The sequence below is a fragment of the Rhizorhapis sp. SPR117 genome (genome assembly GCF_021742065.1).
In genome coordinates, this window is sequence record NZ_JAKKIE010000032.1 from 1 (window position 1) to 46,643 (window position 46,643).

The following is a 46,643-nucleotide window of genomic DNA, read 5'->3' on the forward strand; positions in this document are numbered from 1 at the left end:
TGGACCGGCATTCCCACAGAAACGGCTTCAGCCCCTCCACTTGATCCTACCGGCATCAGCCGGTCAGTCATTCAGCGAAACGCGCTTCTGGATGGCGTTCGTCATGGGCGCATCGATGATGGTCGTGATGCTGCTCTTCATGTGGGCGATGTACAAGAACCGGGCCAAGAACTTCATCATCCTGGGTGTTGCAGCCGTTACCTTCGCACTTGCGCTTTGGCTCGTCCGCAGCCAGACGACCATTGAAGATATCGAATATATGAAGGCGATGATCCCGCATCATTCGATTGCGATCATGACCAGTGAGCGCAGCCATATCCGCGATCCGCGGGTGCGCGAACTCGCCAAGGGCATCATCGTTGCCCAGCGCCGTGAGATTGCCGAGATGAAATATCTGATCGAGGATATCGAAAAGAACGGCGTTCGAACAACCGAGCGCATGCCCCGTCCCGAAGAACTTGCGCCGCCGGTGGAGGACGCACGATGATCCGCCACGCTATCCTTTTCGCCGCGCTGCCGCTGCTCATGCTCGGCGCCTGCAATCGCAACACGTCTCCTGGCAATGACCGTGAGGCGCAGGTCGATGCCGCCCCGACGCCCGCGCCTAGACAGGACGCGGCCGAGGCGCTGTCGGGAATTGCCGCCGAAGCGGTCCAGGCTGAAACAATGAGCGACACCGATCTCGCCAGCCTCGGTGGACCGAATGGCAAATGCCTCATCCGGTTGACCCGCGTCGGTTTGCCGTCCTTCGTCCATAATGGTCTTGACCGGACAGGCGTCATCAAACTCAATGGCAAGTTGATCCCGATCCCCGCCAAGCGCTCCGGCTTGTTTGCGGATGGAGGGCTGCGCGTTGCGATCCGCCCCGTTGATTCCGCATTCGATTCCAGCGGTTTTCGCGAAGTCGACATGATCGTGATGCTGCCCGGAGCGAAGGATGAACTCGGCTATCGCGGATACGAGGACTGCTCGCACCGCATGGACTGAACACAGCAACCAACGGAGAACATAGATGTCCCACCTGTCCTGGCGGAGCGCGGCTGTGGGCGCGGCCGGTGTGCTCGTGATGCTTGGTCTGGCCGCACTGCTCGTAATCGGAACTGGCAGCTACAATGTCGCAGCAGATGAACGGCACGAGTGCATTGCCCAATGACACATTAAAAAATAGAACATATAGTGAACATATGCAACCCGATTCGCCCTTCCCGTGCGCGGAAGTTTCAAGCCTTCCCAAAACGGCTTCGTCGCTGGCGAAGCGCCTGTCGCTTGACGGTGCGGCGGCGGATGCGTGGCTGGGCGGCGGATTGAGGGCTGATGGATTGCATGAGCTATATGCGGCGCAGGCGGAGGATGGTGTTAGCGCCACCGGTTTTGCGCTGCTGATCGCGCAGCTCCAATGCAGGGCGCGGCACAAGCCGCTGATCTGGGTACGGGAAGCGCGCAGCATCGCTCAGACCGGCATGCCCTATGGGCCGGGACTGCTTGATCTGGGCCTGAAACCCGATGCCATCACCTTGCTGATGCTGCCTGATGCCAGGGCAGTACTGCGCGCCGGACTGGATAGCGTGCGCGATGGCGCGTTGGGAGCAGTGCTGATTGAGCTGGTGGGCAGGCAGCCTTTATTCGACCTGACGGCGAGCCGCCGGTTCGCCTTGGCGGCGGCGGAAACCGGCACGATAGCCCTGTTTACCCGTAGCAAGGCGGAGCCGATCCCAAGCGCGGCGCATACACGCTGGGAAGTGGCAAACGCGCCTTCGCGTTCTCTGGAAGCCGGTTCGCCGGGATTCCCGGCCTTTGCCCTCACCTTGTTACGCCATCGCGGCGGACGTGACGGGCTGCACCTCATATTGGAGTGGGATCGTGACACAGCCTCTTTCCGGCAGCGGGACGAGCGTGGCGACACCGCACCGTTATCTTGCGCTCAACCTGCCATGGCTGGCGGCAGAACGGCAGGTAGCGGCACGGCTCGCGCCGCCTGACGCACCTTTTGCGTTGATCGAGAAGCAGCGGGGTGCGCTGCGCATTGCCGCACTGTCGCTGCGTGCGGCGGAGCTGGGACTGGAAACGGGCCTTCCGCTTGCCGATGCGCGCGGACGCCTGCCGGAATTGGAGGTAGTGCCCTATGACCCGCAAGGCGATACCGCGTGGCTGGGACGACTGGCGCGCACTTGTCTTCGCTACACGCCCAGCGTTGCGCCAGATGGGCCGCAAGGGCTGATGCTCGATATCACTGGCTGTGCGCATCTTCATGGCGGCGAAGCACAGATGCAGCGCACTATATTGGCGCATATGAAACGGTTGGGGTTGAGCGCTCATGCTGCTATTGCCGATACGCCCGATGCCGCCCGTGCGCTCGCCCGCTTTGGTGGGGAGGATGTGGGGGCGCTGCCCATCGCCGCGCTAGCGGTGGAGGATGAGATACGGCAGGCACTGCGCCGCGCGGGCTTTCGCAGTATCGGTGAGCTGGCAAAACTGCCGCGCGCGCCCTTGGCCGCGCGTTTCGGGGAAGAACTGGTAATCTTGCTCGACCGGCTGCTGGCACGGCAGAACCCGCATATCGCGCCGCATCGTGCAGTCGATCCGATTACAGCCGAGCGGCGCTTTGCGGAACCCATTGGCCGCACCGGCGATGTCATGAATGCCATTGAGACGCTGGTGAAAGAGACTGCGATGAAGCTGGCCGAGCGGGGTGAAGGCGGACGCGCCTTTGCCATATGCCTGCATCGCAGCGATGGGCATATTGCGCAGCTCAAGATCGAGACCGGTACACCGACGCGTGACCCGGCATTGGTGATGCGCTTGCTGCACGAGCGGATCGATAGCCTCGTCGATCCGCTCGATCCCGGCTTCGGCTATGACAGCATCGACCTTGTCGTCCCACATGCTGAGGCTTTGGAAGAAAAGCAGCAGGGTTTGGAGGCGGAACAGGAGAGATGCGCCGATATTGGGCCGCTACTCGATCGGCTGGCGGTGCGTTATGGCAAGCCAAGTGTGCTGCGTTTTATGGCGGGCGACAGCCATATTCCGGAACGTGCCGCAGAGTTATGCCCTTCAAGCAAACACGTGTCGCCGATCCCATGGCATCGCCCTGACCTGGGCGAACCGCCGCTACGCCCGCTGATGCTGTTTGCTCCGCCGCAACGCATAGAGGTGCTTGCCGCCGTGCCGGACGGACCACCCAAGCGTTTCCGTTGGCACGGCAGGAACTGGCGGGTCACCGCTCAGGAAGGGCCGGAACGGATCGCGCCCGAATGGTGGCGCAGACGTGGCGGGCATGACGACAATCCGGGTTTGTCCCGTGACTATTACCGGGTGGAGGAAGAAGGCGGGCACCGCTTCTGGTTGTTCCGCCATGGGCTTTACGGACGCGAAACGGTGAGCCCGGACTGGTATATTCATGGTCTGTTCGCATGAGAGAAGAAGCCCGCAAAAAGACCTGTTCGTCTGATCATCCCGCTTATGCGGAGCTCGCTGCCGCAACCAATTTCTCGTTCCTGCGCGGTGCATCGCATCCCGCCGATATGGTGGAAACAGCTATCGCGCTGGACTTGAGCGGCATCGGCATTGCCGACCGCAACAGCGTCGCGGGCGTGGTGCGGGCGCATATGGCATGGAAAGAAGCGCTGGAGGATGAGCGCGCACCTCTCGATTTCCGACTGGTCGTGGGTGCGCGACTGGTGTTTGCAGACGGCACGCCTGACATCCTCGCCTATCCTGCCTCGCGCCATGGATGGGGGCGGCTGACGCGCTTGCTCACTCTGGGCAATCTTCGCGCGGAAAAGGGCGATTGCATATTGCACCTTTCCGATCTGCTGGAGCATCTCGACGAACTGCTGCTGATAGCGATACCGCCCATACAGGCAGGTCTGCTGGAGCAATTACGCAATGCGGCGCCGGGGCGCGTCTGGCTGGGCGCGAGGATAGGAAGATCTGGCCGCGATGCGCGTCAACTTGTTTGCGCACGAGCACTGGCGATGCAATGCGAAGTGCCGTTGATCGCGCTGGGTGATGCGCTTTATGCCACGCCCGACCAGCGCCCGCTGCACGATGTCCTGACGGCGATCGGTCTCAAGACTACGGTGCAGGCTGCCGGACGCCGGCTTGCCGCCAATGCGGAGCGACATCTCAAACCTCCCGTAGAAATGGCGCGTATGTTTGCGGCCGCACCCGAAGCCATCGCGCAGACCCAGGCTTTCTTTTCCCGCATCGCCTTCACGCTCGACGATCTCAAATATGAATATCCTCATGAGCCAGTGCCTTATGGCTGGGAACCGCTCGACTGGCTCGAACATCTGGTGATGGAAGCTGCGCATAAGCGCTATGGACCGGAGCTTCCCGAAAAGGTGCAGCGCTTGCTGGGTGAAGAGTTCACCCTTATCCGCGCCGAGAATTACGCCTATTATTTCCTCACCGTGCACGACATTGTTCGTTTTGCGCGTAGTCGGGGCATCTTGTGTCAGGGTCGTGGCAGCGCGGCGAACAGCATCGTCTGCTTCCTGCTTGGCGTCACCTCGGTCGATCCGATGCAGCATGACCTGCTTTTTTCACGCTTCATGTCCTCCGAGCGCAAGGAGCCGCCCGATATTGACGTCGACTTCGAGCATGAGCGGCGTGAGGAGGTGATGCAATATATCTACAAGCGCTATGGGCGAGAGCGGGCCGGCATTGCCGCCACCGTGATCCATTATCGTCCAAGGAGCGCTGTGCGCGAGGTCGGCAAGGCGCTGGGGCTGAGCGAGGATGTCACTGCACACATGGCCAGCACGGTATGGGGCAGCCATGCATCGAAATATGAGCGCAAACGCGTCGCGGAAAGCGGCTTCGACCCGGATAACCCGGAGATCGCGCGGCTCAATCATTTCGTGCAGCAGATACTGGAATTCCCGCGTCACCTGTCGCAGCATGTCGGTGGTTTTATCCTGACCGAAGGCAGGCTGGATGAGACGGTGCCAATCCATAATGGCGGGATGCCGGATCGCACCTTCATCGAATGGGACAAGGACGATATCGATGCGCTGGGTCTGATGAAGGTCGATGTGCTGGCATTGGGCATGCTGACCTGCATCCGCAAGGCGTTCGACATGATGCGCGCGCATGATTTAGGCGATCACAGCCTTGAGGTGGACATCAAGTCCGACGATCCGGCCGTCTACGACATGCTTTGTGCGGGCGACAGCATCGGCGTGTTTCAGGTTGAGAGCCGGGCACAGATGAACATGCTTCCGCGGCTTCGACCGCGGGAATTTTACGATCTGGTTGTACAGGTGGCAATCGTGCGCCCTGGCCCCATCGAGGGCGATATGGTGCATCCCTATCTGCGGCGGCGATGCGGCGATGAGAAGGTCGATTTCCCATCGCCCGCACCGCCGCATCCGCCCAATGAACTGCAATCCGTGCTCGGCAAGACCTATGGCGTGCCGATTTTTCAGGAACAGGCGATGAAACTTGCGATCACCGCCGCCGCTTTCACCAGCGATGAAGCGAACGGGTTGCGCCGCGCGATGGCGACTTTCCGTCGGCTGGGCACTATTCCGCTCTATCGCGACAAGATGATCGGCGGCATGGTCGCGCGCGGTTACGAGAAGGACTTCGCCGAACGCTGCTTCAAACAGATTGAGGGCTTTGGCAGTTACGGTTTTCCCGAAAGTCATGCGCAAAGCTTTGCGCGTCTCGTCTATGTGTCGTCATGGATTAAATGCTATCATCCGGCCGTCTTCACTGCCGCACTTTTGAACAGCCAGCCCATGGGCTTCTACGCGCCTGCGCAACTGGTGCGCGATGCCCGCGAACATGGAGTAGAGGTGCGCTCCATAGATGTGAATGCCAGCGCCTGGGATAATGGCATGGAGCGCGGACCCAATGACACGCTGGCGCTGCGTCTCGGTTTTCGACAGATCAGCGGGTTTCGCGAGAAGTGGGGGCAAGCCATTGATTCTGCTGCTCGCGCCGCCAAGCCTTTTACGAGCATTGAGGACATCACCCGCCGCGCAAACCTTCCTCAGCGAGCATTGCGTCTGCTCGCCGATGCCGATGCATTTGGTTCGCTCGGCCTCGATCGCCGCGCCGCGCTGTGGGAGGTGCGGCGCATACCCGATACCGAGCTACCGCTTTTTGCCGCCGCGCGTGCGCGCGAACTGGGTGAAGAGCCAGAGGTTGCACTGCGCCCCATGTCATTGGGCGAGCATGTCGCCGCCGATTATCAAATGACGCGGCTTTCCTTGAAAGAGCATCCTATGGCGCTGCTCCGTCGGATTTTCGATAAGGAAAGGGTCACGCCCTGCGCAGCATTGCGCGGTATGAAAGGTGGCGAGAAGGTGTGCGTGGCGGGTGTTGTGCTGATGCGTCAGCGGCCGGGCAAGGGCAATGCGATCTTCATCACGCTGGAGGATGAAGGCGGCATCGCCAATATCGTACTATGGGCGCGCCAGTTCGAAATCATGCGCCGCGAAGTGATGGCCAGTCGCCTGATGCGAGTCGAAGGCGAGGTGCAGCGCAGCCGCGAGGGCGTCATCCATGTGATGGCGAGCCGCATCATTGACCGCACTGACGCTCTGGGTGTGCTATCGGAAATGCATGCGCCCGATTCGGCGCTCGCCCATGCTGACGCATTCATTCACCCCGTCTATTCTCGCCAAAGCGCCAAAACCGAAACAGCGCGCCACCCCCGCAATGTGCGCCTGCTGCCCAGATCAAGGGACTTTCATTAGAGTTGTGGTCAGGAAACGGCACCACAGTAGCGTTCGAACGTAGCCAGCATCCGGGACCATGCCTTTTCAGCCTGGACCTGATCATAAACGGGCGCATCGATCGTGCACCATCCATGTTGGGCGGGATAGACTTCGATCTCCATCGGGCGCTCGGCCTTTTCGGCGGCCGCGCGCAGGATGTCCTTGGCATCAGCTTGCCGTGCATCGTCATTCTGGGCGATGGCAATCAGCAGGGCCGCCTTCATCCTTGCAATGAGAAGATGCGGACTATCGGCCGTATCGTTGACAAGATTTGCCCCATGAAAAGAAGCAAGCGCGCCAACTCTTGCGGGACGCGCGACCGCTGTTCGAAATGTGAAGGGACCACAACTCTGGCTTTGCACTTGCGCAATGCCTATGCGGGCGGGGCTGTGGCAAATACCTGAATATTCCGATAACGACCAATTCATTCCCATTTCAATTGTTGGACGATATGTGAGGATTCAAGAATTTTATCTAAATAATCGTTCAAATTCAATGAATTATTTAGACATGTGGCGGATGGGGTGGGATTCGAACCCACGGTGAGCTTGCACCCACGCCGGTTTTCAAGACCGGTGCCTTAAACCACTCGGCCACCCATCCGCGATGCGCCAGCGGTGCTGGCGGGACAGTCCTCTTATCGGCCAAGTCGCCAAAGAAAAAGGGCTAAATTGCATCTCGCCCCATAGAAATCGCCGATTGGGTTCCGCCCTTCGACGCAAAAATCCGACAAAGGGGATTCACCTGCGGCGTTGTCTGTGTCACAAGCTGCCAAGCGTCGGATGGTCGGAGGATGAATTTCCCGCGCACCATCCAGTAATGACAAGAACGGGGCATGAGCATGCGATTTCTGACGATAGCAGCCCTATTGACGATCACTACGTTGGTTCCGTCAAGTCATATGGGTATTCCGCCCCTTCAGGCGCAGGAAGCAGGCGGTTTTCAGGCGTATCTTGCCACCTTGCGTGGAAAAGCGCGGGGCATGGGGATCAGCGACACCACATTGGATAACGTGTTGCCGACGCTGACCGTCAATCCCCGCGTCATCGCACTGGATCAATCGCAGCCCGGTGGTTCCTTTGATTCACCCATTCCCGATTTCGAACCCTATCGCGTCAAGCATGTCGATGCTTCACGGATCAACCGGGGACGCATTGCCTATCGGGCGAACCGGGCGAAGCTGCGTGCTATCGAGCAGCAAACCGGCGTGCCTGAAGCCATCATGGTCGCCATATACGGGCATGAGACCAATTACGGCACTTTCACGGGTGATTTCGACCTGATCCGTTCGCTTGCTACCCTTTCGTTCGAGGGACGGCGCCGTGCATTGTTCGAACCCGAATTGCTCGCCACGCTGAAGATGCTTGATAGTGGCGTGCCGCGATCCCGGCTGGTCGGCAGTTGGGCAGGCGCCACCGGTTATCCGCAATTCCTGCCGTCGGTCTATCTTCGTGTCGCCAAGGATGGCGATGGCGACGGTAAAGCCGACATCTGGACGAATGAAGCCGATGCGCTTGCGTCCATCGCCAATTATTTCGTTGATGCCGGATGGCGACGGGGCGTCCCCTGGGGCATTGCGGTTACGGTGCCGTCAAACCTGAACCGCGCCGCCATCGCCAATCGCACCAACGCCATGCGCTGTCCCAGGGTGTTCGAGCGGCACAGTATGTGGAAGACAATGGCGGAATGGCGACAACTGGGCATCGTACCGCAGGGAAGCGCATGGCCCGCAGACACGGTCATGGCGACCTTGCTGGAACCCGATGGGCAGGGGAAGACGGCCTATCTGCTGACCGGTAATTATCGCGTGATACTCGATTACAACTGTTCGAATTTCTATGGTTTGTCGGTGGGGCTATTGGCCGATGCGGTTGACGATTAGGGCGATGGTTACACCCTGCGCGGCGTTGCTGCTTGCGGGATGCGGGATGGTGGATGGGCGGAGCGATAATCGCCTGCCGGGGCCACCCACGCGCAATGGTGGGCGAGCCGTCGCGGATTTTCCGGTGAAAATCGGCGCGCCTTATACGATAGGTGGAGAGACTTATACACCCGCCGACACGCCCGATTATGATGAGGTGGGTTATGCCAGCTGGTATGGCGAAGCGCATCAGGGCAAGCCGACGGCCAATGGCGAATCCTTTCGGATGGAAGCAATTTCCGCCGCGCACAAAACATTGCCGCTGCCATCCTATGTAGAGGTGACGTCGCTGGATACCGGGCGGACGATCCTTGTCCGGGTTAATGATCGTGGGCCGTTCGTTCGGGCGCGGATCATCGATCTGTCCAGTGCGGCGGCGCAACAGCTTGGCATAAGACGCAGTGGCGTTGCTGCGGTGCGCGTTCGTCGCGTCAATCCACCCGATCAGGAACGTGCCGCGTTACGCGCCGGTCGACAAGTGACTGAACGGCTCGCAGCCCCGCAATCATTGCTTGTCGCGCTGCGCAGGCGTCTCGGTGGACAGGCCCGCTCTGCCGATCCGGTTCAACGCACCTCGCCACCGCCGAGCAGCCCTGAACCCTTGGCGGTTCCAGTGAAATCGGTGCTGCCAACTCCTGCTACGGGATCGGGCGGTTACGTGGTGCAAGTCGGGGCTTTTTCGAGCAAGGACAGTGCGAACGCGCTGGCGAGTCAAATCGGGGCTTGGACAGCGGAGGGCAACGGCCTCTGGCGCGTTCGTTTTGGCCCTTATTCCAGTGAATCGGCGGCACAGCAGGGCGTTGAGGAAGCGGTGGGGAAAGGCTATGCCAATGCGCGAATAATGGCTAATGATCGCAACTAAGCTGCTCCTGAACCCGTCCAGAAATCCCGATAGAGAGATTGAATGAAAACCTCCATATTTGCCGCTCTTGCTTTCGCTCTTGTCGCCGGCCCTGTCACGGCATCCGCGCCGCCGTACAGCACGGAAGCGCCGATTGCCTATATGAAGGATCTGTCCTCTGGCGCAGTGCTGTATTCCAAGGATCCGAACCGGCGCATACCGCCTGCATCCCTGGCGAAAATGATGACGGCCCATATTGCCTTTCGTCTGATCCAGAGGGGAGAACTGAAACTCGATCAGAAATTCACCGTGCGTCCGGATACCTGGAAGAGATGGCACGGCCCTTCGGCGGGATCGACCATGTTTCTGTCGCCGGGTGAGGAAGTATCGGTCGAAGACCTGCTGCATGGCATCGTCACATTATCGGGCAACGATGCCTGCGTCGTGCTGGCCGAAGGAATTGCCGGGACCGAAGAGGCCTTTGTCGCGCTGATGAACGAGGAAGCGAAGAAGCTGGGCATGGCGAACAGCCATTTCGGCAACAGTAACGGTTGGCCTGATGAAGGCGTAAGCTATGTGACGGCCAAGGATCTGACGACGCTTGCCGCAGCGACGGTTGAACAGACGCCGGGCCTATACAAACGCTTTTACGCTACGCCGGAGTTCACCTGGGGACAGACGATGGGCGGGTCGGCCATTACGCAGGCCAATCGCAACCCGATCCTGGGTAAAATCGCAGGCGCCGATGGCCTGAAAACCGGTCATACGGAGGAAGCAGGATATGGCTTTACCGGATCGGCGGAACAGAATGGACGACGTCTGATCATGGTTCTGGCCGGACTTTCTACCTATAATGGCCGTATTTCGGAATCTGTTCGCTTCATGGACTGGGGGTTCAAGGCCTGGAAGGCGCAGCCATTGTTCAAGAAGGGGCAGGAGATTGAAAAGGCTCCAGTTCAGATGGGTAGCGATGACGAAGTGGGTTTGGTCGCGCCGAAAAATCTGGCGGTCACACTGCCACGCACGGCGAGTTCCGACATGACGGTCAGGCTGGTCTATAACGGGCCGATCATGGCCCCAATCAAAAAGGGCCAGAAGATTGCCGAACTGGTCGTTTCCACGCCCGATACCGATCCGCAGATCATGCCGCTGGTTGCGGCCAATGATGTTGACAAGGCCGGTTTCTTCGGTCGCCTGTGGAATGGTTTGATGTCGCTGTTCGGGTGAGCGGTCGTTTCATCACGTTGGAAGGTGGCGAGGGAGTCGGTAAATCGACTCAGCTGAAGGCATTGGCGCAGGTGCTGGTTTCACGCGGGCTGGACGTTGTTACAACGCGTGAACCGGGCGGGAGTACAGGGGCAGAGGCGATCCGGGCGCTGCTTTTGACAGGCGAAAAGGATCGTTGGAACGCACGTGCCGAAGCGCTGCTTTTCGCGGCGGCCCGCGCCGACCATATCGAAAAGACGATTCGTCCTGCGCTGGCGGTCGGCAAATGGGTGTTGTGCGACCGCTTTCTGGACAGCAGCCGCGCCTATCAAAGCGCCGGAAGCGGCCTTGCTGACGCCGACATATTGGCGCTGCATCGTTTTGGCAGTGAGGGCTTGCTTCCTGACCGCACGCTAGTGCTGCGCCTGCCCGAAGCAGAGGCTGAAGCGCGCACCGCCGCACGCGATGGCAATGCGCCCGACCGCTTCGGCGCACGGGCAGGCGATTTCCATCGCAAGGTGGCAGCGGCCTTTGTCGATTATGCTGCTGATGAACCTAATCGTTTCCGCCTGATCGATGCCTTGGGGAGCACCGATGAGGTCACTGGGCGTCTTGTCTCCGCCCTGTCAGACATGCTGCCATGACTCCTTTCATCGGGCAGGAAGCGCAGATGCAGGCTTTTCTGACCGCCAATGCGGGCGCGCGGATGCATCATGGATGGATATTGGCGGGTGCCAAGGGGCTGGGGAAGGCTGGTTTTGCGCATGCCGCCGCGACCCATTTGCTTGCCGCAGCCGCTGGTCCGCCGCCGGATGGGGAGGGGTTTTTCGTACCGCAGGGGCATCGCGTCCGTTCGCTGGTGGAAGCGGGTACGCATCCCGACTTCATGTGCCTGACGCGTCTGGAACGCGAAACGACCGGCGATCTTGCCCGCAATATCAGTGTCGATCAGATCCGCAGCCTGCAACGCTTGTTCAGCAATGCGCCGTCACTTTCGAACCGTCGCGTCGTCATCATTGATTCTGCCGATGATATGGAACGTGGTGCGGCCAACGCGCTGCTCAAAAACCTGGAAGAACCGCCTGCTGGCACGGTGTTTCTGCTTGTCAGTCATGCGCCTGGGCGGCTGCTGCCCACCATTCGGTCGCGTTGCCGTATCTTACGTTTTTCTTCCCTTGTCGATCGCCAGATGGCGGATGTCCTGCGGTCCCAGCTTCCCGACGCGGACGAACATGAAATTGCCGTTCTGGTTGCGGCAGGAGAAGGATCACCGGGCCGGGCGCTCAGCTTCGCAGGGCTGGACCTTGCCGGGATTGAGAATAGCCTTGCCGCTATCGCCCGCGATGGGGATGTCGCCAATGAACGGCGTATTGCGCTGGGTAAAGCGCTTTCGACAAAGGCCGCGCGTCCCCGCTATGAGGCTTTTCTGGAACGCGCGCCTGCCTTTATCGCCGGACAGGCGAAACGACGTGATATTCATGCATTGCCATCGGCTATCGCAGCCTGGGAGGAAGCGCGACAACTTGCCGCCAGCGCGATTCCGCTTTCACTTGATCCCGCGACAGTGGTTTTCGAACTATGTGGCCATGTTGCGGAGGCGGGTCGGGCCTGAACCGAGGCTTCCTACAAGCTGCGCACCATTTTTACCGCGACACCCATCCAGGCGGGATCGGTGATCACTTGTTGCCGCACGCCCGCACCCAGCGGCAGCATATGCAGTTTGCCAGCTTCGTGCCCGATAAGGCGGCCAAAGAGGAAGCGGCCAGCCGGGCGGGGAAGAAGCACATCACGGTTGAGCGCACTGGCGAAGGCATCCGGCATGATTCGCTCGCACCAGATTTCATCCCCGCTGCGATAATCGCCGATACCAGCGATGACGCGAACCGCAACCAGACCAGGAGTAGGCAGGGGCGGGACAATCGTCGCGGGCTTTGTCGGGGCATGGGCGCCCTTTGATCCCAACAGGGCGGCAATCGGGATCGTTTGTTGATCGGGCAACCGGATCAGGTCAGCCGATTGCACGTCCAGCGCCTCTGCAATCCGATTCAGCCAGCCAACCGAGACGGTTCGCATTCCCGTTTCCAGCCTGCCGATCGTCTGCGCCGTGGTTGGCGGAATGCAGCGTTTGGCGACGTCGTCCAGCGTCAGCCCCTTGGCTTGGCGAATTTCACGGATGCAGGTGATCATGCGGACCTCCATATATATAACCTATATGGTTTTCTTCTTTCCTACATATTTGCCGATATGGCAAGAGTGCATTTGACAGTCACACAGGAGGCGACATGGGTATCCACTCCAAACCGGCGGAACAAGGCAACTATGTTGAGCGGATGATCGAGGATGGCGACGGAGTCTCTCGTCTTGTGATGGTGCATTTGGGTGAATCGCCGCTGGTCTGGTTGCGGTCTCGCAAACTGTTGACCGATCGCCAATTTCTTGCCGGAGAAAGCTTGCGCCGGGACTGGGAACTGGCGGGACTCGGCCCGCGCGTCACCATGCGTTGGGACGAATCGCCGCCGCCGGGCGGGCAGCGCGGTGCAGCAGGCGTATCAGATCCCACTGTAACGCAACTGTCAGCGCGGCAGCGCTTCGATGGGGCTCTGCGCGATGCCGGCCCCGGCTTGGCTGATATATTGTGGCGCGTCGTGTGCGCAGGGGAAGGGATTGGCCATGCGGAAAGGGCATTGCAATGGCCCGCCCGCGCGGGAAAGCTGGTGCTGACGCTGGCGCTTGACAGGGTAGCTGGATTTTACCGCATTGGTTGAAATGCGGGGATGTAGCCAATCTCTACGATTCATATGACAATCATTTTGCGGGAAATGATTTTCAATTATTGGCGAATAATTATAATAGAAATAGAATGAATCCGGCTCTCGCTTTAATTCCTGCACTTCTGTCCACCAGTTTTATCTTGTGCGTTACAATGACATTGGTGTGGGCTCATTTTGGTCGTGAACGTCATGTGCTCAGCTGGGCGATGGCCTATGGCTGTTCGACGATGCACTGGGCACTCAATGCCATCGGCTTGGTACTTTTGCCCGGAAACACAATTGTCATAGCAGTGGCAACGTTATTCCCGGTCGTCACTTCGTCGCTTGTAGCTATAGGGTGTCGGCAACGGGCGAGGCTTCCAGAATATTTCGGCTGGTTTGTACTGGGCGGCGGTTGCGCCTGCATCGCTATCATTCTTGCTTTCGCGAGCACGAGCTATATCGGCATGCGAGGCGCAATACCCGCATTCTATACGGCGGCAATGGTCATGACAGCGATTTCCGCCCTGTGGCGTAAACCGGCATTGAGAACCAAGCCCAAGACCGAAGGGCTGAAAACGCCGGAAATTACTTTGATAGCCTTGCTCGCCATTCTGGTTCTCTATCAAATCATTCTTGGTGTCACCGCTCTGATCGCCGTGGGACCACAGGGCGATCCGGGCGGCCTGACATTGTTACGGGTGATGTTGGGCATCGGCCTGCCACCCGTCTATGTTGCGGTGGGCATCGCTTTTCTGTTCCTGGTGACGGGAGATATTGCCGATCAGCTCCGTCGGCTTGTGACTCGTGACCCATTGACCGGCATATTGAATAGACGTGGGCTTGACGATGCGGCAGTCATGGCCATTGCGAACGCCCGACGGCATGACCGCGACTTGTCTGTGGCGCTGGCCGACATTGACGGTTTCAAGGGGCTTAACGATCGCTTTGGTCATGTTGCCGGTGACAAGGCGCTGATAGCTTTTACCGAATATGTTCAGGCCGCCATCCGAAACGGTGACGTTTTTGGCCGGCTGGGCGGCGATGAATTCTGCGTCATCCTGTTCGATACCAATGCCATTGATGCTGCGCGTGTAATGGAACGTGCATGTGCGGACGTTGAACGCCACGCGCGCGATGAGACGCCCGAATTCGGTTTGACCGCCAGCTTTGGTGTTGCCAGCCTGCGCCCTGGAGACCTGTTCCTGGACTCATTGATCCGGCGCGCCGACCGTGCACTCTATCAAGCCAAGCTGGCGGGTCGCAACCGCGTTGTCATTGCGCGGGGCGAGGACGAGGATGCTTTAGCGGAACGGCGGCTCGTTGAAAGCACGTAGTTTGCGGCTATGAAGCTTTTGCCCTTCCTGGCGCAATAATTCACAGGTTTCGATGCCCACCCGCAAATGCCCGGCAATCGCCTCTTCATAAAAACGGTTGGCCTGTCCCGGCAGCTTCAATTCGCCATGCAGCGGTTTGTCCGATACGCACAACAACGTGCCATAAGGAACGCGGAATCGATAGCCCTGCGCTGCGATGGTGGCGCTTTCCATGTCGATGCCGACCGCACGCGACAGGCTGAACCGCAGGGCAGATTTGGAATAGCGTAATTCCCAGTTGCGATCGTCGGTGGTTACGACCGTTCCGGTGCGCAGCCGCCGCTTGAATTCCTCCGCTGTACCGCCCAGCACCGTTCCCGCCGCCTTTGCCATGGCGAGTTGCACTTCAGCGATGGCAGGCACGGGAATTTCGGGTGGCAGCAGTTCATCAAGCACATGATCATCGCGCAGATAAGCGTGCGCCAATACATAGTCTCCGATCCGCTGACTGGGACGAAGACCGCCGCAATGACCGATCATCAGCCAGGCTTCCGGTCGCACGACTGCCAGATGGTCCGTGATGGTTTTGGCATTGGATGGCCCAACCCCGATATTGACGAGGGTGATGCCGCTGCGATCAGGCGCTATCAGGTGATAAGCGGGCATCTGGTGCTTGCGCCAGGCGCTGTCGGCGATCATTTTCGCCGGCTCAGCCGTTTCGGGCGTCACATAGACGCCGCCTGCGCCTGAAAGCGCCGTGTAGCGCCCACTGCCTTTCATCGCTTCGCATGCCCATTCGACAAATTCATCAACATAGCGGTGATAGTTGGTAAACAGCACAAAACGCTGCACATGTTCCGGCGGCGTACCAGTGTAATGTTTCAGCCGCGCCAGAGAGAAATCCGTTCGCAAACCATCGAACAGCGCCAGGGGGCGTACTCCGGCAGTATCGGGAAGAAACAAGCCATCGGCGATCTCGTCTCCGATCTGGGAGAGTTCGGTCGCCGGAAAATGCCGCGCCAATTCGGTCGGCGCAATGCCATCAAGCGCCGCCATGTCCAGCCCGTCAAGCGCATAGGGAAAGGGGATTTGCTGGGCGCTTTTCCCGGTTTCAACGCTGACCCCGTAATCCTGAATCAAAAGGTCGATCTGTTCGATCAGATAATCGCCGAACATGGCGGGCCGGGTGACCGTTGTGACAAATGTGCCCGGCGCCGACAGACGTGCGAAGGATCGGCCATAAGGCGGCTCATCCGACATGCCGGTATAGGTGATTTTGAGTTCAGGATAACAAAAAAGCCGTTGCTCCGTGGCCTCTGGTCCCGGCGTTGACCCATCCACAGCATATCGCAGCATCGCGGTACGTAAATTCTGCAACGCATCCTGATAAATCGCATCAAGCTGCGCTAATATTTCTCGCCCGCTATTGTGTTCCGTCATCAAGCGACAAGGTAGCGCGTTTGCAGGATGCCGTGAAGTGCGTCCTGCAAAAACAGGGCAGAGTGTATCAGCTTTGATACTATCGTATGAATGGGTCGATCTCCGGCTCATCTCTCGCAGGAGAGGAACCGGAGATCGAATATCCCTTAAAGTTGTTCAAGCATATGTTCAGCCGACGACACTTTGTAATCGCCGGGTGCTTCGATGTTGAGTTCTTCGATCACGCCGTCGTTGACGATCATCGAAAAACGCTGGCCGCGCGTACCAAGGCCAAATTTGCTGCCATCCATTTCGAGGCCAACCGCCTTGGCGAAACTGCCATTGCCATCGGCGAGCATGGTGACTTTGCCTTCCGCGCCACTGGCCTTGGCCCAGGCGCCCATGACGAATGCGTCATTGACCGCCGTGCAGGCGATTTCATCGATGCCCTTGGCCTTCAGGTCCGCAGCCTTTTCAATATAGCTGGGCAAATGCTTGGCCGAGCAGGTCGGCGTATAAGCGCCCGGAACGGAAAACAGGGCTACCTTGCGACCCTTGAAAAAGCTGTCGCTGTCAACGCCTTCCGGTCCGTTCGCGGTCATGGTGGTAAAGGTTACCTGAGGGATCTTGTCGTTTTTGCTGATAGTCATTGCGGAAGGTCCTTTCCTGTTGCGGATGCGCCGCCTGAGGTCGTGTCTTGGCGGCGTTTAGTCAAGCGCATGGCCCTGTTGGACCAAAATTTAATATGCCAAGCCTGTAATGAGTTGCAGATCATGTCATGCGGATTGGACCCGGCGGGCGATCTCCCGTATTCTTCCAGCTATGGATATGCCGCGATTCTATTCTGGAAACCTGTTGCTGGCCATGCCGGGCATAGGCGATCCCAATTTCGAAAAATCCGTTATCATGCTGTGCAGCCATGATGAAAATGGGGCGCTTGGGATCAACCTCGGTCAAGAAATCACAGGCCTTTCGCTGCACGGATTGCTGGCGCAATTTGAACTGTCCGGTGATCAAGTCGTCGATTGCCCCTTACTGTACGGGGGACCTGTCGAGCCGCAGAGGGGCTTTGTGCTGCATTCGCTCGATTGGGGCGGGCAGGATATGTTGCAGGTTGGCGGTCACTGGGGTCTTAGTGGTTCGCTGGACGTCCTCAAGGCTATTGCGGAGGGGCGCGGACCGACTCGCTATGTCGTGGCGCTGGGCTATGCCGGTTGGGGAGAGGGGCAACTCGAAGAGGAAATGACTCGCCACGGCTGGTTCATTGCCCCGGCAAGCGATCAGTTGCTGTTTAACACGCCTGCCAGCGATCGTTGGACCGCAGCATGGTCGGCCAGCGGCATCGACAGCAGCCTGCTTGCCAATCAGAGCGGCCACGCCTGACCATTCCACCGGAATTTCCGTTGGGGATTTGTCCATGATTGGCGGCTATGGTGCCGCGCCATGACATTGCGCGTCCTGACCCTTTCCACGCTGTATCCCGGTACCAGTCGCCCGAACTTCGGCATATTCGTGGAACGACAGACACGCGAACTTGCCAGCCGGGCCGGTGTCGATCTGACTGTGATGGCGCCGCTGGGCATCCCGCCCTGGCCGCTGTCATCGCTGGGTCGCTATCGCGCACTGACGCATCTGCCCATGGTGGAGGATTATCACGGTTTGACCGTGCATCGTCCGCGTTTTCCCATCCTTCCCGGCTACGGCAGTCGTTTTCATCCGGCGAGCATCGCCCGCGCGATTCTGCCTCTGGTGCGGCGATTGCATGGGCAAAAGCCGTTCGATGTTATTGACGCCAGCTTTTTCTACCCCGATGGCCCTGCGGCCATGGCTGTGGCGTCCGCGTTGGGCATTCCCTTTTCCATCAAGGCGCGTGGCGCTGATATCCATCATTGGGGGCGGCAGCCGGGCACCGCGCCGAAAATCGCCGCCGCCGCAAAGGCCGCTTCCGGTTTGCTCGCTGTTTCCGATGCGATGCGAGAGGACATGATTGCGCTCGGTATGGATAGCGAGAAAATCCGTGTCCATTATACGGGAGTGGACCTCGACCGTTTCCGGCCTGTACCGGATCGCGCCGCTGCCAAGGTCGCGCTGGGCCTTGCAGGGCCGGTTGTCATCAGCGCTGGTGCACTTATTGCGCGCAAGGGACAGGCGGAGCTTATCCGGGCCATTGCCACACTGCCCGGCGTTACCTTGTTGCTGGCGGGTGCTGGACCACGGCAGGGTGCCTATCAGCGTCTGGCGGAAACATTGCGTATCGGTGATCGGGTGCAATTCCTTGGCAGCGTGCCGCATGCTGACCTGCCCGCCCTGCTTGGCGCGGCCGACGTGATGGCGCTGCCCTCGTTATCAGAGGGACTTGCGAATGTCTGGGTCGAGGCATTGGCCTGTGGTACGCCTGTCGTCATCAGTGACGCAGGTGGCGCGCGTGAAGTCGTGGACCGGGCAGAGGCGGGCCGAATCGTCGCGCGCACGCCCCGCGCCATTGCCGATGCTATAAACGACCTGCTGTTGAATCCGCCTGCACCCCAGGCCGTCCGCCAATCCGCTTTGCGCTTTAGCTGGGAAACCAATGGCGACGCCTTGCTGGCGCACCTTGGCGCGATAGCGGGGTAGGGCCCTATCGGAACACCCATTTGCGATTAAGCGCGAAGACGGCAAACGGCGTAATGAACACCATGAACGGCACCGGCACCCATGTGGGCCAGTGCAGCCAGAGCACGAAAACTTGTACCCAGAGTGCATTGATCGCCAGACTGACCAGCGACACCAGAACAAATCGTCCGCCGCGCTGCATGGGATTGTCGTTGTTGCCATGGCCACGAAACGTAAAGGCGCTGTGCAGGATGAAACCCAGCACCACCGCAAACATATAGGCGGTGACATTGGCGATTTGCGGATGAAGCGCGACGGGGGTTGCCAGCACCCAATATACCAACGCCTGCAGCGCTGTCACGACAAGGCCAGTCACGACATAGCGTGCCATTTGCGATAGCAAAGCGCGCATTTCCGGTTCCATCGCCGCAATTTCGTTCAATCTTTTCATTATATTTCCTGCCGCATGCTCCATTGCGCTGCTTGTACCGGTTGCAATTGCGCCCTAATGCGCAAGACGCATGATGGGAAGCGTCGCGCTCAAAAATCTGTCGGGCCGTGCCGGTCTGTCGCGTCAGGCTGCCCGGCTTGCCGCTTGGGCGCATGTGCACTGGAAAGCATTGACGGTCATTGCCTGGGTCGGCATCTGTGCGTGGTTTCTCTATGATCGATGGGCGGCCATTTACTGGCTTGGCCTGAACGACACTGACGATAATCTGCGCTTTGTGCAGGTGAAGGACTGGCTGGCGGGGCAGGGCTGGTACGATTTGCGACAGTATCGGCTGAACCCTCCACAGGGCGCGAACATCCATTGGTCACGCATTGTCGATCTGCCCATTGCGGCGCTGATGCTGTTTTTCCGACTGTTCATGGACGGCGGTCAGGCCGATCGGCTGGCCGCCGGACTGGCGCCGCTATTGCCGTTGTTGCCGGTCATGTTGGCGCTTGGCTTTTTGATGCGGCGGCTTGTTGGCGGTAATAGCTGGATCATCGCCATATTCGCGCCGCTTGCGACGGCGCTGGCGCTGTCGATGTTCATGCCGATGCGGATCGACCATCATGGCTGGCAATTGGCCATGCTGCTGGTGGCGCTGGCGGGGCTTGCCGATCATCGCCCTGTGCGCGGTGGCCTGATTGCGGGGATTTCCAGCGCCATATCGCTGTCCATTGGTATGGAAATGATTGTTTATCTGGCCGCGACTGGAGCAGTCGTTGCTTTGCGATGGGTGGCGCATGATGGCGAAGTGCGAAGGATGCAGGCTTATGCGCTGAGCCTTGCAGGCGGCGTCACCATAGGCTTTCTGGGCTTTGCGAGCATAGCCAATCGCGCGCCTGTGTGCGACGCGCTCTCACCAGTCTGGCTGTCAATTTTTTCAATGGCGGGTGCGGGGATGGTCGTCTTGACGTTGCTCCCGATCCGGCATTGGCAGGGGCGATTGATCGCGGGCAGCATCATGGGCGTGCTACTGGGCACAATCACATGGCTTGTCTGGCCGCAATGCCTTTCCGGCGCCTATCAGCTTTCTCCCGAACTGGAGCGGTTGTGGCTCGTCAATATCCGTGAGGCAAAGCCGATTTACGAACAGGCGAGCTATATCGTCACGCCGCTTCTGGCCCTGCCCATTCCCGGCATGCTGACTGCGATCACTGCCTGCTGGATATTCCGACGCGAGCCGGGACGTTTTTGGCCGTGGTTGATGGTTGCGCTGCTGTCGGTTGTTTCGGTGGCATTGTTGCTGTGGCAGACACGGGTTGGACCGGCGGCGCAATTGCTCGCCATTCCCGGTGCGGCGGCCTTCGCCTATGTGACGCTGACCCGGCTGTTTTTCGGCAGGGGCTGGAAATTGCGGCTGGGCGCGCTGGTGGGCCTTGTGCTGATTGGCTGCACGTTCGCGGCTTATCAGTTGAGCTTTGATCTGGGTATGGACAAGCCGAGCCAACGTCACAGGGAGATCCGGAGCGCGGGTGCCAAATGCCGCAGCCTGACGGCCCTGAAAGCGCTTGATCAGCTTGCGCCGGCTACGATCTTTACGATGGTCGATCTGGGACCCCGTATATTGGCGACGACGCACCACAGTGCAATTGCCGGTCCCTATCATCGTAACGGCGAAGCGATCCTTGATATTCACCATGCCTTTGACGGCGGACCTGAGCGTTTCCGCACCATCGCCGCCAAACATGGCGCACGCTATCTGCTCATCTGTCCTGATTTCCCTGAAGGCACCGTATATCAGGCGCGCAGCCCCAAAGGCTTTTACGCGCAGATGTTAAAGGACAAAGTGCCACAGTGGCTGACGCCGGTGAATTTGGGGGAGGGGCTGCCCTATCGCCTTTATCGCATTGATTATCGCGATGGCATTGAGGATCAATCGCGGCGTTGAGCGAAAAAGGCGCGAAGCATCTCCGCCGCTTCGATTTCGCCGATACCGCCGTAAACGTCTGGTCTGTGCAGGCACTGGGGCTGTGTAAAAAAGCGACCGCCATGTTCGACGGCGCCACCCTTTGGGTCGTTCGCGCCATAATAGAGGCGCGCAATTCGGGCATGGGTAATGGCGCCCGCGCACATGGCGCATGGTTCCAGCGTTACCCAGAGTTCGCAATCGGTAAGGCGAAAATCGCCCAATATTTGCGCTGCCTGCCGGATGGCAACGATTTCGGCATGGGCGGTGGGGTCGTTATCACGCCGATTGCGGTTTTCACCTTCGCCAATGATCGTGCCCTGATGAGTGACAACCGCGCCGACCGGCACTTCGTCTGCTTGCGCCGCCATCTTGGCAAGGTCGAGCGCGCGCCGCATGGGCGATGGAAGCGGGAAGGCAGTCATGCAAGGGGCCTTATACCGATGATCGCGCCCGGCTCAAATGGCAAGGACGTGCGATTTATCGGCCAGAGCTCTTGCAGAATGCGCGCACAACCGCCAAAAGCCCGGTTGACGATTCGATGGATTACCGCTATCGGCGCTGTCTTTCCGGATGAACCCGAAGAACAAGGCTTTAAGATTATGTCGCGTATTTGCGAACTGACCGGCAAGACCCGTCAGGTGGGTCACAATGTTTCCCACGCCAACAACAAGACCAAGCGCGTTTTCCTGCCCAATTTGCAGGATGTGACGCTGATTTCCGAATCGCTGGAAAAAAGCGTGAAGCTGCGGGTGTCGACCCATGGCCTGCGTTCGGTCGAGCATGTCGGCGGGCTGGACAACTGGCTGGTCAAAACCAACGACGAAAAATTGTCGCTGCAGGCCCGTCGCCTGAAGCGCGAAATCGTCAAGAAGCAGAAGGCCGCGGCCTGAACGTTTCGACGTGCCGCCTGCGGGCGGTTTGAAAAGGGCGGCTCCTTTCGGGGCCGCTTTTTTTGTGTTGGGTTTGGGATGGTTTGACGACATAATTCGCGCCCTCATCGTCGTTCCTGCGTAGGCAGGGACCCCGCTTTTCCTGAGGGGGTAGCGCGAAAGTAAAAAGAAGCGGGACCCCTGCCTGCGCAGGGGTGACGGGTCAAGTTTGATAATGTCTGTTATAGCTGGGTTTTTGCCAGTCCGCTTCTGGTCGAAACCAACCCATCAGTGAACACGCCGGCTACCTTTACTCTCTGGCAATAGTTCGAATTTCAGGAACAATGTGCGCTGGAAAAATTCGTGATTGTCGTCGGACGCGATCCAGACGATCTGCCTGCCATTTTCGCGTAACGTCGCCAGCGCTTCGAAATTGTCGGCAAGGAGGGGAGGGCGCAGCGTAGCGATTTCCTGTGACTGAAGAACCTTCCCTGCTTTGAGATCGCTGATGTCGACAATCGCCAGCTTGGCGGTGAAGCCGTCATAGATCGTCACGCGCCGGTTGAGTGTCAGTAACCTGTTCTTATCGAGCCAGACGGCGTCGGTGATGCGGTAACCCTGCGGGGCGTAATAGCCCAGCTTCAGAGGTGCTGTGCCCGGTTCTGCCGGATCATGGTCAAAAACAAGCAGTTGCGTGCTGTTGCGCGGTCCATAGGCGGTTTCCGCAAATATCAGAAAACGACCGTCGGGCAAGCGCAGCGCCGCTTCCGCGCCGCCTGTCCCTGGCCAGTCCTTCATGGCGGCTGGCTCTTCACAGGCCTCCACACGGGCGAAGGCTGGGGCATAGCGACAGATGCGGTGAATGAGCTCGAATGTGACCCAATAGCGGCCCGATTGGGGATCATGGATCAACGCTTCGGAATCCCATTTCCATCTGGGCCAGTCGCGTTCGGCGGGGCGGATCGGCAGCGGCTCGATGAACTCGCGCATTGCCCCATTTCGTTGGCCGAGGCGAAAACCAAACAAGTCGCCACTATCACTCAGTGCGATGATGCGCCCGTCGGGCTGGATCGTCATGGCGGATACGCCGCCAAAATAGGGGTGATCGCTCGATAATTCCCATCCTGCCAGATATTTCAGGCGACCGATTCGGTTTCGTTCGGGGTTGGATGCATCGAGCGCGACCGGCGTTGCGCGGATCAGCAGCGCGTTGGGCACGTCCTGCCCATCCTTGCTGGATTGGGGCGCGGGCAGCAGGATAAAAGCAAGGAGGAGGATCAGCAGCAGGCGGGGCATTGTCGTTCTCCTAGCCCGGCTATGTGACAACTGTCATGGTTAAACTGAACCGTGCAATCTGAACGGCGGATAACATGGCCGTTCAGTATTCGCTCAAACCGAATCGCGCATAAGGGCATTGTCGAAGGAAGCTGGCATCGCAATTGGCAGGGCTTCAGCGTTCGGCTGTTAAGCAACTGCTCGTTTTGAAGGAAGGAGCCAAGCCATGAAGAAATTTCTGATCGCATTGAGCGCCGCTGCCGTTATGGGCACGGCTACTATCGTTCCCACTGCGCCGGCCATGGCGCGTGATCGCTATGAACGTGGCGATTATTACCGCGGCAGTGACCATTATCGCGGTGATCGCCACTATCGCGGCGAGCGCTATTATCGTGGGGATCGCCACTATCGTGGGGATTATTACCGCAGTTCGGACCGTCGTTATTATAAAAACCGCGGCTACTATCGTGGCGGCTGCGACAACGGGACAGGCGGTACCATTATTGGTGCGATTGCAGGCGGCCTATTGGGCAATGAGGTTGTCGGGCGCCGTGGCGATCAAACCGCTGGCGTTATCATAGGCGCCGGTGTGGGCGCGCTCGCCGGGCGCGCGATCGACAGGGGCAATAACGGCTGTTAATGTGAGGGCTGGCCCACTATCGGAATGAAACCGATGACAAGATTGCGTCATCCCCTTACACGGGGATGACGTTTTCTATATCAGGCAGCGCTTTTGCGCCGTTCGGCCAGTTCATCGTTCAGCATTTCCGCCAGTAGGAACGCCAGCTCCAGCGATTGCGCGGCATTCAGGCGCGGGTCGCAATGCGTGTGGTACCGGTCGGCAAGGCCTTCGTCCGTGATGGCGATAGCCCCGCCCGTACACTCCGTCACATTCTGCCCCGTCATTTCGGCATGAATACCGCCTGCAAAGCTGCCCTCGGCGCGGTGAACGGCAAAGAAACCGCGCACTTCGGCCAATATGCGTTCGAACGGCCGCGTCTTGTAGCCATTGGGGGCTTTAATGACATTGCCGTGCATCGGATCGCATGACCAGATGACAGGATGCCCTTCACGCTGCACCGCGCGGACCAGTTTGGGCAGGCCTGACTCGATCTTGTCATGGCCATAGCGGGTGATGAGCGTCATCCGGCCTGCCTCGCGCGCCGGATTGAGGGTGTCGAGCATCCGCAAGAGCGCATCGGGTTCCAGGCTTGGCCCGCATTTCAGGCCGATGGGATTGCCGATACCGCGCAAATATTCGACATGCGCGGACCCTTCGAACCGGGTACGATCACCGATCCACAACATATGGGCACTGGTGTCGTACCAGTCGCCTGTCAGGGAATCCTCCCGGGTCAACGCCTGTTCATAGGGCAGCAACAGTGCCTCATGACTGGTGTAGAAGCTGGTGCCTTTCAATTGCGGCACGGTTTCGGGATTGATTCCGCACGCCGCCATGAAGTCGAGCGCGTCGCCGATACGATCCGCCATTTCACCGAATTTCTTCGCCCATGCACTACGGCCCATGAAATCCAGCGTCCAGGCATGGACTTGGTGCAGATTGGCATAGCCGCCCGTTGAAAAGGCACGCAACAGGTTGAGTGTGGCCGCTGCCTGATTATAAGCGCGGACCATGCGCTGCGGGTCAGGCTCGCGTCCAGCCTCTTCAAAGGCGATGTCGTTGATGATGTCTCCGCGATAGCTGGGCAGGGAGACGTCACCGATGGTTTCCATTTCGGTCGACCGGGGCTTGGCGAATTGCCCCGCCATGCGGCCGACCTTCACAATAGGCAGTTTCGACGCATAGGTCAGTACGACCGCCATCTGCAGAATGACGCGAAAGGTATCGCGGATATTGTTCGGGTGGAATTCGGCAAAGGATTCGGCACAATCGCCGCCTTGCAACAGGAAGGACCGACCCGCCGCCACTTCCGCCAGATCCGCCTTCAGGTTGCGCGCTTCGCCCGCAAAGACGAGGGGCGGATAGCTGCCAAGCTGCTGTTCCGCAGTGGCAAGTGCCTCCGCATCCCGGTATTGGGGCATTTGCAGCCCTTCATGGCTCCGCCAGCTATCAGGCGTCCAGTTCGCCGCCACGTCACGCACTCCTTCAAGAAAATATCGGCCCGACCCTATGAGCGTTCGCCCCATTTTTGGCAAGCTTTGGGAAGGCAGATGATTCTTTTCATAGGCGAAGCAGGGCTTTGGGGGAAGGTCAATCCAGCGAAATCGTCCATTCCCAACGCAACGGGTCGCCATCCATCACTTCAACGCCCTTTGCCGCCAGCGCATCGCGGACGGCGTCGGAGGTAGCGAAATCCTTCTGCGCGCGGGCGGATTGGCGACGGTCGAGTTCGGCTTCGATTTCCGCTTCGGTGATCTGCGCGTCCTTCGGGCGGATGCGTAGGTCCGCGCGGTTGAGCGATAACAAACGTAACCCTAGCACCTCGTCCATCGTCGCAATAAGATGCCAACGTCGGTGATTGTCGATTGTTGGATCAGATAAGATCTCTTCAATAAATGGCAGGCACTTGGGAGTGTTTAAATCATCACCGATTGCCTCGCTGAAAAGGCGCAATACGAACCCAACGTCGGCCTCTTCTCGCTTATCAAGAGGAATCGGAAGAAACAGGCTCGGTGCTTGGACGGGTTTTCCCGTTTGTTGGTGCTCCTTCGAGAGCCTGACTTGAATAACCTTAAGCATCCGCTTTAACCGCGTCAGCGCTGCCGCCAAATTTTCCCAACTGAATTCCAGTTCGCTGCGATAATGCGCCTGAAGGCACAGCATCCGGTAGGCGAGCGGGTGAAACCCCTTGTCGATCAGCAGTTGCAGCCGCAGGAACTCGCCCGCACTCTTGCTCATCTTCCCCGACCGGTCGATCAGGAAATTATTGTGCATCCACAGCCGCGCGCCCGAATGTTCCCCGCAGTCCAGCGAACCGCACCCTGTTATCGCTTGGTTCTGCGCGATCTCGTTGGGGTGGTGGATTTCGCGATGGTCGATGCCGCCGGTGTGGATATCGAAGGGCAGGCCCAATAGCTCGCGGCTCATCACCGAGCATTCGAGGTGCCAGCCCGGTGCGCCCCGGCCCCAGGGCGAATCCCATTCCATCTGCCGCTTCTCGCCCGGCGGCGTCTTGCGCCAGATCGCGAAGTCGGCGGCGTGGCGCTTGCCCTCGACCGCCTCGATGCGGCCTTCACCCTCCTCTGTGGCCGCGCGCGCAAGGCGGCCATAGTCCGCCACGGTTGAGGTGTCGAAATAGAGGCCGCTGTCGAGTTCGTAGCAATGCTTGACCGCGATACTCTTCGCGAACTCGATCATCTGCGGGATATAATCGGTGGCGACGGACCAATGGGCAGGCTGACGGATATTCAATGCCTTCACGTCCGCCCAATAGGCCTGCGTATAATGCCGCGCGACGTCCCAGATGGATTGCGCCTGTTCGGCTGCCATCTTCTCCATCTTGTCCTCGCCCGCATCGGCATCGTCGGTCAGATGCCCGACATCGGTGATGTTGATGACATGGGTGAGGCGATAGTCCTTGAACGAGAGCACGCGCCCCAGCGTGTCGGCGAACACATAGGCGCGCATATTGCCGATATGCGGATAATTATAGACCGTCGGCCCGCAGGTATAGACCCGCGCCTCGCCTTCATGGATGGGGCGGAACTCCTCGAGCTTTCGCGTCAGGCTGTTGAAGAGGCGCAGAGGGGCACCGGAGGGAAGTGTGTCGGTCATGGCTGGTCAATGCTGCCGTTGGACCAAGAGGTCAACTCTCTTCCTCGTCATTCCCGCGCAGGCGGGAATCCATCTCCCAAGGGTGCGTCGAGCGGGCGGTTCAGGAGCTGGATTCCCGCCTGCGCGGGAATGACGCATAGGTTTCAATCCTCGTCGAACAGTCCCGCGAGTTGCTCCACCATGGTTCCACCAAGCTGTTCGGCATCCATGATCGTCACCGCCCGGCGGTAATAGCGGGTCACATCATGGCCGATACCGATGGCGATGAGTTGGACTGGCGAACGATTCTCGATCCAGTCGATGACTTGCCGCAGGTGCCGTTCCAGATAGGTGCCGCTGTTGACTGACAGAGTCGAGTCATCGACCGGCGCGCCATCGCTGATGACCATCAATATGCGGCGGTCTTCGGTGCGGGCAATCAGGCGGCTATGTGCCCAGAGAAGCGCTTCCCCGTCGATATTTTCCTTCAACAGCCCTTCACGCATCATCAGGCCCAGATTCCGGCGGGCGCGCCGCCACGGATCATCGGCCTTTTTGTAAATGATATGGCGCAGGTCGTTAAGGCGTCCGGGCTGGGGCGGGCGTTCGGCGGCGAGCCAGTCGGCGCGTGCCTGCCCACCCTTCCAAGCGCGGGTGGTAAAGCCCAATATTTCGGTCTTGACGCCGCAACGCTCCAGCGTGCGGGCCATGATGTCGGCGCTGATCGCGGCAATGCTGATGGGACGACCACGCATGGAACCGCTATTGTCGATGAGCAGGGTCACTACCGTGTCACGGAACTCGGTATCGCGTTCCGCCTTGTAGGACAGGGAATGGGCCGGATTGACGACGACCCGTGCAAGGCGTGCCGCGTCGAGCAGTCCTTCCTCCTGATCGAAGTCCCAGGACCGGGATTGCTGGGCCATCAAGCGGCGCTGCAACCGGTTGGCGAGCTTCGTCACCGCGCCCTGCATATGGACAAGCTGCTGGTCCAGAAAGCCGCGCAGCCGGTTGAGCTCGTCCTCGTCGCACAGTTCGTCCGCCGCGACCGTCTCGTCAAAGGCGGTGGACCAGATCTTGTAGTCGAATTGCGGCGTCAGGTCGGACAGCGGCCGGTTGGGCCGGACGGGCATCATCCCCTCCTCGCCCATGTCGCCGGCGTCGCTGTCCGCGTCGGCGTCGAAATCCTCCTCGCTATATTCGCTCTCGCCGTCCTCGCCTTCGCCCTTGTCCTGCTGTTCACGGCTGTCGGTGGACTGGTCGCTGTCGCCCTGGCTGTCCGGGTCGTCGCCGCCTTCTTCCTGGTCCTCGCCTTGCTCGTTTTCCTCCTCGGAGCCGTCCTCATCGTTTTCCTCGGGCGGCATGTCGGCATCGATCAGGTCGAGATGCTCCAGCAGGGCAGTGCTCAGCTTCTGGAACGCCCGCTGATCGTCCAGCGCAAGACCCAGCGCGTCGAGATCTCGCCCCGCCTTGCTCTCTATCCACTCGCGGATCAGGTCCACGCCCGCCCGCGCGCTCTCGGGCGGCGCTTGCCCCGTCAGCCGCTCGCGGACCATCAGGCTCAGCGCCGTCGAAAGCGGAACCTCATCCCGCCCCCGCGCCCGGCTGATCGGGTCGGAGCGCATTTTCATGGTCAGCGCTTCGGTCAGGTTCGCGGCGACCCCCGCCATCTGGCGCGATCCGATCGCCTCCACGCGCGCCTGCTCCACGCTGTCGTACACCGCCCGGGCAATGGCGTCGGCAGGCGCCCCCCGCGCATGGACGGCGGCATTATGGTGGCGCAGCTTCAACGCAAAGCCGTCGGCAAAACCCCGCGCCTCGGCCACCTGATCGGCGGGCAGGTTGCGACCAGGCATCGGCACCTTGATATGCTTTCCCGCCCCATGCGGCGCATCGGCGGTAAAGGCCAGTTCCACCTCCGGGTCGGCCGCGATAGCACGGGATGCCCCGCCCAGCACGGCCTTGAATTCGTCAAGGGGCGACCTTTGGGTCATGTTTCGAGCAGATTCGCGCGAATCTGAGTGCATATGTCGACATCCAGGCCGATCGAGGCGAGATAGCCGTTCAGTCCGCCATGATCCCTGTCCAGCGTGTCGAACATCGCATCGAGATAGGATGCGTCAGCCGTCAGGGCCGGTGCAAGGGCGTCCGGGGATTGTGCACCCGACCTGCCTTTCCATCCGGCAACGAGCCGGGTGAAATCGGCGACATCATTTGTCAGCAGATAGTCTTGCAGGATGGTTTCGCGCGGCACGTCCAAAGCGGACAGAATCAGCGCGGCGCCTACTCCCGTGCGGTCCTTGCCGGCCGAGCAGTTGATGAGCATCGGCACATGTCCCGCCGCCAGCCGCTCGAACATGACCCGGTAAGCGGGACCGTGATCGGTCGGAATATTTCGGTAGACCGCGATCATCAGGTCGCGCATCATTTCTGCAGTTTTTTCCCGTTTGCCGTACATCCGGGACAATAAGCCGGTGTCCTCGCTATAATCCCGTGCAAAATAGCTGGTCTGCCCCGCGTGCCAGCGGGTGGGATGGGACGCACGCTCGTCGCCGCGCCGGAAATCGCATATGGTCGCTATGCCCAGCGTCGCCAGATGAGCCTCGTCCTCCGGAGTCAGCATGCTCATGACGCCGGACCTGTAGAGCGTTCGGGTCTTTACCCGATTGCCATCCACCGTCTCGTAACCGCCAAAATCCCGCAGGTTGAAGCCACCGCTGAGCGGCAGCAGTCGCGATGCGTCGGCGGCGATGCGGGTCATTCCGCCCGCCCCACGATACTCTCGGGCAGATCCTCGCCGAACACGCGCTGATAATATTCCGCCACCAGCGTGCGTTCCGCCTCGTCGCATTTGTTGAGGAAGGACAGGCGGAAGGCAAAGCCTACGCTGTTGAAGATCAGGGCATTTTGCGCCCAACTGATAACTGTGCGGGGGCTCATGACCGTGGAAATGTCGCCATTGACGAAACCACGGCGGGTGAGATCCGCCACTTTGATCATGTTTTCGACCGTTTTCTTGCCGTCGACATGGTCATATTCGCCCGATTTGGCGAGAACAATCTGCGCCTCCGTCGCGGCAGGAAGATAGTTCAGCGTGACGACAATGTTCCAGCGATCCATCTGACCCTGGTTGATCTGCTGTGTGCCATGATACAGGCCAGTCGTGTCGCCAAGACCGATGGTGTTCGAGGTCGCGAACAGGCGGAACCAGCGATTGGGACGGATGACGCGATTCTGATCGAGCAGGGTCATCTTGCCGTCGGTTTCCAGCACGCGCTGGATGACGAACATCACGTCGGGGCGGCCGGCGTCATATTCGTCGAAGACCAGTGCGACGGGGTGTTGAAGCGCCCAGGGGAGCAGCCCTTCCTTGAACTCGGTTACCTGCTGCCCGTCTTTCAAAACGATGGCGTCGCGGCCGACAAGGTCGATGCGGCTGATATGCGCGTCCAGATTGATGCGGATACATGGCCAGTTGAGACGCGCGGCGACCTGTTCGATATGCGTCGATTTGCCAGTGCCATGATAGCCCTGCACCATGCAGCGGCGATTATGGGCAAAGCCTGCGAGAATGGCCATCGTCGTATCGGGGTCGAACACATAGGCGGGGTCAATGTCGGGCACCCGCTCATCGGCTTGCGAAAATGCGGGAATGTCCATGTCCATATCGATGCCAAAGACCTTGCGGGCATTCACGACCTTGTCGGGTGCCTCCATCAGCGTTTCGGCACGCGTGTCGGGCTGGGCATTTGGGATGTCGGTCATATCATTGCCTTGGCTTTAATTTGAATCACATAGTCCTTCGATACGCCATTTCGACTTCGCTCAATGGCTACTCAGGACGAACGGCATTTTCCTCTGAACCGTTTGTGCTGCGTAGGCTCTGAGCATAGTCGAAGAGCCGTATCGAAGCATCCCTGCGTTCATATGATAGGGAATCAGACAAATGCCGGGGCTTTGCGAAGGTGCGTATAGGCAGAAATTGTATCCTGCAATGCTTTCTCATGGCTGCGATCGCCGCCATTGCGGTCAGGGTGATATTTTCGGACCAGCTCCGCGTAACGCCGCCGTAGTGTGGTCCGGTCGGCATCCACCTCAAGGCCAAGCGTCTTTAACGCCCTGCGGTCATCGCTCGATAATGGTCGCGCATCCTGACGCGCCCGGGCTTCATGCATTTTCTCCTGGAACCGGGCGCCAATAGCATCGAGCGGGTCAGCGAAATCCTGCCAGCGTGGTTGCGGGTTGGCGCCATTGGTCGCAAAGGCGCGGGTTTCCTGCTCCCATCCGGCATAGGGACGTTGCGCATCGTAGATTTCGTCGGCGCTCATGCCGCTGAAATAATTATAGCTCTGGTTGAATTCGCGGACATGATCCAGGCACAGCCACCGCCATCCTTCCGGGCGATTTGCGGTGCCGCCCCTGCTGCCTTCGGGCAAAGCGCGGAATTCACCGGTTTGTTTGCAGCCGGAAACGGCGCACGGAGTCTCGCGCCCTTCCACCCGTCCGTGGAAACGATTGTGCCTTTGTCTTGATCGGGATGGATCGCTTGCCAAAATAAATCCTGAGATATGCTGTCAAAAGAGGAATCGAAAAGGATATATAGGCAATATGACCCAAATATCGAAAGGCCCTGTGGCCAAAGAAATGGAACAAAGACTGCAAGCGGCCCTGTCGCCGGTGCAACTCGCCGTTATCAACGACAGCGCGAAACATAGTGGCCATATGGGTGATGACGGCTCGGGCGAGAGCCATTTCACCGTGGAAATCGTCGCAGACGCTTTTGCCGGGCAAAGCCGGGTGAACCGGCAGCGCATGGTCAACAAAGCATTAGGCGATATCATGACGGAAAAGGTGCACGCCATGGCCATCAAGGCGAAGGCGCCGGGCGAATGACCGTCTGCAAATGGAAGGGCAGAACATGACTGACGACCCGATCATTCAGACCATTGCATCGGTTACGCACGACCTGGGTGACTTTCGCGTACACAGATGTTTGCCTGCAAAGGAGCGGACCATGGTCGGGCCGTTCATTTTTTTCGATCAGGCGGGGCCGGCGAAGCTTGCACCGGGGCAGGGCGTTGATGTGCGCCCGCATCCACACATCAATCTGGCAACGGTGACATATATGTATGAAGGCAGCTTCATGCATCGCGATTCGCTGGGATCGCAGCAGTTGATAGAACCGGGCGCGGTCAATCTGATGACGGCGGGCAGCGGTATCGTTCACAGCGAACGTTCACCCGATGATGACAGGGCGAAGGCATCGAAACTGTCAGCAATTCAGACATGGCTGGCGCTGCCCGACGGGCGAGAGGAGATGGACCCCGCCTTCGAACATGTACCGCAGGATTCCCTGCCTGTGATTGAGGGGCATTTTGCCCGTGCGCGTGTCATCATGGGCAGGCTCTGGGGTCAGCGCGCGCCCGTCAGCACCTATGCCGACACCATCTATGCCGATATCAACCTGCAACCCGGTGGAGCGGTGCCGATCGATGCGGAAGTTGAAGAGCGGGCGGTCTATCTGGCTGGTGGGGATGCGGCGCTCGACAATATGGCGCTTGCACCCATGACGCTATACGTCCTGCGTCCCGGCCTTCACGCGACCTTGCGCAGCGTGGATGGCGGACGCGTGATGCTGTTTGGAGGGGAGGGCTTTTCCACGCCGCGCCATGTTTGGTGGAATTTCGTGTCGTCCAGCAAGGATCGGATCATGACGGCGCGAGATGATTGGAAGGCAGGTCGTTTCGCGACCATTCCGGGCGATGCCGACGACTATATTCCTATTCCGGAGGGGCAGCCCAAGACCGTGAGTTATCCCTGAATATATGGGGCTACGGCTTTGCTGCTGAATTGCTCACACGCCAGATCACTCCGCCGACATCGTCGCTGACCAACAGCGCGCCATCCTTGGCGACAAGCACATCCACCGGGCGGCCGCGAGCTTCGTTCTCGTTGTTCAGAAAGCCTGTGAGAAGATCGACGGGCAGGCCCTGCGGTGTGCCATTGTCATCGAACTTTACGAACACGACCTTGTATCCGGCAAGCGGCTTGCGATTCCAGCTTCCGTGCAGAGCAATGAACGCGCCACTGCTGAAAGCTTTGCTGAGCTTTGCGTCATCATTGGCAAAACTGAGGCCGAGCGGGGCGGTGTGGCTACCCAGACCATAATCGGGACGATGCGTATATTCGCGCAGATCCGGCCGGCCCGGCTCCACGCGCTTGTCCTCATATCCCCCCCAGTAATTCCAGGGCCAGCCATAGAAAGCGCCGAATTCGACACGAGTCAGAAAATCCGGCACCAGATCGGAACCCAGCATGTCGCGTTCATTGACGACCGCCCAAAGTTCACCGCTATGGGGTTCCCATGCCATGCCAACGGGGTTGCGCAGACCGCTGGCGAAGATGCGATAGTCGCCGGTCTTTGGATCGACCTCCAATATGGCGGCGCGGTTTTCCTCTTTATCCAGGCCATATTCGCCAATATTGCTTGCCGACCCGACCGCGACATAGAGGCGCGATCCATCGGCGCTGGCGACCAGGTTTCGGGTCCAGTGAAAATTGGGCGCTTGCCGGGGCAGGTTCAGTATCTTGCGGCCCTTGGCGGTAATCTGCGTTTCACCTTCCTTGTAGGGAAAGGCCATCAGGGCGTCGGTGTTGGCGACGTACAGGGTGTTGCCGACCAACGCCATGCCATAGGGGGAATTCAGCCCCTTCAGCAAAATATGACGGGCGTCCGCCTTGCCATCGCCATCGGTATCGCGCAGCAGGCTGATACGATTGGCGGAGGGGGCAACGGCGCCAGCGGAAGACATCAGCCTTTCCATCACAAAACCAGTGACGCCACCAACTTCGCGGGACGGGCTGTTGGTTTCAGCCACCAATATATCGCCATTGGGCAGGCGGATCATCGAGCGGGGATGAGCAAGTCCACCGGCAAAGCGGACCACTTCGAGTCCCGCTGCTGCAACAGGTTTTTCGCCATCGCGCCAACCCACCGCCTTTGCGATGTTCATGGTCGGAATGAATTCCTTGCGTGGGGCAGTGATCATTGGTTCCCGACCGGACAACTGCTTGACCGTTAGTTGCGCGGTGTCGCCGCGCGAGAGGTAAAACAAAGCACCGCCAGCAATGACAAGGCAGAGAAGCGCGAACAGGGACAGATGCTTGATCATGGCGCCTAACTATGCGGTTGCGTCCCGGCGCACAAGGCGGTCGGCCATTATTTGCGGCGGTCGTACCACCACATCAACAATCCGATCGCCATGCCTGTTCCCACTCCGGCGAGCAGGCCGATAGAGGGCTGTCCCATTAAACCTCCGGCGATTACACCCGTTATGGAGGATAGGGCGATGATGGCGCCCGCGCCCCGTGCGTTTTGTGGCTGATTATTGCTCATTTGCGCCTATTGCCACGCTTCATCCCGGGACACCAGACGTCCTGATCTGGGAATAATGTCCCGGATTGGCATTTGGATAACAACCCGTTGACTATCGGATGACGCATATCCCCACATTTCCCTGATATTGGCACGCCGGTTGAATGAGCTTTCCCGAAATGTCCATGGTCGCTTGTGACCACTGTCGGGAGAATCGGATTGCTGTTGCCCTATGTGTCGAACCGCAAAAGCTTTGAAGATGCTCAGACGCTTATAGACCTTCATGGCGATAATGCCGGTTTCGAAGCCGCAGCGCGTGCCGATCGCAGCCGGGACCTGGGTAATCACATCCATTTCTGCCACTGGCGTCAGATCGAACGCCTGATCATATTGCTGTCCATCGACGAAGTCGTCGGCACGGTGCATTGAACCCGGCTTTGATCTGGGCCTAAAGCCGCAACCCGGCCGTTTCTTCCAGTCCTGCAAGAATGTTGAGGTTCTGTACAGCAGCGCCTGCCGCCCCCTTGCCCAGATTATCGAGCGCAGTCACAAGCCGCGCCTGACCTGTCTGTGCATTGCCGAAAACGAAAATATCCAGCCGGTCGGTTGCGCCGACGTGTTCAATGTCAATCACGCCCTGCGTATCGCAAGCGGGCTTGTCGGCAACATGAACCTGCTGCGATCCATCATAGGCGGCAGCCAGTGCATCGCGCAATGCATCAAGGGAGGGCGCGTTCGGCATGGCACATAATTGCAAAGGCACTTCCACCAGCATGCCGCGATAGACCCGGGCCACGGCTGGTGTGAAAAGCGGGAGGTATTTTGCACCTGAATGAAGCTGCATTTCCGGCACATGCTTGTGGGCAAGGCCAAGGGCATAGGCACGATAAGCCGTATCGGCCCGTTCGGGGGCGGAATCATCCTCAAACGCCGCGATCATCGCCTTGCCGCCGCCGGAATAGCCCGACACGGCATTGACGGTGAAGGGCCAGTCAGCCGGAATCAGGCCAGCACGGATCAACGGACGGACGAGCGCCAGAAATCCGGTCGGATAACAGCCGGGATTGGAAACGAAGCGCGCGCTTGAAAGGCGTTGCCGCATGTCGGGTTCCAATTCCGCAAAGCCATAGGTCCACCCTTGCGCAACCCGATGGGCGGTCGAAGCGTCGATCACTTTCGTCCGGTCATTGGCGATCAGCGAAACCGCTTCGCGTGCGGCGTCGTCGGGCAGGCACAGGATCACCACGTCAGCATCGTTGAGCGCGGCCTTGCGTGCGGCGGCATCTTTCCGGTCCGCGTCGGACAGGGTGATGAGCGACAATTCGCCCCGGCCTGCCAGCCGCTCGCGAATTTCAATGCCGGTCGTGCCCGCGCCGCCATCGATGAAGACATGGGTGGTCATAGGTTGATCCTTTTGCGTGCCAGTACCGGTTGTGCATGGTCGGGCACCAGCCGCGCTACAACATCGACCAGCGGCTCCGTCATCACCTGCATCCAGAAAGCATTGGCATGGATCAGATTGTCCGCGTCCGACATAAAACCGACATGGCCCGGAAAGAAAATAATGTCGCCCCTTTGCAACGGCGCAGCAGCATCAATTTCTTCGCCCAGCGCCACCATTTGCTGATCTGTGTCACGGGGCGCGACGATTTCGCAAAGCGACAGGCAGAGTTGGACCAGACCCGAACAATCCAGACCGTCACTGCTGCGCCCACCCCAAAGATAAGGCGTGCCCGTAAGCTTTTGCGCAATGGCAACGGGGTCATTCTGCATGCTGTCGACAGGAGAAACGTGGCGCAGATGGATGAAGCCTTCCCTACATTTCAGGAATGCTCCCTCAACTTCACCTGCAAGGCGGCTGCCCATCGGAAGACGTAAACGTTCCGGCGACTTTATGTTGTCTTCGGCAAAGACGAGTGCGGCCGTCGCGGTAACGATATGCGTGGGTTCAACCGGCGCGCTCAATAGATCCGCCCGGACGTAACCTACATAGTTGTCATGCGCGCTATAGCCCCAGGCCCAGCCCCCGGCGATGTCGATGGCATGGAATGCTTCGCCATACAGCAGTTCAGACACTGCGGTCGAAGCGGCATCCCCCTTGGCACGAATGGCCGTGCGGGGCGAGATGACGGAAAAGGCCTGAGGACAGGAATAGTGCGGCGCGAAATACCAACCGGCAAGCGCAATGTCCGCCAGATCGCCGCGAATGGCGTTGATCCGCCGGTCCAGCGCTATCGAGCGCCCCGTCAGCGTAAAACGACTCCGTTCCGCGTCAGCTTGTGACCCGCTGCTTTCCCCAATGCCCATCGCTTTTTGATTCTGCGATGAAACGTTCAAATCCGTCAAGGAAATGCGCCCCTTTCGACGTCCTGGTTATAAAGATATTGCGACGATCCGCTTCATCCCGCTCCCGGCGCAGATAGCCGAGGGCACCCAGTTTATTCAAGGCGCGAGTAATGACGGGCTTTGAAACATTAAGTTTGTCCGCCAGGCCCCGCACTGTGTGGGGGCCGGGCATTATATAGACAATCATCATCAAGGCCATTTGGCGGTTAGTGAGATCGGGTTCACCCGACCGCACATAATCGACAAGCGTTCGCATCCAGTTGCCCAGATCCGTTCCGGGCAACAGAGCCGCTTCTTGCAGTCCAACTTTGGTACTGTGCTTGTTCATGCGTTCATAACGCACGGGACGTGCACCGGTTGCGAAACGGTGTTCAAAAAAGGTTCAAAGGGTACAAAGCTCGCCGTTATGGGCCGCTAGACTGGAAAATGGGGAGGCCCGGGGTGGGGGTCGGTGCAACATGGACGTCGCGTTTTCCGACCCCCGATTGAAGCGAAACGCTCGGGACGACATTAGATATGCATTGCCTGTGCCAAAAGTCGGCAGTGGCGGTTTTACGGGTAAAGCTGTGGTGAAGGCATATTAACCATTGGTGGCGAGTGTAAACATTTCCGACGAAATGACTGTGCGTCTGTGGGGGTCGAGCGGTCACATCACTCTTGTTTTATACCTGCAACATGCCACATGTGGGCCATGAACGATTTTCCGACAGGTGAGTTGATGCGCCTCGCGCCGTTGGTCGCGCGCGTGCTGGCGCCCAACCCTTCGCCCTTTACCTATACAGGCACGCAAACTTATCTGGTTGGTGAGCATGACGTAGCGGTAATCGATCCGGGGCCAAATGAACCTGCGCATCTTGATGCCCTGTTGCGCGGCATTGCAGGCCGGTCGGTGCGCGCTATCATGTGCACGCATACCCATCGGGATCACAGCCCCGCCAGCGGTCCATTGGCAGAGATGACTGGTGCTCGAATAATCGGATGCGCGCCTCTGGCCCTCGATGACGATGGTCCGCGTGCCGATGCGGCGTTTGACGGGGGCTATGTGCCTGACCAGATTTTGACTGATGGCGAGCAGGTAAAAGGCACTGGCTGGACACTGGAGGCTGTGGCGACGCCGGGGCATACGTCCAACCATCTCTGTTTTGCGTTGAACGAGGAAAAAGCCTTGTTCACCGGCGATCATGTCATGGGTTGGTCGACCAGTGTGATATCCCCGCCCGATGGCGATATGGCCGCCTATATGGCGAGTATGCAGAAGCTGCTCGGCCGCGCGGATACGGTCTATTATCCCGCCCATGGCGAACCAGTGGAACATCCGCAAAGATGGGTCCGGTCGATGATGGGGCATCGCAAACATCGTGAGGGACAGATATTGCGCCACCTGCGCGCGCATGATGCCATTTCTATTCCCGAGATGGTCGAGAAAATGTATAAGGGTGTCGATCCGCGACTGCATGGAGCGGCTGGCCGATCGGTATTGGCGCACCTTATCGACCTGCAGACGCGCAATTTGGTGGTCAGTGAAAAAGATCGCTGGAAAATTGCTGCATAATTCTGATCAATCCCTATATCGGCCGCATATGGGGCCTATTCGGAGAGACTGATGACTGCACTTGGCAAAACGGGCGGAAGCCTTGCGGGGCTGGACCTGCGCGCCGAAATCGACCGGCTGCGCAAGGACCGCAACGCCGTGATCCTGGCGCATTATTATCAAAAGGCGGAAATACAGGATCTTGCCGATTTCGTTGGCGACAGTCTGGACCTGTCGCGCAAGGCGCAGGCGACGGACGCGGACGTCATCGCTTTTTGCGGCGTGCGTTTCATGGCCGAAACCGCGAAAATCCTGTCCCCCGAAAAGATCGTCGTTCTGCCAGACATGGACGCAGGTTGTTCGCTGGAGGATAGCTGTCCGCCCGACAAGTTCAAAGCGTTCCGGGAAGCGCATCCCGATCATATCGCGCTGAGCTACATCAATTGTTCGGCAGAGGTGAAAGCGCTTAGCGACATCATCGTCACCAGTTCGTCTGCCGAAAAAATCCTGTCGCAGATTCCCAAGGACCAAAAAATCATTTTTGGTCCCGACAAGCATCTGGGCGGTTATCTTGCCCGCAAGACGGGTCGTGATATGCTCCTATGGCCTGGTGTGTGCATCGTGCATGAGGCGTTCAGCGAAACCGAATTGTTGAAGCTGAAGGCGCAGCATCCTGAGGCGCCCGTCGCCGCGCACCCCGAATGCCCGGCGCATATCGTCGATCATGCCGATTATGTCGGGTCGACCAGCGGCATTCTCGATTTTGCCAACACTATGCCGGGCGATACCCTGATTGTGGCTACCGAGCCGCACATCATCCATCAGATGGAAAAGGCAATGCCGCACAAGACTTTCATCGGCGCGCCGGGTGCGGACGGCAACTGCAATTGTAATATCTGCCCCTATATGGCGCTCAACACGATGGAAAAGCTGTATGTCGCATTGCGTGACCTGCAACCGCGCATCGAAATGAGCGAGGACCTGCGGCTGGCCGCGAAAAAGAGCCTTGATCGGATGTTGGAGATGGCGGCGGGCACGGTGGGGCAGGGGGATTTGGGCAAGCCGGTGGTGGCGAGGGCCTAATATTCCCGTTCGTGTCGAGTACCGTCGAGACACGTTCGCCAGAGCAGCGTCCCTGGACTTTGCTGGGGCGCGTTACCAGGGGGCCGATCACTATGACTTTCACTCTTGACCGATTCGATCTGCCCGCCTTCATCGCATCCACGCTTTCCGAGGATTTGAGTGAAGCAGGCGATATTACCTCAGCCGCCGTGATCCCCGCCGATGCGACCTTTGCCGGTGTCATGGATACTCGTGACGCCGTAACCGTAGCGGGTCTGCCGCTGGCCGAGGCCTTTTTCCGTGCGCTTGATCCCGATGTGAAGATCGAACTGCTCGTCAGGGATGGCGACAGCGTGCCTGCCGGGACCGACCTGATCCGCCTGACCGGAAAGGCTCGGGCCATGCTGACGGCGGAACGGTCGGCGCTCAATACAGTGCAGCATCTGACCGGCATTGCCACCATGACGCGGCAATATGTCGATCGCATTGCGGGTACGGGGGCAACCCTTCTTGACACGCGCAAGACCATTCCCGGCCTTCGTGCGTTGGAAAAATATGCGACGCGCATGGGCGGGGCGACCAATCATCGCATGGGCCTTTGGGATGCAGCGATGATTAAGGACAATCATGTCGCGGTTGCGGGATCGGTGGGAGAGGCCGTCCGTCGCGCTGTCGCGGCAGGTATTGAACGCATCATCGTGGAAATCGACCGGATCGATCAGATCGAACCCGCATTGGCCGCTGGCGCTACGCATTTGTTGCTCGACAATATGGAGCCTGCGACTTTGCGCGGCGCGGTCATGCTTGTTGGCGGACGGGTGCCGACGGAGGCTTCGGGTGGCGTGCGGCTGGACACCATTCGCGCCATTGCCGACACCGGCGTCACTTACATCAGCGTCGGGCGGCTGACCCAATCCGCCCCTGCCGCCGACATCGGACTTGATTTCGCCAGCACATAGACCGCTGGCGGTTATTCGACGGTTACGGATTTGGCGAGATTGCGAGGCTGATCGACGTCAGTGCCCTTTGCAACGGCTACATGATAAGCGAGCAATTGCACCGGCACGGCATAGACCAGTGGGGCTATCAAGGGATGGACGGTGGGCATTTCGATGGTTGCCATGCAATCCTCGCCTGCTTGCGCAATGCCTTCGGCATCCGAAATCAACACGACCTTGCCGCCGCGAGCCTGCACTTCTTGCATGTTGGATACGGTCTTTTCGAACAGCGGCCCAGACGGCGCGATGACGATCACCGGCACGGCATCGTCGATCAGGGCGATGGGTCCGTGCTTCATTTCGCCCGCAGCATAGCCTTCGGCATGAATATAGCTGATTTCCTTCAGCTTTAGCGCGCCTTCCAGCGCCATGGGGAAATCCGGGCCGCGTCCCAGATAAAGAACGTCGCGCGCCGGGGCGATCAGATGGGCCACCGCTTCTATCTCGTCGTCATGACCAAGCGCTTGATTCATGGCGGCCGGGGCTTCAGTCAGATGCTTGACGATCGCGCCTTCCTCATCTGCCGACAAGTGCCCGTTGGCGCGTGCAAGGTTGGCGGCCAGTGCAGCGAGCACGGATAATTGACAGGTAAACGCCTTGGTCGATGCGACGCCGATTTCCGGTCCTGCATGGGTGGGCAGCAGCAAATCGGCCTCGCGCGCCATTGAACTGGTCGGTACATTGACGACGACCGCGATGATCTGTTTTTCAGCGCGAGCATGGCGTAGCGCCGCCAGCGTATCGGCGGTTTCGCCCGATTGCGAAATGAAGAGCGCAAGGCCACCCGGCTCCAGTACCGGGTCGCGGTATCGAAATTCGCTCGCTACATCGATGTCGACAGGTACGCGCGCGAATTTTTCAAACCAGTATTTTGCGATGAGGCCTGCATAATAGCTGGTTCCGCAGGCAACGATCGTGACGCGCTTGATGCCACCCAGATTGAAACCCATGTCCGGTAGCGCTACCTGATTTTCCAGCGGACGGAGATAGCTACGCAACGTCTGCGCCACCACCACTGGCTGCTCGAAAATCTCCTTCAGCATGAAATGGCGGTAATTGCCCTTGTCGATCATCGCACCCGACACGCCCGAACTGGTTACGGGGCGCTCGACGGGATGATTGTTCAGATCGAATATCTCGATCGACTCCCGCGTTATCACTGCCCAGTCGCCTTCCTCCAGATAGGCGATCTTCTGGGTCAGCGGAGCGAGCGCCAGTGCGTCGGAACCGATATAATTTTCACCATCGCCATAACCGACCACCAGCGGGGCGCCCAGCCGCGCCCCGATCAGCAGGTCCGGCCATGCGCGAAACATGATGGCCAGTGCAAAGGCGCCTTGCAGCCGGGGCAGGACATTTGCGACAGCTTGCTTGGGATCGGCACCCTGTTCGACCTCGCGGGCAAGAAGATGGCCGACCACTTCGGTATCCGTCTGACTGGCGAAAACCCGACCTTGCGCGATCAGTTCGTTGCGCAGAGATTTGAAATTCTCGATGATCCCATTGTGGACCAGCGTTACATCGCCGACGATATGGGGATGGGCATTATCTTCGGTGGGCGCGCCATGTGTGGCCCAGCGGGTATGCGCGATGCCGACGGTTCCGGGCAGGGGATCAAGCACGAGTTTTGCGGCGAGGTTATTGAGCTTGCCCTCCGCCCTTCGGCGCTCCAACGCGCCGTTGTGGATGGTGCATATGCCCGCTGAATCGTAACCGCGATATTCCAGACGGCGCAGACCATCGACCAGCCGATCCGCTACGTCTTCCTTACTCAATATGCCGATGATACCGCACATAAATTACCTCAAACCGTTTGTGTCGAGCGCAGTCGAGACACGCCGCGCCAAGTCCCCATGTCCTTCAATTTCGCTCGGGATAATGGGAAATATAGCTATTTCGCCTTCTTCTTCGCATTCATGACAGTGCGGAATTTGGCGGCCCAGCCGGGCTTTGCCTCCTGCCTGCCCCGGGCCAGCGCCAGATCGTCACTGCCGATATCGTGTGTGATCACTGATCCGGCAGCGACGATCGCGCCATCGCCGATATTGACTGGCGCGACCAATGCGCTGTTGGAACCGATGAATGCGCCAGCGCCTATTTCCGTCCGGTATTTGAAATAACCGTCATAGTTGCAGGTGATCGTACCCGCGCCGATATTCGCGCCCGGTCCAACATTGGCATCGCCGATATAGCTGAGGTGATTGACCTTCGCGCCTGCGCCCAGCACCGCTTTTTTCATTTCGACGAAATTGCCGACCTTCGCGCCCTGGCCGATGTCCGCGCCGGGGCGAAGTCGGGTGTAAGGACCGATTTCGGCTCTACTCTTCACATGCGCGCCGGCCAGATGGGAAAAGGCGTGGATGGTCACATTGTCCTCCACGATCACGCCGGGGCCGAAGACAACATTGGGTTCGATTACGACGTCCTTGCCGATCACGGTGTCATGACTGAAGAACACGGTCTGCGGCGCAATGAGGGTGGCGCCATCGCGCATTGCCTCTATCCGGCGGCGGCGCTGCCATTCTGCCTCGACCTTGGCAAGTTCGATGCGGCTATTGACGCCTGATACTTCCCAGCTTTCGGTCTCGACAACCGCGCTTTGCCGGCCATCGTGCAATGCGAGCATGACGATGTCGGGCAGGTAATATTCGCCCGCTGCGTTATCATTTTCGATCCGCGCGAGCAGGGTGAAAAGGTCTTCTTGCCTGATTGCCATGAGCCCGCTGTTGCACAAAGTTATGGCGCGTTCCGGCTCGCTCGCATCCTTGTATTCGACCATCTTCTCGATAGCGCCATGCGCATTCGCGACGATCCGGCCATAAGCGCCAGGATCATCCGGACGAAAACCGAGCACGACCGCTACGGGCGTGCCATCGCCATGCAAGCGTTCCAGCATCATCCGCATGGTTTCGGCCCGCACCAGCGGCACGTCGCCATAAAGGATCAGCACATCGCCAACAAAACCGTTGAATGTTGCTTCGGCCTGCTGAACGGCATGGCCGGTACCAAGTTGCCTGTCCTGGACGACAATCTGAACGTCATGGCCCGAAACGGCTGCCTCCACTTGGTCGCGGCCTGCGCCAACGACCAGGATTTTCTTTTGTGGTTTCAGCGTCTCGACGCTGGCCAGCAGATGGAGCAGCATTGGGCGCCCGGCGACAGGGTGCAGCACTTTATGCATGCCCGATTTCATGCGTGTGCCTTGCCCCGCGGCAAGAATGATGGTGGCTAACGGGCGCATCGTCAGAATATTTCCGTTCGTGCAAGTGGATCAGGCAGTTTCAGCATTCCTCTGCCATGTTTGGCTTGCATATTCTACAGGGCAAAGGGCATTGAACGCTCGATGACAAAAATTCCTTTCGATATTATTGGCTTCGACCTGGACGGTACTTTGCTGGATACCAGCGGCGATCTGGCGGCGGCGGTGAATTACACACTGGCGCAGATCGGCCGCCCGCCCTTTTCTGTCGATGAGATCAAACCGCTGGTCGGGCGCGGGGCGAAGGTGATGCTGGAGCGCGGACTGGCGGCATCGGGCGGCTGTTCAGAAGCGCTGATGCAGCAATATCTGCCGGTGCTGCTCGATTTTTATGGAGACAATCTGATCCGCCACAGCAAAGCCTATCCCGGCCTCGTCAAAGCGATGGATGAACTGCATGCGCGAGGCGTGAAGCTGGCCATCTGCACCAATAAATATGAACGTTTTGCGCTTGCACTGATTGAGCAGATGGGACTGATGCAACGCTTTGACGCTATTATTGGCGGCGATACGATGGGGGCGGGCCGGGCAAAGCCGCATGCCGCTCCGATCGAGGAAATGATCCGGCGCTGCGGCGGTGGCCGTGCGATTTTTCTTGGCGACAGCATCAACGATACCCTTGCAGCCAAAAATGCAGGTATTCCTAGTATTGGCGTCAGTTTTGGTTTCCTGATGCAGCCGATTGAGGAACTGGGGGCGGACCTCATCATCCATCATTATGACGAACTGATTCCCGCGTTAGAAAACTGGTCTGATGACAGAGTTGTTCAGCCTCTGCCCGGCTGATCCCGAGCGGAGTGACGTTACAGGCGGGAGGCCGACGCAAAAGTCCCATCGACCCAGATCAGCGGATCAATGTCGGGATGATTCACGATGGACTGGACCTGACCGATAAACAGCGTATGCGTCGCCACGCCCAACGTCATCTGTGTGGTGCAGATCAGGCTGGCCACAGCATCGGACAATACCGGCAGGCCATCCTCGGAAGCAACCCAGCCGCCGGTTTCAAAACGCTCAAATCCCTTCTTGCCGCCGCTAAAGATCTTAACCAGATCACAATGGCGTTCGGCCAGCAGATTGACGCAGAAACGCTGTTCGGCCTGTAACACTGGCGACATGCTGGCGGTACGGTTGACCGCAACCAAAAGAGTGGGAGGATCGGATGTGACCGAGGTGACCGCCGTTGCCGCCATGCCGCTCCAATGTTCACCTGTGCCTGTCGTGACAATGGCGATTGTCGTCGCCAGCCGCCGCATCGCCTGTTTGAAATCTTCGGGAAGCGTATTGCTGCTGGTCATTGGTATCTCTCATCTGTTCGGATTTTCTTTCCTCCCTGCCTTGTCGGGTAGTGATGGGTCAACCCAAATTTGGACGATTGCTCCGGCGCAAGCAAAATGAATGCTGCCCTGGATCACTGCCGCCACATAAGCAGTTGCAGATAGCGCAATCGTCGGTCTGCACTTTGCGATTGCGGCTACTGCTGCGACGCAACATAACCTGATGCGCAACAACAGAAACGGGGTGTTTGTCTGGCATTCAAACAGGAGGAATCTTATGCGAATGCTATCCATTATTGCCGCAGGTGCGGTGCTTTCATTTGTTTCCCCGGCGCTGGCCGGTCCGGTCGAAACTGGGTCCTTCGAACGGGATGGCTATACTTATGTCTATAAGGTCGAGCAGAAAGGTGAAAGCAAGGTAATAACCGGACGTAGCTATCCCGGCGGTAAGAAATTTTCGCTTGTTGTTCGTGGCGACATGGTCACTGGCACGTCTAATGGAACTCCGGTCAGATTCCACGTGGCTGAGGCGGCATCAGCAACCAAGTCCACCGCATTGAGTATGAGAGATTGAACTGGGGCTGTCCCAGGTTTCGCTTTCATACCTATGAATGAATAGAGGGGCGGATTGGTCATCGATCCGCCCCTTTTTCGTGTCAGCGGCAGCGACGTGAGCCGCCGCGATCTATTTCCCGTCCGATCAGAGCGCCTGCTGCCAAGCCGGCGATAGTGCCAGTCGCACGGTCGCCGCGCGTATCAATTGCTCGCCCGGCAAGCGCACCCACCGCGCCGCCAACGATCAGCCCGACTGTTCCATCGGACTTGCGGCAATATGTCCGTCCGTCGCGGCCGCGCCATTCCTTGTATTTATATTGCTTTGCCGACGCCTGATCGGTTGGAACAACCATGCTTGCCGGAACGGCAATCGATACGGCTGCTAGAGCAAGCATAAAATTACGCATGTCATATTTCCTTTATTTTGATCATTATGCTCGGTGTAAACTATCGCAGTTTGGCCAAGGTTTCATGAACCTGAGACAACGTTATAATACATTAAAAATAAAGGATAATATCCGAGGTTGGATCTGATTGGAGTCGGGAAGCGCGGGATTCGCAAATTTCAGGGGGCGAACGGGAATAAAGGAAGATATGGGATGCTGACACATCGGCTCGATCCTGAAACCGGGATCATCGAAATCGACATTGACGGCGCGGCGGATATGGAAAGCTATCGCGCATTGGTGCGGGACCTGGACGCCGAGATCGCGGCTCATGGTAAAATATTGATCCTGGAGATCATTCGAGACATTGGTTGGATCAGTCCCGGCATATGGTGGGAGGATATGGGCTGGTCCTTTCACCACCTGAAGGACATAGCCCGCGTCGCTGTCGTCACGGACAAGGGCTGGATCGGTCCGATTGCAAAGATGATGGGTGCCGTAATGGCCGCGGAAATCAGGGTATTTGATTTTGCAGATATTGGCAAAGCGCGTGAATGGTTGGCGGGATGAGATTGCTGGTAGCGCGGTTCTGTCTTTGATAAGGTGAAATTGAGGACGATCGTATGAAGCGTAGCTATGCCTTTTTCTCGCTCGCTGCCTTCTCTCTGGTTCTTGGCGGACCAGCAGGCGCAAGCGAGGATGCAAACACATCCGACCGTGTGGAGATCGTCCTAGCGGATTTCAGAGTCCTCTTGGAGGAGGAACCCCTCCGACTTCAGTCGGATACTGGCTTTAGAGTCCTCTTGGAGGAGGAACCCCT

The 46,643-nt window shown here is 58.8% G+C and carries 49 protein-coding genes and 1 tRNA gene; 28 read left to right on the plus strand and 22 right to left on the minus strand.

Translation table 11 applies throughout. From position 1 onward, the window contains the following. Positions 1-40 precede the first annotated feature (40 nt). The 6 genes from L3X40_RS13055 to L3X40_RS13080 are packed head-to-tail and all read left to right on the plus strand — an operon-like array spanning position 41 to position 6,707. Positions 41-487: a DUF305 domain-containing protein gene (locus L3X40_RS13055; protein ID WP_237366051.1), complete on the plus strand. Its 447-nt coding sequence runs from the start codon at positions 41-43 to the stop codon at positions 485-487. Then, positions 484-987, plus strand: coding sequence for a DUF6692 family protein (locus tag L3X40_RS13060; RefSeq protein WP_237366006.1), 504 nt, complete (start codon positions 484-486; stop codon positions 985-987). Before L3X40_RS13055 ends, L3X40_RS13060 begins: the two co-directional genes overlap by 4 nt. A gap of 25 nt (positions 988-1,012) precedes the next feature. Further along, positions 1,013-1,153: a hypothetical protein gene (locus tag L3X40_RS13065; RefSeq protein WP_237366007.1), complete on the plus strand. Its 141-nt coding sequence runs from the start codon at positions 1,013-1,015 to the stop codon at positions 1,151-1,153. 31 nt (positions 1,154-1,184) lie between these two features. Beyond that, positions 1,185-1,979 (plus strand): ImuA family protein, encoded by a 795-nt coding sequence (locus L3X40_RS13070; RefSeq protein WP_237366008.1) that lies wholly within the window; start codon positions 1,185-1,187, stop codon positions 1,977-1,979. After that, positions 1,861-3,414, plus strand: a complete 1,554-nt coding sequence (locus L3X40_RS13075) for a Y-family DNA polymerase (RefSeq protein ID WP_237366009.1) — start codon at positions 1,861-1,863, stop codon at positions 3,412-3,414. The genes L3X40_RS13070 and L3X40_RS13075 overlap by 119 nt, the downstream gene beginning before the upstream one ends. Then, the gene (locus tag L3X40_RS13080) at positions 3,411-6,707 is read left to right on the plus strand and encodes an error-prone DNA polymerase (protein WP_237366010.1); all 3,297 of its coding nucleotides are present in this window, start codon (positions 3,411-3,413) and stop codon (positions 6,705-6,707) included. Before L3X40_RS13075 ends, L3X40_RS13080 begins: the two co-directional genes overlap by 4 nt. An 8-nt stretch (positions 6,708-6,715) precedes the next feature. Here L3X40_RS13080 and L3X40_RS13085 read toward each other — a convergent pair whose 3' ends face one another. Beyond that, entirely contained in the window at positions 6,716-7,162 is a 447-nt protein-coding gene (locus tag L3X40_RS13085; protein ID WP_338331144.1) for a dienelactone hydrolase family protein, read from the minus strand. A 79-nt stretch (positions 7,163-7,241) separates the two neighbouring features. Next, positions 7,242-7,331, minus strand: a tRNA-Ser gene (locus L3X40_RS13090). 298 nt (positions 7,332-7,629) lie between these two features. Here L3X40_RS13090 and L3X40_RS13095 point away from each other — a divergent pair. Genes L3X40_RS13095 through L3X40_RS13115 form a run of 5 tightly spaced genes read left to right on the plus strand, consistent with a single transcriptional unit; the run spans position 7,630 to position 12,308 of the window. Then, positions 7,630-8,610: a lytic murein transglycosylase gene (locus L3X40_RS13095; RefSeq protein ID WP_237366052.1), complete on the plus strand. Its 981-nt coding sequence runs from the start codon at positions 7,630-7,632 to the stop codon at positions 8,608-8,610. After that, complete coding sequence (locus L3X40_RS13100; RefSeq protein ID WP_237366012.1) at positions 8,594-9,511, plus strand: septal ring lytic transglycosylase RlpA family protein; 918 nt, start codon at positions 8,594-8,596, stop codon at positions 9,509-9,511. The genes L3X40_RS13095 and L3X40_RS13100 overlap by 17 nt, the downstream gene beginning before the upstream one ends. A 42-nt stretch (positions 9,512-9,553) precedes the next feature. After that, positions 9,554-10,717 carry a D-alanyl-D-alanine carboxypeptidase family protein gene (locus tag L3X40_RS13105; protein ID WP_237366013.1) on the plus strand — a complete coding sequence of 388 codons (1,164 nt, stop codon included), beginning with the start codon at positions 9,554-9,556 and terminating at the stop codon, positions 10,715-10,717. Further along, positions 10,714-11,340 carry a dTMP kinase gene (gene tmk / locus L3X40_RS13110; protein WP_237366014.1) on the plus strand — a complete coding sequence of 209 codons (627 nt, stop codon included), beginning with the start codon at positions 10,714-10,716 and terminating at the stop codon, positions 11,338-11,340. The genes L3X40_RS13105 and tmk overlap by 4 nt, the downstream gene beginning before the upstream one ends. After that, positions 11,337-12,308: an AAA family ATPase gene (locus L3X40_RS13115; protein ID WP_237366015.1), complete on the plus strand. Its 972-nt coding sequence runs from the start codon at positions 11,337-11,339 to the stop codon at positions 12,306-12,308. Before tmk ends, L3X40_RS13115 begins: the two co-directional genes overlap by 4 nt. Before the next feature lie 11 nt (positions 12,309-12,319). Here L3X40_RS13115 and L3X40_RS13120 read toward each other — a convergent pair whose 3' ends face one another. Beyond that, positions 12,320-12,883 carry a helix-turn-helix domain-containing protein gene (locus L3X40_RS13120; protein ID WP_237366016.1) on the minus strand — a complete coding sequence of 188 codons (564 nt, stop codon included), beginning with the start codon at positions 12,881-12,883 and terminating at the stop codon, positions 12,320-12,322. Between the two features lie 95 nt (positions 12,884-12,978). Here L3X40_RS13120 and L3X40_RS13125 point away from each other — a divergent pair, with 95 nt between their 5' ends. Further along, positions 12,979-13,461, plus strand: a complete 483-nt coding sequence (locus tag L3X40_RS13125; RefSeq protein WP_237366017.1) for a DUF6456 domain-containing protein — start codon at positions 12,979-12,981, stop codon at positions 13,459-13,461. Positions 13,462-13,619: 158 nt separating this feature from the next. Continuing rightward, positions 13,620-14,783 carry a GGDEF domain-containing protein gene (locus L3X40_RS13130; protein ID WP_237366018.1) on the plus strand — a complete coding sequence of 388 codons (1,164 nt, stop codon included), beginning with the start codon at positions 13,620-13,622 and terminating at the stop codon, positions 14,781-14,783. Here the strand turns inward: L3X40_RS13130 and L3X40_RS13135 are convergent. Next, complete coding sequence (locus tag L3X40_RS13135; protein ID WP_237366019.1) at positions 14,751-16,202, minus strand: AMP nucleosidase; 1,452 nt, start codon at positions 16,200-16,202, stop codon at positions 14,751-14,753. The genes L3X40_RS13130 and L3X40_RS13135 overlap by 33 nt on opposite strands. A gap of 146 nt (positions 16,203-16,348) precedes the next feature. Then, complete coding sequence (locus tag L3X40_RS13140) at positions 16,349-16,831, minus strand: peroxiredoxin (RefSeq protein ID WP_237366020.1); 483 nt, start codon at positions 16,829-16,831, stop codon at positions 16,349-16,351. Between the two features lie 172 nt (positions 16,832-17,003). Here L3X40_RS13140 and L3X40_RS13145 point away from each other — a divergent pair, with 172 nt between their 5' ends. Both L3X40_RS13145 and L3X40_RS13150 read left to right on the plus strand, forming a co-directional pair. Continuing rightward, positions 17,004-17,564 (plus strand): YqgE/AlgH family protein, encoded by a 561-nt coding sequence (locus tag L3X40_RS13145; protein ID WP_237366021.1) that lies wholly within the window; start codon positions 17,004-17,006, stop codon positions 17,562-17,564. 60 nt (positions 17,565-17,624) lie between these two features. Next, a complete protein-coding gene (locus L3X40_RS13150; protein ID WP_237366022.1) occupies positions 17,625-18,794 on the plus strand; it encodes a glycosyltransferase in 1,170 nt (389 codons plus the stop codon). 4 nt (positions 18,795-18,798) lie between these two features. Here L3X40_RS13150 and L3X40_RS13155 read toward each other — a convergent pair whose 3' ends face one another. Continuing rightward, positions 18,799-19,224 carry a GtrA family protein gene (locus L3X40_RS13155; protein ID WP_237366023.1) on the minus strand — a complete coding sequence of 142 codons (426 nt, stop codon included), beginning with the start codon at positions 19,222-19,224 and terminating at the stop codon, positions 18,799-18,801. Between the two features lie 70 nt (positions 19,225-19,294). Between L3X40_RS13155 and L3X40_RS13160 the strand changes: the two genes are divergently transcribed. Beyond that, complete coding sequence (locus tag L3X40_RS13160; protein ID WP_237366024.1) at positions 19,295-21,154, plus strand: hypothetical protein; 1,860 nt, start codon at positions 19,295-19,297, stop codon at positions 21,152-21,154. Here L3X40_RS13160 and tadA read toward each other — a convergent pair. Then, positions 21,139-21,597: a tRNA adenosine(34) deaminase TadA gene (gene tadA, locus L3X40_RS13165; protein WP_237366025.1), complete on the minus strand. Its 459-nt coding sequence runs from the start codon at positions 21,595-21,597 to the stop codon at positions 21,139-21,141. The genes L3X40_RS13160 and tadA overlap by 16 nt on opposite strands. A gap of 177 nt (positions 21,598-21,774) precedes the next feature. Here tadA and rpmB point away from each other — a divergent pair, with 177 nt between their 5' ends. Further along, positions 21,775-22,065, plus strand: coding sequence for a 50S ribosomal protein L28 (rpmB, locus tag L3X40_RS13170; RefSeq protein WP_237366053.1), 291 nt, complete (start codon positions 21,775-21,777; stop codon positions 22,063-22,065). A 267-nt stretch (positions 22,066-22,332) separates the two neighbouring features. Here the strand turns inward: rpmB and L3X40_RS13175 are convergent, their stop codons facing one another. Next, complete coding sequence (locus L3X40_RS13175; RefSeq protein WP_237366026.1) at positions 22,333-23,340, minus strand: esterase-like activity of phytase family protein; 1,008 nt, start codon at positions 23,338-23,340, stop codon at positions 22,333-22,335. Positions 23,341-23,545: 205 nt separating this feature from the next. On the opposite strand from L3X40_RS13175, the gene L3X40_RS13180 reads away from it, so the two are divergent. Continuing rightward, a complete protein-coding gene (locus tag L3X40_RS13180) occupies positions 23,546-23,959 on the plus strand; it encodes a glycine zipper 2TM domain-containing protein (protein ID WP_237366027.1) in 414 nt (137 codons plus the stop codon). Between the two features lie 80 nt (positions 23,960-24,039). Here L3X40_RS13180 and L3X40_RS13185 read toward each other — a convergent pair whose 3' ends face one another. From L3X40_RS13185 to L3X40_RS13210, 6 genes are all read right to left on the minus strand, one after another. Next, a complete protein-coding gene (locus L3X40_RS13185) occupies positions 24,040-25,413 on the minus strand; it encodes a class II 3-deoxy-7-phosphoheptulonate synthase (protein ID WP_237366028.1) in 1,374 nt (457 codons plus the stop codon). A 118-nt stretch (positions 25,414-25,531) separates the two neighbouring features. Next, a complete protein-coding gene (gene cysS / locus L3X40_RS13190; RefSeq protein WP_237366029.1) occupies positions 25,532-27,055 on the minus strand; it encodes a cysteine--tRNA ligase in 1,524 nt (507 codons plus the stop codon). A gap of 143 nt (positions 27,056-27,198) precedes the next feature. After that, the gene (gene cobT, locus L3X40_RS13195) at positions 27,199-29,028 is read right to left on the minus strand and encodes a cobaltochelatase subunit CobT (RefSeq protein WP_237366030.1); all 1,830 of its coding nucleotides are present in this window, start codon (positions 29,026-29,028) and stop codon (positions 27,199-27,201) included. Beyond that, complete coding sequence (locus L3X40_RS13200) at positions 29,025-29,795, minus strand: tyrosine-protein phosphatase (protein WP_237366031.1); 771 nt, start codon at positions 29,793-29,795, stop codon at positions 29,025-29,027. The genes cobT and L3X40_RS13200 overlap by 4 nt, the downstream gene beginning before the upstream one ends. Then, positions 29,792-30,799 (minus strand): cobaltochelatase subunit CobS, encoded by a 1,008-nt coding sequence (gene cobS / locus L3X40_RS13205; protein WP_237366032.1) that lies wholly within the window; start codon positions 30,797-30,799, stop codon positions 29,792-29,794. Before cobS ends, L3X40_RS13200 begins: the two co-directional genes overlap by 4 nt. A 173-nt stretch (positions 30,800-30,972) precedes the next feature. Continuing rightward, positions 30,973-31,587 (minus strand): J domain-containing protein, encoded by a 615-nt coding sequence (locus L3X40_RS13210; protein WP_237366033.1) that lies wholly within the window; start codon positions 31,585-31,587, stop codon positions 30,973-30,975. Positions 31,588-31,642: 55 nt separating this feature from the next. Here L3X40_RS13210 and L3X40_RS13215 point away from each other — a divergent pair, with 55 nt between their 5' ends. Together L3X40_RS13215 and L3X40_RS13220 are read left to right on the plus strand one after the other, a co-directional pair. After that, the gene (locus tag L3X40_RS13215; protein ID WP_237366034.1) at positions 31,643-31,927 is read left to right on the plus strand and encodes a BolA family protein; all 285 of its coding nucleotides are present in this window, start codon (positions 31,643-31,645) and stop codon (positions 31,925-31,927) included. Positions 31,928-31,952: 25 nt separating this feature from the next. Further along, the gene (locus L3X40_RS13220) at positions 31,953-32,855 is read left to right on the plus strand and encodes a pirin family protein (protein WP_237366035.1); all 903 of its coding nucleotides are present in this window, start codon (positions 31,953-31,955) and stop codon (positions 32,853-32,855) included. 10 nt (positions 32,856-32,865) lie between these two features. On the opposite strand, the gene L3X40_RS13225 is transcribed toward L3X40_RS13220, so the two are convergent. Beyond that, complete coding sequence (locus L3X40_RS13225; protein ID WP_237366036.1) at positions 32,866-34,206, minus strand: PQQ-dependent sugar dehydrogenase; 1,341 nt, start codon at positions 34,204-34,206, stop codon at positions 32,866-32,868. A 428-nt stretch (positions 34,207-34,634) separates the two neighbouring features. Between L3X40_RS13225 and L3X40_RS13230 the strand changes: the two genes are divergently transcribed. Beyond that, positions 34,635-34,838 (plus strand): hypothetical protein, encoded by a 204-nt coding sequence (locus tag L3X40_RS13230; RefSeq protein WP_237366054.1) that lies wholly within the window; start codon positions 34,635-34,637, stop codon positions 34,836-34,838. 19 nt (positions 34,839-34,857) lie between these two features. Here the strand turns inward: L3X40_RS13230 and argC are convergent, their stop codons facing one another. The 3 genes from argC to L3X40_RS13245 are packed head-to-tail and all read right to left on the minus strand — an operon-like array spanning position 34,858 to position 37,083. Next, the gene (gene argC / locus L3X40_RS13235; protein ID WP_237366037.1) at positions 34,858-35,811 is read right to left on the minus strand and encodes an N-acetyl-gamma-glutamyl-phosphate reductase; all 954 of its coding nucleotides are present in this window, start codon (positions 35,809-35,811) and stop codon (positions 34,858-34,860) included. Next, positions 35,808-36,716, minus strand: a complete 909-nt coding sequence (locus L3X40_RS13240) for a C40 family peptidase (protein WP_237366038.1) — start codon at positions 36,714-36,716, stop codon at positions 35,808-35,810. The genes argC and L3X40_RS13240 overlap by 4 nt, the downstream gene beginning before the upstream one ends. After that, a complete protein-coding gene (locus tag L3X40_RS13245; protein ID WP_237366039.1) occupies positions 36,682-37,083 on the minus strand; it encodes a MarR family transcriptional regulator in 402 nt (133 codons plus the stop codon). Before L3X40_RS13245 ends, L3X40_RS13240 begins: the two co-directional genes overlap by 35 nt. 363 nt (positions 37,084-37,446) lie before the next feature. Between L3X40_RS13245 and L3X40_RS13250 the strand changes: the two genes are divergently transcribed. From L3X40_RS13250 to nadC, 3 genes are all read left to right on the plus strand, one after another. Next, positions 37,447-38,307 carry an MBL fold metallo-hydrolase gene (locus L3X40_RS13250; protein WP_445177190.1) on the plus strand — a complete coding sequence of 287 codons (861 nt, stop codon included), beginning with the start codon at positions 37,447-37,449 and terminating at the stop codon, positions 38,305-38,307. A gap of 51 nt (positions 38,308-38,358) precedes the next feature. Further along, complete coding sequence (gene nadA, locus L3X40_RS13255) at positions 38,359-39,369, plus strand: quinolinate synthase NadA (protein ID WP_237366041.1); 1,011 nt, start codon at positions 38,359-38,361, stop codon at positions 39,367-39,369. 92 nt (positions 39,370-39,461) lie between these two features. Beyond that, positions 39,462-40,307 (plus strand): carboxylating nicotinate-nucleotide diphosphorylase, encoded by an 846-nt coding sequence (gene nadC / locus L3X40_RS13260; protein ID WP_237366042.1) that lies wholly within the window; start codon positions 39,462-39,464, stop codon positions 40,305-40,307. A gap of 11 nt (positions 40,308-40,318) precedes the next feature. On the opposite strand, the gene glmS is transcribed toward nadC, so the two are convergent. Beyond that, positions 40,319-42,142, minus strand: a complete 1,824-nt coding sequence (glmS, locus tag L3X40_RS13265) for a glutamine--fructose-6-phosphate transaminase (isomerizing) (RefSeq protein WP_237366043.1) — start codon at positions 42,140-42,142, stop codon at positions 40,319-40,321. Between the two features lie 95 nt (positions 42,143-42,237). Further along, positions 42,238-43,587, minus strand: a complete 1,350-nt coding sequence (gene glmU / locus L3X40_RS13270; protein ID WP_237366044.1) for a bifunctional UDP-N-acetylglucosamine diphosphorylase/glucosamine-1-phosphate N-acetyltransferase GlmU — start codon at positions 43,585-43,587, stop codon at positions 42,238-42,240. Between the two features lie 102 nt (positions 43,588-43,689). On the opposite strand from glmU, the gene L3X40_RS13275 reads away from it, so the two are divergent. Then, positions 43,690-44,391, plus strand: coding sequence for an HAD family hydrolase (locus tag L3X40_RS13275; protein WP_237366045.1), 702 nt, complete (start codon positions 43,690-43,692; stop codon positions 44,389-44,391). Positions 44,392-44,408: 17 nt separating this feature from the next. On the opposite strand, the gene L3X40_RS13280 is transcribed toward L3X40_RS13275, so the two are convergent. Next, positions 44,409-44,903 carry a flavin reductase family protein gene (locus L3X40_RS13280; RefSeq protein ID WP_237366046.1) on the minus strand — a complete coding sequence of 165 codons (495 nt, stop codon included), beginning with the start codon at positions 44,901-44,903 and terminating at the stop codon, positions 44,409-44,411. A gap of 262 nt (positions 44,904-45,165) precedes the next feature. On the opposite strand from L3X40_RS13280, the gene L3X40_RS13285 reads away from it, so the two are divergent. Next, positions 45,166-45,456, plus strand: a complete 291-nt coding sequence (locus L3X40_RS13285; RefSeq protein WP_237366047.1) for a hypothetical protein — start codon at positions 45,166-45,168, stop codon at positions 45,454-45,456. 82 nt (positions 45,457-45,538) lie between these two features. On the opposite strand, the gene L3X40_RS13290 is transcribed toward L3X40_RS13285, so the two are convergent. Continuing rightward, a complete protein-coding gene (locus L3X40_RS13290; protein ID WP_237366048.1) occupies positions 45,539-45,844 on the minus strand; it encodes a glycine zipper 2TM domain-containing protein in 306 nt (101 codons plus the stop codon). A 192-nt stretch (positions 45,845-46,036) separates the two neighbouring features. Between L3X40_RS13290 and L3X40_RS13295 the strand changes: the two genes are divergently transcribed. Both L3X40_RS13295 and L3X40_RS13300 read left to right on the plus strand, forming a co-directional pair. Next, entirely contained in the window at positions 46,037-46,393 is a 357-nt protein-coding gene (locus tag L3X40_RS13295) for a SpoIIAA family protein (RefSeq protein ID WP_237366049.1), read from the plus strand. Between the two features lie 53 nt (positions 46,394-46,446). Beyond that, a partial coding sequence (locus L3X40_RS13300; RefSeq protein ID WP_237366050.1) for a hypothetical protein occupies positions 46,447-46,643 on the plus strand: 197 nt, incomplete at its 3' end.

Bases quoted from the DNA above. Each gene is read 5' to 3' on its own strand.
- L3X40_RS13060 (WP_237366006.1), top strand. From the start codon at position 484: ATGATCCGCCACGCTATCCTTTTCGCCGCGCTGCCGCTGCTCATGCTC.
- L3X40_RS13065 (WP_237366007.1), top strand. From the start codon at position 1,013: ATGTCCCACCTGTCCTGGCGGAGCGCGGCTGTGGGCGCGGCCGGTGTG.
- L3X40_RS13070 (WP_237366008.1), top strand. From the start codon at position 1,185: ATGCAACCCGATTCGCCCTTCCCGTGCGCGGAAGTTTCAAGCCTTCCC.
- L3X40_RS13080 (WP_237366010.1), top strand. From the start codon at position 3,411: ATGAGAGAAGAAGCCCGCAAAAAGACCTGTTCGTCTGATCATCCCGCT.
- L3X40_RS13085 (WP_338331144.1), bottom strand. From the start codon at position 7,162: ATGGGAATGAATTGGTCGTTATCGGAATATTCAGGTATTTGCCACAGC.
- L3X40_RS13095 (WP_237366052.1), top strand. From the start codon at position 7,630: ATGGGTATTCCGCCCCTTCAGGCGCAGGAAGCAGGCGGTTTTCAGGCG.
- L3X40_RS13100 (WP_237366012.1), top strand. From the start codon at position 8,594: ATGCGGTTGACGATTAGGGCGATGGTTACACCCTGCGCGGCGTTGCTG.
- L3X40_RS13105 (WP_237366013.1), top strand. From the start codon at position 9,554: ATGAAAACCTCCATATTTGCCGCTCTTGCTTTCGCTCTTGTCGCCGGC.
- L3X40_RS13115 (WP_237366015.1), top strand. From the start codon at position 11,337: ATGACTCCTTTCATCGGGCAGGAAGCGCAGATGCAGGCTTTTCTGACC.
- L3X40_RS13120 (WP_237366016.1), bottom strand. From the start codon at position 12,883: ATGATCACCTGCATCCGTGAAATTCGCCAAGCCAAGGGGCTGACGCTG.
- L3X40_RS13125 (WP_237366017.1), top strand. From the start codon at position 12,979: ATGGGTATCCACTCCAAACCGGCGGAACAAGGCAACTATGTTGAGCGG.
- L3X40_RS13130 (WP_237366018.1), top strand. From the start codon at position 13,620: ATGACATTGGTGTGGGCTCATTTTGGTCGTGAACGTCATGTGCTCAGC.
- L3X40_RS13135 (WP_237366019.1), bottom strand. From the start codon at position 16,202: ATGACGGAACACAATAGCGGGCGAGAAATATTAGCGCAGCTTGATGCG.
- L3X40_RS13140 (WP_237366020.1), bottom strand. From the start codon at position 16,831: ATGACTATCAGCAAAAACGACAAGATCCCTCAGGTAACCTTTACCACC.
- L3X40_RS13145 (WP_237366021.1), top strand. From the start codon at position 17,004: ATGGATATGCCGCGATTCTATTCTGGAAACCTGTTGCTGGCCATGCCG.
- L3X40_RS13150 (WP_237366022.1), top strand. From the start codon at position 17,625: ATGACATTGCGCGTCCTGACCCTTTCCACGCTGTATCCCGGTACCAGT.
- L3X40_RS13155 (WP_237366023.1), bottom strand. From the start codon at position 19,224: ATGAAAAGATTGAACGAAATTGCGGCGATGGAACCGGAAATGCGCGCT.
- L3X40_RS13160 (WP_237366024.1), top strand. From the start codon at position 19,295: ATGATGGGAAGCGTCGCGCTCAAAAATCTGTCGGGCCGTGCCGGTCTG.
- tadA (WP_237366025.1), bottom strand. From the start codon at position 21,597: ATGACTGCCTTCCCGCTTCCATCGCCCATGCGGCGCGCGCTCGACCTT.
- rpmB (WP_237366053.1), top strand. From the start codon at position 21,775: ATGTCGCGTATTTGCGAACTGACCGGCAAGACCCGTCAGGTGGGTCAC.
- L3X40_RS13175 (WP_237366026.1), bottom strand. From the start codon at position 23,340: ATGCCCCGCCTGCTGCTGATCCTCCTCCTTGCTTTTATCCTGCTGCCC.
- L3X40_RS13180 (WP_237366027.1), top strand. From the start codon at position 23,546: ATGAAGAAATTTCTGATCGCATTGAGCGCCGCTGCCGTTATGGGCACG.
- cysS (WP_237366029.1), bottom strand. From the start codon at position 27,055: ATGACCGACACACTTCCCTCCGGTGCCCCTCTGCGCCTCTTCAACAGC.
- cobT (WP_237366030.1), bottom strand. From the start codon at position 29,028: ATGACCCAAAGGTCGCCCCTTGACGAATTCAAGGCCGTGCTGGGCGGG.
- L3X40_RS13200 (WP_237366031.1), bottom strand. From the start codon at position 29,795: ATGACCCGCATCGCCGCCGACGCATCGCGACTGCTGCCGCTCAGCGGT.
- cobS (WP_237366032.1), bottom strand. From the start codon at position 30,799: ATGACCGACATCCCAAATGCCCAGCCCGACACGCGTGCCGAAACGCTG.
- L3X40_RS13215 (WP_237366034.1), top strand. From the start codon at position 31,643: ATGACCCAAATATCGAAAGGCCCTGTGGCCAAAGAAATGGAACAAAGA.
- L3X40_RS13220 (WP_237366035.1), top strand. From the start codon at position 31,953: ATGACTGACGACCCGATCATTCAGACCATTGCATCGGTTACGCACGAC.
- L3X40_RS13225 (WP_237366036.1), bottom strand. From the start codon at position 34,206: ATGATCAAGCATCTGTCCCTGTTCGCGCTTCTCTGCCTTGTCATTGCT.
- argC (WP_237366037.1), bottom strand. From the start codon at position 35,811: ATGACCACCCATGTCTTCATCGATGGCGGCGCGGGCACGACCGGCATT.
- L3X40_RS13240 (WP_237366038.1), bottom strand. From the start codon at position 36,716: ATGGGCATTGGGGAAAGCAGCGGGTCACAAGCTGACGCGGAACGGAGT.
- L3X40_RS13245 (WP_237366039.1), bottom strand. From the start codon at position 37,083: ATGAACAAGCACAGTACCAAAGTTGGACTGCAAGAAGCGGCTCTGTTG.
- L3X40_RS13250 (WP_445177190.1), top strand. From the start codon at position 37,447: ATGAACGATTTTCCGACAGGTGAGTTGATGCGCCTCGCGCCGTTGGTC.
- nadA (WP_237366041.1), top strand. From the start codon at position 38,359: ATGACTGCACTTGGCAAAACGGGCGGAAGCCTTGCGGGGCTGGACCTG.
- nadC (WP_237366042.1), top strand. From the start codon at position 39,462: ATGACTTTCACTCTTGACCGATTCGATCTGCCCGCCTTCATCGCATCC.
- glmS (WP_237366043.1), bottom strand. From the start codon at position 42,142: ATGTGCGGTATCATCGGCATATTGAGTAAGGAAGACGTAGCGGATCGG.
- glmU (WP_237366044.1), bottom strand. From the start codon at position 43,587: ATGCGCCCGTTAGCCACCATCATTCTTGCCGCGGGGCAAGGCACACGC.
- L3X40_RS13275 (WP_237366045.1), top strand. From the start codon at position 43,690: ATGACAAAAATTCCTTTCGATATTATTGGCTTCGACCTGGACGGTACT.
- L3X40_RS13280 (WP_237366046.1), bottom strand. From the start codon at position 44,903: ATGACCAGCAGCAATACGCTTCCCGAAGATTTCAAACAGGCGATGCGG.
- L3X40_RS13285 (WP_237366047.1), top strand. From the start codon at position 45,166: ATGCTATCCATTATTGCCGCAGGTGCGGTGCTTTCATTTGTTTCCCCG.
- L3X40_RS13290 (WP_237366048.1), bottom strand. From the start codon at position 45,844: ATGCGTAATTTTATGCTTGCTCTAGCAGCCGTATCGATTGCCGTTCCG.
- L3X40_RS13295 (WP_237366049.1), top strand. From the start codon at position 46,037: ATGCTGACACATCGGCTCGATCCTGAAACCGGGATCATCGAAATCGAC.